The organism is Marinobacter salarius, from assembly GCF_032922745.1.
Lineage (GTDB): Bacteria > Pseudomonadota > Gammaproteobacteria > Pseudomonadales > Oleiphilaceae > Marinobacter.
Genome location: NZ_CP136693.1, coordinates 1,837,290 through 1,894,497 on the forward strand (window position 1 = coordinate 1,837,290; position 57,208 = coordinate 1,894,497).

Below are 57,208 nucleotides of genomic sequence, written 5' to 3' on the forward strand. Positions count from 1 at the left end.
AGTGGCCGATGTTGCACACCACCGCGCCGCTCTTGATCGCCTTGAGCATGTTGGCATCACACACGTTCATGTTGCCGGTGGTGCTTACCAGCAAGTCGGTGTTCTGCAACAGCGCCTTGTCCACGCCTGCTTCGGTGCCAGTGTTGACGCCGTCGAGGTAAGGCGACACCACTTCGAAACCGTCCATGCAGGCCTGCATGGCGCAGATTGGATCGGCTTCGGTGACCTTCACGATCATGCCTTCCTGACGCAGGGAAGCGGCAGAACCCTTGCCCACATCGCCGTAGCCGATGACCAGTGCTTTCTTGCCAGACAGCAGGTGGTCGGTGGCGCGCTTGATGGCGTCGTTCAGGCTGTGGCGGCAGCCGTACTTGTTGTCGTTCTTGGACTTGGTCACTGCGTCGTTGACGTTGATGGCCGGCACCTTCAGCTTGCCGTCCCGCAGCATTTCCTGCAGGCGGTGTACGCCGGTGGTGGTTTCCTCGGTGACGCCGTGGCAGTTGGCCAGAATTTCCGGATACTTTTCGTGGAGCAGCGCCGTCAGGTCGCCGCCGTCGTCCAGAATCATGTTGGGTTCCCAGCCGTCCACGTCGGCGCCTACGGTGCGCTCGAGGCACCAGTCGTATTCTTCGTCGGTCTCACCTTTCCAGGCGAAAACAGGGACGCCACTCTCGGCGATAGCGGCGGCTGCCTGATCCTGGGTCGAGAAGATGTTGCACGATGACCAGCGCACTGTGGCGCCCAGTTCAACCAGTGTTTCGATCAGCACGGCGGTCTGGATGGTCATGTGAATGCAGCCCATGATGTTGGCGCCTTTCAGCGGCTGCTCGGTTTTGTACTTTTCACGCAGGGCCATCAGCGCAGGCATTTCGCCTTCGGCGATGTTGATTTCCTTACGGCCCCAGCCCGCGAGAGAGATATCGCGAACTTTGTAATCATCGAATTGCTTCAGTTTTTCTGCCGGAGTGCTCATGGTGTTCTCCCGTCGTATAAATAGTGGTGATGGTCGTGTGTACGACCGGTCTTCAAATCAAATACCAGCGGCATCCTTCAACAGGTCAGCCCGATCTGTCTTCTCCCATGGGAAGGCAGTAAACGTCTTGCCGCCAACCGTCATCTCAACCGGCTCGCGACCAAAGTGGCCGTAGGCCGCGGTGGCCCGATACATCGGGTGCAGCAGGTCCAGCATGTTGGTAATTGCATACGGGCGAAGGTCGAAGTGCTCGCGGACCAGCTTGATGATCTTGTCGTCGCTGATCTTGCCAGTGCCGAAGGTATTCAGGGAGATGGACGTTGGCTGCGCCACGCCGATGGCGTAGGACACCTGGATCTCGCACTTCTCAGCCAGGCCAGCGGCGACAATGTTCTTCGCCACGTAACGGCCGGCGTAAGCGGCTGAACGGTCCACCTTGGACGGGTCCTTGCCGGAGAAGGCGCCGCCGCCGTGACGGGCCATGCCGCCGTAGGTGTCGACAATGATCTTGCGACCGGTCAGGCCGCAGTCGCCCACAGGGCCGCCGATCACGAACTTGCCAGTCGGGTTGATGTGGAACTGGGTATCCTTGTGCAGCAACTCCGCCGGCAGAGCGTGCTTGACGATCAGTTCCATGACGGCTTCTTTCAGATCTGCCTGGGACACGTCTTCGTCGTGCTGGGTGGACAGAACAATGGCGTCGATGCCGGTGACCTTGCCGTTTTCATAGCGGCAGGTGACCTGGCTTTTCGCGTCGGGGCGCAGCCATGGCAGCAAGCCGCTTTTGCGGGCTTCGGCCTGGCGTTGTACCAGACGGTGAGAGAAAGTGATCGGGGCCGGCATCAGCACGTCGGTTTCGTTGCTGGCGTAGCCGAACATCAGGCCCTGGTCGCCGGCGCCCTGGTCTTCCGGCTTCTGGCGGTCAACGCCCTGGGCGATGTCCACGGACTGCTTGCCAATGATGTTGATAATGCCGCAGGTGTCACCGTCGTAGCCCACGGTAGAGGAGGTGTAGCCGATGTCCTTGATCACGCCGCGCACCAGGTCTTCCAGGTCCACCCAGGCGCTGGTCGTGATTTCACCACCGACGATCGCCACCCCGGTCTTTACCATGGTTTCGCACGCAACCCGGGCATGAGGGTCGTCAACCAGGATGGCGTCGAGGACGGCATCGGAAATCTGGTCAGCCAATTTATCAGGATGGCCTTCAGAGACCGATTCGGAGGTAAAGACGCTGTAATCAGACATAGGGTTGCTCCTCTGTGAGCGTTGCAAATTCGGGCCGGCAATGGAGTTTGATTAAGGCCGGCAGTTTTGATGTTCGGTATCGTAAATCAGTTTTCAGAGTCTGCATATTTCTATATCAAAAAAAATTGATACAGTTTTTATTTCTGTCCTATGTGGACTCTGCGGTTTTCCAGAATTCTCTCACCTGCACCTGGAAGCCGTTTCTCAGCCCGATGAACAGCGACTCACCCGCAACCAGGCCTGCATCGGTGGCCCAACTGGTAAGCTCTTCCGGTTCAAAGCCCAGCCATAGATCGCCGCAGGCTTCCTTCGCCCAATCCTGGTCATGGCTGCACAGATCACTGACAAACAGGCAGCCACCGGTGTTCATCAATGCCGAGGCATCCAGAAAAATGTCCGCGGGGCTAGGTACGTGGTGCAGGACCATGTTGGCCACCACTAGATCAAAATCGTCACCACGTGCCAGCAGGTTGTCGGTGACGCCTTCGATCAGGTCAACATTATTCAGGCGTTCGTCGATGCAGGTTCGGGTGGTCTTGGCCAGCATGTCGCGAGAGTTGTCCAGTGCCACGACGTGTTCGCAGATGTTTGAAAGCACCGGCAGGAATGCGCCCTCACCGGGACCGATTTCCAGTGCTGTTTTCCATCGATGACGTTCGGATCGATTGCGAATCAGGTTCGCCACCGGTTCGGCGTATAGATCGAACGCGGCGATGAGTTCCTGCTGCTCCCGAAATTTCTCGGCATAACGGGCGAAGAACGCCTGGGATTGGTCCGCACGCTGATTGCGAATGGCTTCGATTTTTTCCTGCAGGTGCGCCGACAAAGGAGCGCGATCCACGCTCTGGAAGACCTGGCGGATGGTCTGATCCGTCAGCTTGTCGCTTTCGAGATTCAGAGGACGCCGGTAGAAAATGGCGTTGCCTTCCCGCTGGGGCTCAAGCAGTCCTGCCTTGTGCATCACCTTCAGATGATGGCTCATGCCCGACTGGCGCATCTCGAAGAGCTGGCTCAGTTCCAGTACACCGAAGGTGTCCCGACGCAACACCCGCAGAATCTCCAGGCGCAACGGGTCTCCGCTCGCTTTGAAGATCGGTGCCAGGGCGTCCACGGAGGACAGGTCATTTTCAGGTGTGGTCATGGATGTCATGGGAAAGAAGTGTAGGCATGTCTTTCCGGGCAATCAATATCTATATCAAAATAAATTGATATAGATTTAGATCTGTTTGAAAAATCAGATAAAATTTCTGTGCGAAAATTCCGGTGTTGAAAACATCCGTAAAACATTCATAAAAAGAGTGTCGCCGATTTGCCCCGGTGGTCACTAATCGGCGAAAATACGCGCCTTCTTTTTAACCGTTCACCTTTTGCCGACCAAAAACTGGAGAAACGTCAATGCCGTCTCGCACAGATCTCGCCAACGCCATTCGCGCGCTGAGCATGGATGCGGTTCAGAAAGCCAAATCCGGCCACCCGGGCGCGCCCATGGGTATGGCGGACATCGCCGAGGTCCTCTGGAATGATTTCCTTAGTCACAATCCGGCCAACCCCACGTGGGCTAACCGTGACCGGTTTGTGATGTCCAACGGCCATGGCTCCATGCTGCAGTATTCCCTGCTGCACCTGAGCGGTTATGACGTCTCCATTGATGACATCAAGAGTTTCCGCCAACTGCACTCCAAAACCCCGGGCCACCCGGAATACGGCTACACGCCGGGTGTTGAAACCACCACCGGCCCGCTGGGACAGGGTGTCGCCAATGCGGTCGGCTTTGCGCTGGCGGAGAAAACCCTGGCGGAGCAGTTCAACCGCCCTGGCCATAATGTTGTTGATCACTACACCTACGCCTTCCTGGGCGATGGTTGCCTGATGGAAGGCATTTCCCACGAGGTGTCTTCCCTGGCCGGTACATTGGGCCTTGGCAAGCTGATCATGTTCTACGACGACAACGGCATCTCCATCGACGGTGAAGTGGACGGCTGGTTTACCGACGACACGCCCAAACGTTTCGAAGCTTATGGCTGGCAGGTGATTCCCGAGGTTGATGGCCATAACCCGGAGGCCGTTCGCGCTGCCATTGAGGCCGGCCGGGCCAACACAACTCAGCCCACGCTGATCTGCTGCAAGACCATTATTGGTTTTGGTTCCCCCAACAAGCAGGGCACCGAAGCCTGTCACGGCGCTGCGCTGGGTGAGGACGAAATTGCACTGACCCGTGAGAAGCTGGGCTGGAACCACGGTGCTTTCGAGATCCCGTCGGAAATATACGGTGCCTGGGATGCCCGTGAAAAAGGCTCCGCCGCACAGGCTGAGTGGGAACAGGCGTTTGCCGACTACGAAAAGGCGGAACCGGAACTGGCCGCTGAGCTCAAGCGTCGTATGGCCGGAGAGCTGCCGGCAGACTTCTCTGAGAAGGCCCAGGCGTATATTCAGGAGTGCCAGGACAAAGGCGAAACTGTCGCCAGCCGTAAGGCGTCCCAGAACACCCTGAACGCCTATGGCCCGATGCTGCCGGAATTGCTGGGTGGCTCTGCCGACCTGGCGGGCTCCAACCTCACCATCTGGAATGGCAGTAAGCCACTGACCAAAGAAGACGCCAGCGGTAACTACGTTTATTACGGTGTTCGCGAATTCGGCATGGCCGCCATCATGAACGGCGTTGCCCTGCATGGCGGCTTCGTACCTTACGGCGCTACCTTCCTGATCTTCATGGAATACTGCCGCAACGCCGTGCGCATGGCAGCGTTGATGAAACAGCGCTCCATCTATGTGTTCACCCACGACTCCATCGGCCTGGGTGAAGATGGCCCCACGCATCAGCCCATCGAGCAACTGGCCAGTCTACGCACCACGCCTAACATGAGCACCTGGCGCCCGGCGGATGCCGTTGAGTCGGCGGTTGGCTGGAAAGCTGCCCTGGAGCGTGTCGATGGCCCGACTGCGCTGGTCTTCTCCCGTCAGGGACTGCCGCACCAGCAGCGTGATGCCGAGCAACTGGCCAACATCGCCAAGGGTGGCTACATCCTGTCAGACAGCGAAGGCACGCCGGACCTGATCCTCATCGCCACTGGTGGTGAAGTGGGGCTGGCTCAGGACGCAGCCGAAGCTCTGCGCCAGAAGGGTAACAAGGTTCGCGTGGTGTCCATGCCATCCACCGACACCTTCGATGCCCAGAGCGCTGCGTATAAGCAGGAAGTGCTGCCGCTCGAAGTGACCAACCGGGTCGCCGTCGAGGCCGCTATTGAAGATTACTGGTACAAGTACGTTGGCCTGGACGGCCGCGTGGTGGGCATGAGCACCTTCGGTGAGTCCGCGCCTGCCGGTGAGCTGTTCAAGGAGTTCGGCTTTACGGTAGACAACATTGTCGCTGTGGCCGGGGAACTGCTGGAAGCCTGATGAGTACCGCTGCACCGTATCGCATCGCCATCAATGGATACGGCCGTATCGGCCAGTGCGTCTTGCGTGCACTCTACGAGAATCGTTTTCGCGATCACCTTCAGGTGGTCGCGATCAACGAGCTGGCGGATATCGATACCATTGCCCATCTCACCCGCTACGACTCCACTCATGGTCGATTCCAGGGTGAGATAAACGTTGAGGGCGATTACCTGCTGGTAAACGGGGACCGTATTCGCGTCGTCCGTTGCGCCGAAGCATCGGAGCTGCCCTGGGACGAGCTGGGCATTGATCTGGTGCTGGAGTGCTCCGGTGCTTTCACCGACCGTGCGACGGCCGAGCAACACCTGAAGGCTGGTGCTGAACGCCTGCTGTTCTCACAACCGGCGGAATCCGATGTGGATCGCACCATTGTTTATGGCGTGAATCAGGACCAACTGGCCGAGTCTGATCGTATCGTGGCTGCTGCCTCCTGCACCACCAATTGCCTGGTGCCGGTTATCCAAGTGCTTGATGAGGCATTGGGAGTGAAGCACGGCACCACGACCACCATCCACGCGGCCATGAATGACCAGCCGGTGATCGACGCCTACCACCATCAGGACCTGCGCCGAACCCGCAGCGCCCTGCACAACATTGTTCCGGTCGACACAGGTCTTGCGAAGGGCATTGAGCGCTTGCTGCCTCACATGGAAGGCAGGTTCAGCTCGGTGGCCATGCGGGTGCCCACCATGAACGTGTCGGCCATCGACATGGTGGTGAATGTCAGGGAAAACACCTCGGTGGAGGCGGTGAACAACTTACTAAAAAACGCCGCCCACGGCCCGCTGAAACACATTCTGGGCTACACCGATGAGCTTCTGGCCAGCTCCGATTTTAATCACGACGCCCACTCCGGCATCGTCGACGGAGGCCAGACGCGCGTAACCGGTGGCACCATGGTGAAGGTGCTGTGCTGGTTTGATAACGAGTGGGGGTTCGCAAATCGGATGCTGGACGTCAGCAAACACTGGCTCTCCAGCCACTGACACATTTTTTGATCAGGGGATGAACAACGATGACTATCAAGAGAATGACCGATCTGGACCTCGCCGGTAAGCGGGTACTGATTCGTGAAGACCTCAACGTACCGGTAAAAAATGGCGAAGTGTCCAGCGACGCCCGCATCCGTGCCTCGCTGCCGACGATTAAGGCGGCAAAGGACGCAGGCGCAAAGGTCATGCTGATGTCCCATCTCGGCCGCCCGGAAGAAGGCGTTTACGACGAAGCCTCCTCCATGAAACCGGTGGCCGACCACCTCAGCAAGGTACTGGGTCAGGAAGTTCGCCTGATCACCGATTACCTCGAGGGCGTTGATGTAGCCGACGGCGAAGTCGTCCTTTTCGAAAACGTCCGTTTCAACAAGGGCGAGAAAAAAGACGACGAAGAGCTTTCCAAAAAGTACGCTGCGTTGTGTGATGTCTACGTGATGGACGCCTTCGGCACCGCCCACCGCGCCCAGGCCTCTACCCATGGCGTTGCCCGCTTCGCCCCGGAAGCCTGCGCTGGCCCGCTGCTGGCCGCAGAGCTGGAAGCCCTCGGCAAAGCCCTGGATAACCCGGCCAAGCCCGTGGTTGCGATTGTCGGCGGCTCCAAAGTATCCACCAAACTGGACGTGCTCAACGCCCTGGAAAAAGTCTGCGACTCCATTATCGTCGGTGGCGGCATCGCCAACACCTTCCTGGCGGCTGCCGGTCACCCGGTGGGCAAATCCCTGTGCGAGCACGACCTGATCGACACCGCCCGGGAAATCGCCTCCCGCGTTGAAATTCCGCTGCCTGTAGATGTAGTTGTCGCCAGCGAATTCGCTGAAACTGCGAAAGCCACCACTAAAAAAATTGACGACGTGACCGAAGACGACATGATTCTGGACGTCGGTCCCGAAACCGCCTCCAAATTCGCCGGCTTGCTGAAGTCCTCCAAGACCATTCTTTGGAACGGCCCGGTCGGCGTCTTCGAATTCGACCAGTTCAGCAACGGCACCCAATCCCTGGCGAAAGCCATCGCCGAAAGCGACGCTTTCTCCCTGGCTGGCGGCGGTGATACCGTTGCTGCCGTTGACAAGTACGGTGTGAGTGACAAAATCTCGTACATTTCCACCGGTGGCGGTGCTTTCCTGGAATTCGTGGAAGGTAAAACCCTGCCAGCGGTTGCTGTACTCGAACAGCGCGGCGCATAGCACAAGCTTGAATCGCGAGGAGGGCAGAGACACTCTCCCGGGACCGTCAAAAACATGGATGTTTTTGTCGAGCGTACACGGACGTATTTACAGCGTGTCCCGGGAGGGTGTCTCTGCCCTCTGACGCAGACTCCAAACCAGAGAAGTCTGCCAAAGACATTGTTTAATAAACCAAGGAGACAACCCCAATGGCCCTGATATCGATGCGGCAACTGCTGGACCACGCCGCCGAGCATGGTTACGGTGTACCGGCGTATAACGTGAACAACCTTGAGCAGATGCGCGCCATCATGGAAGCGGCTGACAAAACCGACTCCCCGGTGATAGTCCAGGCCTCCGCCGGCGCCCGTAAATACGCCGGCGCTCCCTTCCTTCGCCATCTGATTCTGGCGGCCATTGAAGAGTTTCCCCATATTCCGGTGGTTATGCACCAGGATCACGGCACAAGCCCGTCCGTATGTCAGCGCTCCATTCAGCTAGGCTTCAGCTCCGTAATGATGGACGGCTCCCTGGGTGAAGACGGCAAAACCCCAACCGACTACGAATACAACGTAGATGTTACCCGTCGCACCGTTGAGATGGCCCATGCCTGTGGCGTGTCCGTGGAAGGCGAACTCGGCTGCCTGGGCTCCCTGGAAACCGGGCAGGCCGGCGAAGAAGACGGTATTGGCGCAGAGGGCACCCTGGACCACAGCCAGATGCTGACCGACCCGGAAGAAGCGGCGGATTTCGTCCAGAAAACCCACGTGGATGCCCTGGCCATTGCCATCGGTACCAGCCACGGCGCCTACAAGTTCACCCGTCCGCCGACCGGTGACATCCTGGCCATCGACCAGATCAAAGCCATCCACGCCCGCATCCCGGACACCCATCTGGTTATGCACGGCTCCAGCTCCGTGCCCCAGGAGTGGTTGAAGATCATCAACGAATACGGCGGCGAGATCCCGGAAACCTATGGCGTGCCGGTTGAGGAAATCGTTGAAGGCATCAAGCACGGTGTTCGCAAGGTCAACATCGACACCGACCTGCGCCTGGCCAGCACCGGTGCAACCCGTCGCTTTCTGGCCCAGAACCCGGCCGAGTTCGACCCGCGTAAATTCCTGAAGGCGACCATGCAGGCGATGACTGACGTTTGCGTTGCCCGCTACGAAGCCTTCGGTACTGCCGGCAACGCCAGCAAGATCAAACCGGTTAACCTTGAACGCATGTTCGAGCGGTATGCTTCTGGTGAGCTGGATCCCAAGGTTCGATAAGCTTTGGAGTTTGCCCCTCCTTTGTAGCCTGCTGGCCTGGCGGGCTTGCACTGGTGGGAGGGACTGCTCAGAAAACGCCCGTAAATACGTCCATGTAGGGCTTGGTCGCGCCATCCCTGGCGCTCCACATTTCTGAGCAGTCCCTCCCACCAGTGTTTGAGATACCTCGGTGATATCGCATATCGTCATCTCAGATACCTGCAGAGTCAGAAATATCTGAAGGTTCAGAACAAGCGAAGGCGGGGCACTCTTCCGGGAACGTCAAAAACATGGATGTTTTTGTCGAGCGTACAGGGACGTATTTACAGCGTGTCCCGGAAGAGTGCCCCGCCTTTGCGCTACCCGCAAAGCCTGCAGGCTAGGTGCCCAGATTAAACTCCAGGCCACAGCCACCTGATACGCATCAATTCTGATACACCCCCACCTTGTAATTTTCACTTCCTCATCAAATATAGAATTAATAATCGGGCGAAAAATGCCCAGCCATTAAAGCAGGTGTGAGGGAAAACATGGACTTCAAAGACTATTACGCCGTACTCGGTGTGAGCGAGTCTGCCTCCCCCGAGGACATCAAGAAGGCCTATCGCAAACTGGCCCGGAAATACCATCCGGATGTCAGCAAGGAAGAGAACGCCTCCGGCAAGTTCAAGGACGTCAGCGAGGCCTATGAAGTACTGAAAGACCCCGAAAAACGGGCCGAATACGACGAGCTTAAGAAATACGGCGCCCGGCAGGATGGGTCGTTTGAGCGTCCTCCCGGATGGGAGAGTGCCTCCGGCTTTGGGGGCGGTGGTTATACCGAGGCCGATGCGCGGCAGTTCAGCGACTTCTTCGAGGAAATCTTCGGCGGCGGCCGTCGCGCGGGAGCCGGATTTGGCTCCGCGTTTGGCGGTGGCTTCGGCGGCGCGCGTCAATCTATGCGCATGCGGGGTGAAGACGTTCATGCCCGGATCGCGCTGTTCCTGGAGGAAGCCTTCCACGGCTGCGAAAAGCAGGTGTCGTTTAACGTCCAGGAAGCCGACGCCCAAGGCCGCGTCGTACCGCGCCAGAAAACCCTCAACGTGAAGATCCCCGCTGGCATGAAAGAAGGGCAGCACATCCGCCTGAAAGGTCAGGGCGCTCCTGGCATGGGTGGTGCGGAGAACGGTGACCTGTTTATCGAGGTGGAATACGCACCGCACCCCCACTTTACGGTCGAAGGGCGGGATATAATGGTGACGGTTCCCATCGCACCCTGGGAGGCGGCTCTTGGCGCCTCGGTCACGGTTCCGACCGTGGGCTCGAAGGTGAACGTGAAGGTGCCCAAGGGCTCTTCCAGCGGTCGCAAGCTGCGCCTTAAAGGCAAGGGCCTGCCAGGCAAGCATCCTGGCGACCAGCTAGTGGTGTTGCAGATCGTGATGCCTGAGCGGCACAGCGAAAAAGCCGAGGAACTCTACAAGCAGTTGGCCGAGGCCGAAAAAGGATTCAATCCACGCAGCAAGTTGCATGTGTAAGCGGGGGATGAAGGATGACTGACAAAGACCATATCCTGAGCGTCGAACTGGTGGAACCAACCGCTACATTCACCTTGCGGGAAATATGCGAACGCGGGGACTGCCACGCCGAGTTTGTTATTAAACTGGTGAGCTACGGTGTGATCGCCCCGGTCGAGGAATCCCCGGAAGCGCGCCAGTGGCAATTTGATCTGGAGGCCCTCGCCCGTTTGCGAAAGGCCCAGCGTTTGCAGCGTGATCTTAAAATGAACCTACCGGGGTTGGCCATGTCCCTTGAGCTTCTCGACGAGGTCCAGGAGATGCGACGTGAGGTCGATCGCCTGAATCGACAATTGAGGCAATTTTTAGGCGAGGCATAGTCACCAGGTCGGCTGGCACACCCCTGTTCAAAACCGTGGAGCGCCAGGGATGGCGCGACCGAGCCCTACATGGACGTATCTACGGGCGTGTTTTGAACAGGGGTGTGCCAGCCGACCCACCCGCCAAGCTTGAAATGCTACTCCTTGTCCATCTTCTGCAACTCCGCATAAATCTTCTCCGCCTCCTCCATCAACGTGCCATGGGTACGTAAGTCACCATTGCGCTGGGCATGCAGCGCCTTCTGAAGCTTGGCTTCGTATTCCTTCTGCAGTTTCTTCTTTGGATCGCCCTTCAGGAATCCCAGCATTTTTTCACCTGTTTTCATTGATGTGTCTGGGAGCTTACGCCAATTGGGCACGAAAGTTCACAAACGAGTCCCCGTCTTGCTAACGGAACTCGTCTGTCGGATTCTCAGTTTCAAAGAATTTCACCGGGCCGTTACAAAATCCGTACACGATTGCGTCACTCCGTGGTCCGGGTTTTGCTCTATAGTCAATCATAAGTCTGGACGGGCAGGCCGAGCCCTGCCGCCGGAATGTGTGATTCAAACGTGTTGACGGAGTCCGTATGCCCCCTCGTTTTCTGAAGGCACTGGTAACCAGCCGCTTGCTGCGACCTGTTTTCCTGATCCTGATTGTTGCTGGCGTGGTGCAGGTGGCCATGAGCCAATGGCTGATTTCCAACCAGGTGAACAGCCTGGTCGAGACCGCCGGTTCCGCTCTTGAGGCCAGTAGTCGGGAAGTCAGTGCGTCGTTTGGTGACACGCGCGAAGACGTCCGTAATCGCCTGCAGCTCATGCAGCAGAGGACCACGGAAGAGTTGGCGGGTGAATTGACGCGTCAGCAGACGGCACAACAGGAGCGGGTGGCGAACAACGTTCGGTCAGCGGTCATGTCTGAAGCGCAGGGGCTGGCGGAGGTACTGGCGGCGGTCGCTGCGCCACTGATCTGGGATCGGGACGTGCCGCGGTTGACGGATCTTATTGAGCTGGCGGATGCCCGGGAGTCGGTTCTTTTTGCGATTTATTACGATCAATATGGGGAAAGGCTGACCCGTTATGTTGATCGCACGGATGATCGCGTACGCACCTTAATGGAGCAGGGGGAAGGCCGTGGTGCAGCAAACAAAGTTCTGGATGCGGCAAGTCGCGATCCCAATGTGGTTATTATCACCGCCGATATAAAACCCCAGGGCACGGCGATTGGTCAGCTGAAAATGGGGCTCTCACTGGAAGGGATCAACCGTGACCTCGCTGCCCTGGAAGAAGAATTCAGTGAGACCATCACCGGCAGTATCGACGCGCTGCGCCAGACTTTGGAGGCTGAGACCGGAGAGGTCAACCAGCGCCTGCAGCAACAGCTTGCCACCATGGGTGAAGACACGCAGGCACGTATTGATAGCACCGTGGAGGCACTGGATCGTGAGGCAGATAGCCTTTCCTCCAATCTCTCATTCCTTGCCATCGGTTCCGTGGTTGTGCTGATCGTTCTGGTGGCGGCCGTGCTCGGCGGCGGTCTTCTTCCCCGTGTGCTCCGGTTGAGTTCGGCCATCTGGCAGATAGCCGACGGTGAGGCCGATCTGACTCGACGGGTATCCCTCAAGGGCCGCGACGAACTGACGGAAATGGCACGGGGCATGAATCAGTTCATCGCCCGCATCCAGGAGCTGGTGTCAGACGTGAAGTCTTCTGCCGAATCAGCTGCCGACAGGGCCCGTGAGCAGGGACAGATCAGCCGCGATGCGGTATCGGCCGTTAATCGCCAGCAGCAGGAAGTGGCGGAGGTGTCGGAGACCATGTCGGCAATGTCGGGCAGCATTGCCGAAGTGGCTGACAGCGTCCAGGAAATAGCCGGTTCCGTCCAGAACGTAAACGCGGAGAGTGAGGCAACGGCATCGATTTCCCGTGATGTAAGAGGGCGTCTGGATCAGGTTGTTGCTAACGTGGAGCAGGCCGTCGCGGCGGTCAATGAGCTGAACAGCCAGAGTACGGAAATTGATTCCGTGCTCTCGGTAATCGGAGCTATTGCTGAGCAGACCAACCTGTTGGCGCTTAACGCTGCCATTGAAGCGGCGAGGGCGGGCGAATCCGGGCGCGGCTTTGCGGTCGTGGCCGATGAAGTGCGTACCCTGGCCAGCCGCACCCAGGAATCCACCACGGAAATTCAGGGCATTATTGATCGCCTTCAGCGGGGCAGCCGCCAGACCGTGACCGTGATTGATCAGGTTTCGGGGCAGGTGGCGGAATCGTCCGCCGAATTCCGTCGCGCCGACGAGCACTTCGACCAGATCAACCAAATGCTGGGTAGTTTGCAGAAACGCGCGCTTGAGATTTCGGCGGTTGCGGAAGAGCAGAGCAGGAATGCGGGGGAAGTCAGCGTCAGCGTGACGGACATTGCCCGCCTGTCCGGTGAAACCGTTGACGCCATTGAGCGCTCAGATCAGGCCAGCGGGCAGATCGGGGAACTACTGGACACCCTGCAGGGCAAGGCATCCCAGTTCCGGGTATAAGTGCGCTCGGCGGCTCTACTCACAGAGCCGCGCACGGGCACGTCGATATTCATCACCAATTCGCCCGACAAGATCGCTGACCGATACAACGTCGGTGATCTGGCTGACGCCCTGGCCGGCGGACCAGACGGTTTTCCAGGCTTTGGCTTCGTCGTCCACGGGCTTGAGCTTATCGCCGTAATTCAGCTCACCGGCCTGGTTCAGTTTATCCATGGGGTAGCCGGCGGCTTCCAGACTCTGACGCATAAAGTTTGCGGGAATCCCTGACACCGCCGGCGTGTGGATGATATCGCCCGATACCGCTTCGATGATCATGTTCTGGTAGGCCGCTTCCGCCCGCGATTCCGTGGTATTGATAAATCGCGTGCCCAGATAGCAAAGGTCAGCGCCCATCGCCTGGGCGGCCAGAATATCTTCGCCTTTGGAAAGCCCGCCGGCAAGCAGGATCACGCCCTCGAATACCTCTCGGATTTCGTGCACCAGCACGAACGGATTAATGATGCCGGCGTGTCCGCCCGCACCGGCAGACACCGCGATAATGCCATCCACACCTGCTTCGGCTGCTTTGCGGGCGTGTTTCTGGTTGGTGACATCGTGGAATACCAGGCCGCCGTAACTGTGCACCGCTTCGGTCACTTTGGTGGCGGCTCCCAGTGAGGTGATCACTATGGGCACCTGGTGTTTCACGCACAGGTCCAGATCGGCCTCCCAGCGCGGGTTCGTGCGATGAACGATGAGGTTCACGGCGTAAGGCGCGGCTGTTTGGTCCGGATGGGTTTCCCGAAAGTCTTTCAGGCCTTCGTTCATCTGAATCACCCATTCCTCGAAGCCTTCGCTGGTGCGCTGGTTCAGGGCCGGGAAGCTGCCAACAATGCCCTGCTTGCAGCAGGCCAGCGCCATCTCCGGGCCGGAGATCAGGAACATGGGTGCCGCCACCAGCGGGAGACTCAGCGATGTCTTCAGGGATTCAGGTAAGGCCATGAGAATTCCTTAATTTTTGTTGGAACTTATGTAATGTATAAAGATCTTAGCGTGCTCATTACCGCATGAAAACGTCCACGAATGAATAAACAACAAGGAGCTCTACCATGGGCGAGGCAAAAAGAAGAAAAGAGACCGGCGCACCGCCGCCCAACAGGAAGAAAGATCGTAAGTCGCTGTATATCGGCATCAGTGTCATCGTTCTTGTTTTTGTTGCGGTGGGCGTATTTTTCCTGACCGCGAGCCCGGCCCCCACCTCGGATGAGTTGCCGGTTGCCGGCCCCAATGCCGACCCGTTTCCTGCCCAACTGGATCGCTTCGGCGTCTCCGTTGGTGACGAAGACGCACCCGTGGTGGTGCGGGAGTTCGCAGACTACCAGTGCCCCGCCTGCGCGCGTTTTTCGGACGCCAGCCAGCAGTTGAAACAGGAATACGTGGAGTCCGGCAAGGTGCGGTTTGTGTACTTTGATCTGCCACTCCAGCAGCACGACAACGCCATGCCAGCGGCACAGGCCGCTCGTTGCGCGGGTGACCAGGATGGCTACTGGGCCATGCACGACAAGTTGTTCGACATGCAGACCGAATGGAGCGGTTCCAGCAGCCCGGTTGATACCTTTAGCCGCTACGCCGAGGATCTGGGGCTTGATGACCGCCGTTTCAGTCGGTGTATGACCACGGATCTCCACGTCGAAGAAATCGAGCAGAGTCGTCGAGTGGCCATGCAGCTTCGCGTTACCAGTACCCCAACCGTGTTGGTGGACAATATCCGCCTGACCCGCCCCGGATGGGGGCAGTTGTCGGCGATGGTTGAGCGGGAGCTGGCCGGTTCCCAGCGATAATACGGCGACAGGTTCTCCCTGGAAAACTTCCGTACGGCGGGAGTTTTCCAGGCCGAAAACTGCAGCGCCGGGCATTGTTAATGACGTCCCTGTAACTCCCCGTAATACTCTCCTTCGTCCGTATTCGTTAGAATGGCTGCCTCGCGCCCGTCGGCGATTATCAACCATGCTCCGGATTTACGGTCCGGCCCGCAGGAGAAACCAGACTCATGAGCCAGGATGTTGTTGTCTGCGCGCTTTATAAGTTCGCAGTTCTGAATGATTACAAAGCCCTTCGTCAGCCATTGCTGGACCTGATGTTGGAGAAAGAGGTGCACGGCACATTGCTGCTGGCTCGTGAGGGCATTAACGGCACCATAGCCGGCAGCCGTGAAGGTGTGGATGCCATTCGCGACTGGTTGGAGGCTGACCAGCGGTTCGAGGGCATCGACTACAAAGAATCGTTCGTCGACATCCAGCCCTTCAAGCGAACCAAAGTGAAGCTCAAGAAAGAGATCGTCACCATGGGAGTGGAGGGCATTGACCCGAAACGGATCGTGGGTACTTATGTGGATCCCAAAGAGTGGAATGATCTTATTTCAGATCCGGACGTATTGGTGGTAGACACACGCAACCAATATGAAGTGGAGATCGGCACCTTTGAGAATGCCAGAAACCCGGCCACAGATACGTTTCGTGAGTTTCCGGAGTATGTGAAAGAGAACCTGGACCCTTCGAAGCACAAGAAGGTCGCCATGTTCTGTACCGGTGGTATCCGCTGTGAGAAATCCACGGCGTTCCTGAAGGAGCAGGGGTTTGATGAGGTCTACCACCTGAAGGGCGGTATTCTCCGGTACCTCGAGGAAGTCCCGGAATCACAAAGCCTGTGGCAAGGGGAGTGCTTTGTATTTGATGACCGAGTAACGGTGAACCACAAGCTGGAACGGGGTGAGTTCGATCAGTGTCACGCCTGCCGCCGGCCGATCACCGAGGAAGACAAACAGCGCCCGGAGTATGAGCCGGGCGTGAGTTGCCACCGTTGCATCGATTCGTTGACGGCGGAGCAGAAAGCCCGTTTTGCCGAGCGTGAGCGGCAAATGCGGTTGGCAGAACGGCGCGGCGAAGCCCATGTAGGTGGCGCAGCGGCGCGCATTGTAGCGGAGCGTAAAGCCCGGAAAAAGGCGGAGCGGGAACAGCAGGCCCGCAAGAGCGCCATGGGAGAGCGTTGCGCAAAATCCTGACAATAATCAAGGAGATTCCATGCAGTTCAGAGCAACCCTGGCGATCATTACTCTGACGGTATCGCCGACGATGGTCGTTGGCGCTGAGTTTGACAATTGGGAAGGTGAAGGGGAAGCGGGTGTGCTTGTCACGTCCGGCAACACCGAGGAGACCAATATCAACGGCCGTCTGGGCCTACTCCACGAAGTTTCAGAGTGGCGGAATACCGGTGATTTTCGTTCATATTATTCCGAAACCGATGACACCACAACGGCTGAAAAATACAGCGCTGAAGTGCAGTCTGATTACAAGTTCGAGGGCAGCCAATACCTGTTCGTACGCGGAGCGTATGAAGACGACCGTTTTTCCGGGTATGACTTCCAGTCCTCGTTGACCACCGGTTACGGTAACCGGGTCTGGCAACGTGGCAAGCGCTCTTTTCTTGATCTGTCTGTCGGTGGCGGTTATCGGTTTAACAGGCTCGAGGAACCGGAAGCAGACGGCAATCAAGAGGAGGAAGAAGCCATCGCGCGCTTGGCAGGAAAGTTCGACTACGCCCTCTCTGAGACTGCGTTGTTTCGTCAGAAGCTGAGTGCCGAAATCGGCTTGTCGGAGAACAACACCATCAGTGAGTCGGAAACATCCATACAGGCAACGGTTGTGGGTAACCTGTCAATGAAGGCTGCGTATCTGGTTCAGTATGTTTCAGATGAGCCTGAGGGCTCCGAAGACACCGATACTCAGGTGTCCGTGTCACTGCTCTACGGATTCTGACCAGGCGTTATACTCGATTCCTGAGCCCCAGCTCATCCGGGTAGGGGGTCAGGTATTTCTGGCTGCTGAGATAGTCCACCGGCTCCCGCCGCTGGGCCATCCGTAGCAACGTCATGGGCACCACCAAGGGCACCTCGCCCCGGTGGTAGGCGTCTATCTGCTCCATCAGTACCTGCCGGTCTTCGTCTGCCATGGCATCCCGCAGATAGCCCATCAGGTGCTGCATGGCGTTCACGTGGGAACCCCGGCTGACGCGCTGGGTCATCGCTTCCATGAACGACGAGATGTATCGGTCAGCAATGTCTTTCAACGGTTCTGATTTCAGGTCGCCGAGCATCGGCCCCAACTGCCGATAGATCTTCTCGGAATGAGCCAGTAGCTGGAACTTGTGGCGGGTATGGAACTCGATCAATGCACGGGCGGTGAGGTTGTCGCCAGCCACGTTCTGCATCCAGTCATCGTAGGCAAATACCCGCTCTATAAAGTTTTCCCTCAGCATGTCGTCGTTCAGACGGCCCTCTTCTTCCACCGGCATCAGCGGGTAGCGACGAATCAGTGCCTCGGCAAACAGGCCCCGGCCATCCCTGCGGGTGACATTGCCGTCTTCATTGTGCACCTTGATGCGCTCCATGCCGCAGCTGGGAGACTTGGCCATCAGGATGTAGCCCCGCAAATCCGCCAGAGTCGGTAGAACCTGGTCGATAAATCCCTGCATGGCATCCGTATGGTCCGCCGTGCCTTTGGTTTCGATCAGCTTCAGGCCGTCGTGATATTCACGCAGGTGAATGGCGGGCCGGGGCACACCGAGGCCCGCTTCCAGCTCCGGGCAGATGGAACGAAACTCGAAATGGCGGGAAAGTACCTGGGTGCAGAAGCGGGAATGCTTGTGGCCGCCATCATGGCGGACTTCCTTGCCCAGCAGGCAGGTGCTGATGCCAACGGGAATACCTGTCACTGTCAGTCTCCAAATCGAAAAAGATCCTTTGAAGTACGCTTTTCCAGTTTAAACCGATCATCTCCGATGTTAAAACCGACGTGGTGACTCACTCAGCGAGAGGCTGATCGCGCCAGCGTCAGGGCGTAGATTTCCCGCATGTCCCGGGCAAACTGCTCAACGGAATAGTCCGCCGCGAACGCCAGTGCGTGATCGGCCAGTTCCTGACGCAAGGCATCGTCTTCCAGCAGCTGTTGCACTCGCTCACACCACTGGTCCTGTTTTTCCGGCGTTTTGAAGCCGTTGTAGCCATGGCGCACCACGTCCTCGATGCCACTGGAACGCACCGCCACCACCGGTAACCCGGCTGCCATGGCCTCCAGGATCACCATGCCCTGGGTTTCGGATTTGGAAGCAAACAGGAACGCGTCGCCCAGGTGATACCAGGTGGCCATATCGTCCGGCGGGATGGAGCCGACGAGTGTAAAACAGTCCTGAAGTCCCAGCTCATCAATCCGCTGCTGCAGTCGTTCGTGCTGGTGTCCTTCACCAATCATCAGGAATCGGAAAGGGCGGTCTGTGCGCCGGCGAAGCTCCTCAATGGCATTGATCATGAAATCAATGTTCTTCTCGTTGGACAGTCGCGAGACGCTGACAAACACGGTCTCATCGCTGATGCCCAGGGAGTCCCGCAGTTTGCGAACATCACCGTCGTCCACTTCCTGAAATGTCTGGTACTCAATGCCCGTAGGCTGCACGAATGTGGGGCTTTTCACGCCGATCATCCGCAGGTACTCCTCGGTGGAGTCGGTGGGCACAATCACACCATCGCATTTGTTGGCGAAGCGTTTGATCAGCTCGTGGGAGATCAGGTTGCGGAACAGATTGCCCGGCAGCGGCACGAAGTGGGCGTAGTGCTCAAGTCGGGTGTGGTAGGTGTACACCGCCGGTACTTTCAGGCGCCGGGCCACGAACAGCCCCAGCGAGCCCAGCCAGATGGGGTGGTGAATGTGGATGATGTCGGGTTTGAACGCTCTCACCTGTCGGCGGATCCTTGCCAGGAAGACGTTGGCAAGGCGGAACTCCCGTTTCTCCCCCATAGCCAGCAGGGACGGCACCCGCACCACGTCGGTTTCCTCGGTCGGTTGGTCGCGATAGCGGGGGCAAACGATGAGGATGATGTCCCCCAGGGTTTCCAGGCCTTTGCGCAGGCGTGCGATGGAGATGGGCACGCCGCCAATGAACGGCAGGTAGTTGTTGGTGAACATGGCTACCCGCAAGGGTTTCGACAGCCAGGGCTGGGGGTCCAGATCGTAGTCCGGGTAGTAGTCCTTCGCCACGAAAATGGCGCTGTACAGCTTGGTGCTGATCAGTACGAACACCGCCACCAGCAGGATGAAGTTGATGTAGCCCACATAGAACAGGGAATAGATAAAGAACCAGAGCGATTCCAGCGTGCTCAATACAGGGTGCTGTCTCGCCTCCAGGCGCGCCATCGAATGGCTGATTTCGCCGTCGTCGTTCACGTCGATGCGGACATAGTGGTAGAAGCTGGTGTCGTTGTTCAGCACCAGCCCGCCCGCTCCGCCGGTGGTGATGAAGCGTGTATCACCCTCGACCTGATCGGCATACAGCGAGAGGTTGGCGGAGAACACCATATCAACATCATGGCGGTCGATGGCGTCCAGCAAGGCCGTTCTGAATTCCGGGGGTTGCAGGAAATCATCATCCTGCTCGAAAGGGGCTTCCTGATCCGGGTGGAGCAGCGGGTGACCGATGAAGAGAAAGCGCAGCCGGTTGGGTTCCTGGCTTAACAGGTCATTCAGCCAGCGGATCTGCCATTGCCAGGGCGTCTTGCTAGTGCTGTCGAGGAAGATCAGACGGGCGCCGCCGGCCTTGATGCTGAAGAAGTGAGGGCCGAAGTGGTCGTAAAACCGGTAACTGCCAAAGTTCTCGTACTCATTCTCACCGAAGGTCAGCAGGTAGGGAATCTCCAGATGGGAGAGTGTGCCCTGGATGGCCCGGTACTTGTCTTCGCCGCCGCCACTCACCGCGTTACCGGCGGACACCATAAAATCCACGCCGGACTGGTTGAGGGCCGGTATCATGCGTTCCTCGAACACGCCCACGGAATTATTGATATTGCCCACGACCGCGAAACTGAAACCGCCGTCATCGGAGAGCATGTCGTGGATGCGGGCGACCTGTTCCGTGTGCAGGGCCTCGAAATCCGGCTCGAACAGGTTCAGGTAGGCCTTGTACCCGATCAGCAGTACAACGATCGTCAGGCTGATGTAGAACAGCACTTTTAATGGGTGACGTCGCTTCATTCGGATGCCTTCCTGCTTCTCACCAGTTCCCGTTGCAGTATCACCAGGCCGACCAACATGCCTAGGTAGATGGTGATGAATCGCCAACTGATGGTTACCAGCACCAGGTGGTTGGCTGTGAGTATGTCCCGGAAGAAACTGCCGAACACCCCTTCCGAAATGCCAGACGCACCGGGTGTGGGTGAAAAGTACATCACAAAAGTTGTGACCACCAGCAGTCCCGTGCTCACGAGGTAGTCTACCTCGTAATCCAGGGTTGAGATCAGCAACGCTGGAAAACTGAAGAGACTGAGCAGGAACACAAAGGTGAACAGCACCGACAGCGCAACGAACCGTTTGGGGCCCCTGAGGTAGTCGCCAAAGCTGTGGGAGAATCGCATCATCTCCCGCTTGGCCTTGAACTGCCAGCGTCGATGCCGGCGTTCACTGATCAGGTGAAACCGGTGCAGTGAGCTCAAAAGCCGGGCCAAGGGTGCAATCAGCCAATGGGTGCGGAACAGCACCACCATGAAAAAGCCGAGGTACAGGAGGATCAGCACGGCGAGCACCGGCCCCAGTTCACCGACCAGGGGTTGATTATCCAGAGCGCTGAGCGTGAGCAGGAATACCGGTGTGAGGGAAAAGATAAAGATCACCGCGATCACGGTGCGGATGGTGGTGGCCGCCGTGGCGCGGCCCACCGGCACGCCATGATGCTGGAGATACCAGATCTGCGCAAAGCCGCCCCCGGTGGCCATGGGCGTCACATTGGAGAAAAACAGGTTGATGAACACCAGCCGGAAAATCGCCGGGAAGGGCAAGCGGTGCCCCAGCGCCCGCAGGGTGAAATGCAGCCGCAGGCCGTCAGATGCGAAATAAACGACCAACAGGCCAATGATGGAGGCGAGCGCTTGTGGCGAGACCAGGCGCGTGTCGAAGGTTACGCTGCGCCCGGCAAACTGGTCGTAAACCGCGTAGAGCCCTGCGGCGGTCATGGCGATAAATATCAGGCTGAAAACAGTAAGCCTGCGCCAGGACGCGCGCTGCTGATAATCTTGATCCGGGATGTTGGTCATGGACTGCCCGCCGTTAAGAGACGGGCAGTTTACTGTTGGTGGCGGGGGGCTTGTCCAGTGTCTTACTAGTGGCCATACACCATCATGGTGGTGTTTTTAATGGCAAAATCCGTGAACTGTACGGAGCCGATACTGGTGCCACCGACTTTGAACACCGGCATATCGATGTCTGCCCGGAAATCCACCTCATGGATGGAAAGGCCTTCTTTGCCAGAAGCGGCGCTGGTGCCGCGGGAGAGCTTCGCCGTGGCACTCGCCATGCCAAAGTGGCCCAGGGTGTCATCGCCCCGGCGGTTGTGAATCTGCAGCCCTTCAATACCAACGGCAGCGAAGTTGAACAGCAGAATCAAATCGGCGGCGTCCCAGTCCAGGCTACCGTCGGTGATCTCAAAATGGGTATCCAGTTGCAACTCTGAGCCTGAAACGACGTTGCCATTGGCCAGCGTACGGGTGTTGTTACCCTGGTTTCGAATCACCAGATCAGTAGGGCCGATATAACCTTGCAGCATGATGTTGGAGAACAAACTGGCAGTACCGCCAGACCCTGTTGCTTCGACACTGTCCACCGCCAACTCGAAATCCACGGCCTGCAGGTAATCGTCCAGGCTGGTCGGGTCGCCGTAATCGGTGGCCCCCAGGTGAATCACCAGATCACCGCTGTCGAACTGTTTGCCGTAACCACCACCCACGGCATAGCGGGCGAGGGCATCGGCCACATCCGGATTGGAGACATCCAGAAGGCCAGCGTCGGCGCGCCGGGCAATCTCAGAGAAGCCGTATTCAAGCACCTCGTCCTGGCCAGCAATGTCCAGCGTCAGCTTGAGGTTGTCCAGCACTGTGTCGTTCTGACCGGACAGGCGAATGCCATTAACGTTCAGCGAGCCTTCATCCGTCCAGCTCAGGCGGTCCATCTCAATCTTGGTTTCCATCTCGATGGTGACGCCTGTCTGGCCAGTGACGTTGCCCAGGGTACTGTCGTCCAGTGGACGGAAGTCGGCCATCACCGGCAACGACAGACTGGCGGTCAGGCTCAGGGTAAAGAACCTGCGCAGGGCAGGTTTGAATGGTTTCAGGCGCTTGCGGGCGTTTCGACGTGTCATGGTGGCCCCGGTTCGTTGTTGTTATGCCGGCTTCAGACCGGTCTCAGTCGTTGTGTAGCCGCAGGGGACAACCTGACCAGCGCAGCGGACTTATGAGTTTGTTACAGACTGTTACGATAGGTGGGATAGGTAAGGGTGTCTGTGAGTTGAGTCACAGACTCGGTCAGGCCGAAGGGGCCAGCGCCTGCTGGATCAGCGCCTTTTGATGGGCGCCAAAATCCGCGACCAGTGCCTCGGATTCACCGGCGTCCCGCGCCAGGATGGCATTTGTTAGATTGGTGAAAAACAGGCCCGTGCGGTCCAGATCCTGCCGGTAACGATCCGCGCTCAGATAGTAGGCCCGGCTGACAGCGGGCTTGAAGTTGGTCAGCGCCTCCGTGAGGTAGGGATTGCCGACTACCCGGCAGCAGACGTCCATCACTTCAAAGCTCGCTTCCACAATGGCCGTGATATTGGCGTCCTTGCGCTGCATCTGGCCAGTGACGTGTCCAACCACCGACAACAACGCGGTTTTGTCCTCTTCCCGCCAACGCTCACACAGACGCCGCGCCAGCATGATCAACAGGTGCATGTACACGTCATAGAGCTCTGAGGCATGCACCGCATCCAGCTTGGTGGCCGACGCACCCTTACGCGGGGTGATTTCAATCAGGTGCCAGCGTTCCAGGGTATACAGGGCCTCTTTCACCGATGCCCGGCTGACCTTCAGTTCTGTGGCGGTCGTCGCCTCCTGCAAACGCTCGCCCGGCTTTATCTGCCCGGTCATGATGCGTTCAGCCAGATAGTTGGCGATCTGCTCGGCGAGGGTGTTAGGAACCTGGAAATCCATTGACTGAAGCGCGCTCCTGACATTCAAAGCCGTGATGGCGTTGGAAAATACCACAGAATCTTAACCTTAATGCCGGAAAGAATCAGTAGTTGGCAATGGGCTGCTATCCTATGTAGACGTCAAAGGATCACAAGTCCCGACGCTAATTCAACAAAAACGAGGTGAACGACATGCGAAAGCTATTTCTGGCCCTGGGCGCGACCGCGCTGATCGGTGTTTCTCCGGCACAGGCGGATACCAATCTCTCCATTGCCACGGGCGGCACCGGTGGTACCTATTACCCTCTCGGGGGTGGCCTCGCGGAGTTGATCAGTCAGCACATTGAAGGGTACAGCGCGGTTGCCGAAGTCACCGGTGCTTCGGTTGAAAATATGGGGCTGGTTCATCGTCAGGATTCGGACCTGGCGATTGCCCTGGCAGACACCGTTCATCAGGCCTATAACGGTGGCGAACGTTTCAATGGCAACAAGCTGGATGTGCTGGCCATTGCTTCGCTTTATCCGAACGCGGTTCAGATTGTCACCCTGGCGGACTCGGGCATTACGTCGCTGGCAGATCTGGCTGGCAAGCGTGTGTCTGTCGGTGCGCCGGGCAGCGGTACCGAAGTGAACGCCAAGGCCCTGCTGGAGACTAACGGCATGAGCTTCGACGATTTCGACGAGCGCGGCCTGAACTTCAATGAATCCGCAGATGCCATTCGCGATGGCGACATCGACGCCGCGTTCTGGAGTGTTGGCCCGCCAACAAGTTCTATTGTCAGCCTTGCCACCACCCGTGACATTGCACTGATACCACTCTCCGAGAAAGAAATCGCTAACGCCAGAGCAGAAGTGCCGGTGTTTGCGCCCTACAAGCTGCGTTCCGGTACCTACGAGGGTGTCGATACGGATATTTCAACGATTGGCATTCCCAACGTCCTTACCGTCAATAGCGCCATGTCGGAAGACCTTGCCTACAAAGTCACCAAGTTGCTCTTCGAAAAGGTGGAAGCTCTGAGGGCGATCCATCCGGCCGCTGACGACACCACCGTAGAGTTCAGCCTGGATTCCACGCCCATTCCCCTCCATCCGGGTGCCATTCGCTATTACGAGGAAATAGGGGCAGAAGTGCCGGAGGCACTGCGCCAGTAATCGGGAATCCGTCGTCATCATTCGTCGGTTCATGGTTTACAGGGCCTGTTGTCTGGCCGTGTCACTGCTGTGGGGATTATGGCCCACAGCAGTTAGCGCTCAGAGCAAAGCGGTCTGGCAACTGTCGGTGTCTGATACCAGTCAGACGTCGCTGGTGCAGCTCGGCCTGCCCGAGGGCGGGCGGTGGTGCCTGATCTGGAATCACTCGGTGCAGGGGTTTCCTGTGACGGACTGCTTTCGCATGGAAGCGGACCAGTTGATTCTGGACAGTAGCCACACACCGGACTTTGCAGCCGGCCTTGGCCATACCCGTGGCCGGGGCACACTGACGTCGGATGACGACCACGGCTACCGCATCGTCGATATGCAGGTACCCATACCCAATAATCGTCTCTCGCTGCGCGTTGGCGCCTTGTCGGTGAATCACCGCATTGAGGTGGATTCGCGCGTGGTGAGTCTAAGCCGTCTGGCAGCTGACAAACTCGTTGAGATTCGAGTACGGCCTGCAGGGGATAAAGGAAGCACGCTTCAATGAGTCAAGAAACGGCCATCTACCTGAAAACCAATGGCGCATGGCAGCCGACCAGAATGAGCGGGCCCAGGGCACTGCTCTGGCTGATCGCACTGATTGGTATCGGCCTATCGCTGTTTCAGCTATACAGCGCCGGTATTCAACCGCTGGGACTGTTCTATCAACGGGGCATTCACCTGGCGTTGGTGATGATGCTGTGCTTTCTGCTGTTTGGGCCCCGGCCTGGCCGCCCGCGCGGCGCCATAACGGCGTTGATTGATACCGGATTTTTGATAGCCTCGGGCGCATCCGGTTTCTATCTGGTCTGGTTCCTCGATGAGATTACCGGCCGGGCCGGGTTCTGGAACCAGACCGATATTGTCATGGCCTGGGTATGCACCATCACCTTGCTGGAGGCCAGCCGCCGGGCGGTAGGCACCGGGCTGACGGTGATCGGTGTGATTGCAATTCTCTACGCGATGAGTGGCCAGCGTGGGCCGCTGTCGGAGCTGGGGGAATGGCTGCCGGGCATTCTCAACCATCGCGGCTACTCCCTCGACCGTATCGGTGCCCAGTTGTATCTGGGGCAGGAGGGTATTTTCGGCCTGCCGTTGGGCGTTGCCGCTACGTTCGTGTTCATCTTTGTGCTGTTCGGCGCCATGCTGGAAGTGACCGGCGCAGGCCGCTTCTTCATCGATCTGGCGTTTGCGGCGACGGGCCGTCAGCGCGGCGGCCCCGCCAAGGCTGCGGTTCTGGCCTCGGCCAGCATGGGGTCCATCTCCGGCAGTGCCATCGCCAACGTGGTAACCACGGGCGCGTTTACCATTCCGCTGATGAAGAAACTGGGCTTTCGTCCGGCCCAGGCGGGTGGCATTGAAGCCGCAGCCAGTACCGGTGGCCAGATCATGCCGCCGCTGATGGGCGCCGGCGCTTTCCTGATTGCGGAATACACCCGTGTGCCGTACCTCGACATCGTAAAAGTCAGTGTGTTTCCGGCCCTGCTGTATTTCGCCACGGTGTATCTGCTCGTTCATATCTGCGCGGTGAAGCAGGGCATGAAAGGCCTGCCTTCCAGTGATCTTCCCCAGCTCCGGGAAGTGATGGCTTACGGCTGGTACTTCCTGTTGCCGATCATCATGCTGGTGTATCTGCTGGTAATGGGCATCTCCCCCATGCGGGTCGGGTTTTATGCCGTGGTCGGCATCATTGGTATCGCCGGGCTGAACGGCCTGTACCTTGCCTATAAACAGGGGCGGGCGGACAACCAGCTTGGACAAGCCCTGACGCATGCGCTGCGTGAAGGCGTTGTAAAACTGCTGCAGGGCCTCGAACTTGGTGCCCGCAACGCGGTTCCCGTCAGCATTGCCTGCGCCATTGCCGGCATTGTGGTGGCGGTGGTCGGCCTGACCGGGCTGGGCCTCAAGTTCTCATCAATGATGATTGCATTCGCCGACGGCAACATTCTGATGGCGCTGTTCCTGGTGGTCATCGCCAGCCTGATTCTGGGCCTGGGGCTGCCGGTAACCGCCAGCTACATCGTACTGATCGTACTGGTGGGGCCGGCGTTGACCAACGAGTTCGGTATCCCACTGCTGGTCGCTCACCTGTTGGTGTTCTGGTACTCCCAGGATTCCAACGTCACGCCGCCTGTGGCGCTGGCCGCCTTCGCGGGGGCGGCGATCGCGGGCAGTAAAACCATGGAAACCAGCGTACAGGCCTGGAAGTTCGCCAAGGGCCTTTACCTCATTCCGCTGTTCATGGTGTTCAACCCCGTGATCATCGAAGGGGGGCCGTTACCGCTGGTTCTCTGGAACGGCTTCATCGCCATACTCGCCCTTGCGGCCTTTGCAGCGGCGCTCGAAGGCTTTCTGTTCACCCACATGAAACCCTGGATGCGACTGGCATTGAGTGGTGCGGTGATCGCAATCTTTTACCCAGACCTGCAGGTGGAAGTTGCGGGTGTAGTTGTGATGCTGGCGCTGCTGGCCATGAATTACTGGCATCGACGTCGGGAACTGCATGGGGCCGGAGCCCCCGAAACAGAGGAGCAATCACAGTGAGATAGCGCGATTGGGGCTGTATTGATAAATGCAGTGATTAAAAAGTACCACGGTTTTCTTGACGACTGTTATATTGTAGGACAATAATGCAGTTAACAAGAAGCGATCGCCCAGATCGAAAGCAACAGCCGATGAGGGAAAACACGTGAGTACGAAACCATTAATCCTGAGCACTGAGTCCGCCCGCCGGAAAGTGCTGCTGACACTCAAGAAATACAGCTACCTGATCGCCATGCTGCCCCTGGCCCTGCCGCCTCTGTTGTTGGCGGCAGGGCAGGCCACCGGATGGATCAACCTGTTCGCCTGGGGCGTACCGGTGGTCGTCTTCGGCATCATCCCCATCCTCGATCTGCTGCTGGGCAAAGACGCCCTCAATCCGGACGAGGAAGCCGATACCCCACGGATGAACACCGAACTCTTCTACAAGTTCATCACCCTGGGCTGGGTTGCCGCCTTTGCGGTGTTGCTGGTGTGGAGCATGTTCGTGCTGGCGTCCGGCCTGTTCAATGTGGCCGGTGGCATCGGCTGGATCTTCTCCGTCGGCATCGTTGGCGGCCTGGGCATCAACGTTGCCCACGAACTCATCCACAAAGACGGGAAACTCGAAACCTGGGCCGGCGGCTTCCTGCTGTCACTGGTCAGCTACGCGGGCTTCAAAGTCGAACACCTGCGCGGCCACCACGTGCACGTCTCCACCCCGGAAGACGCCTCATCGTCGCGTTACAACCAGTCCCTCTACAACTTCCTGCCCCAGGCCTACGCCCGCAACTTCATCAACGCCTGGAAACTGGAAGCCAAACGTCTCGAGAAAAAAGGCCATAGCGTCCTCAGCTGGCGCAACGAACTTATCTGGTGGTACAGCATCACCGCGCTGGCCTTCACCGCCTTCACCGTCGCCTTTGGCTGGCTCGGCGCCGCGTTCTTCCTCGGCCAGAGCTTCATCGCCCTCAACCTGCTGGAAATCGTCAACTACCTCGAACACTACGGCCTCCACCGCCGCAAACTCGAAAACGGTCGCTACGAACGCACCGGCCCGGAACACAGCTGGAACTCCAACTACTTCCTCACCAACGTCTTCCTGTTCCACCTCCAGCGCCACAGCGACCACCACGCCTGGGCCAAACGCCGCTACCAGGTTCTCCGCCACCACGAAATAGCACCCCAACTCCCCGCCGGTTACGCCGCCATGGTGGTCCTGGCCATGATCCCGCCACTGTGGAAAAAGGTGATGAACCCGAGGGTGGAGGCTTATTACGAAGGCGAAGAGCACCAATTGGCGTGAGTTGAGTCGAGACAAATACAGGAGGCATACTCTAAAGGCGTTATCTGAAGAGTACGATCGGTCAGTATGGGGGCTTTCTCGCCAGACCGTGCATTGCCAAGGATGGCAATGCCGAGCCCCCATGGACGGGTTCACGGCGTGTCTGGGGAGAAAGCCCCCATACTGGCCAGCCCCCCCCCAACCAGGCAATCAAAGGCAGCCCTTGAAATCTCCCCTTAACGCACGCAAGTATAATAGTTGAATCCTGAACCCATAAAAGGGAGCTCCCATGCCCAAACACTTCGAACAAGCCCCCGGCCTGCACGAAGCAACCGTCCCCGAAACCGAAGGCTACGTCTTCAACCAGACCATGATGCGCATCAAAGACCCCGAGCGCTCCATGGACTTCTACACCCGGGTAATGGGCATGCGCCTCATCAGAAAACTCGACTTCCCGGAAATGAAATTCACCCTCTACTTCCTCGCCTTCCTAGACGACCGCCAGGCCAACATGGTCCCCAACGACGACGCTCACCGCACCACCTTCATCTTTGGCCGCGAAGCCATGCTCGAACTGACCCACAACTGGGGCACCGAAAACGATGAAGAGTTTGGCTACCATAATGGCAACGACGAACCCCAGGGCTTTGGCCACATTGGCGTTGCTGTGCCGGACGTTTACAGTGCCTGCGATCGCTTTGAAAATCTGGGCGTGGAGTTCGTCAAGAAGCCTGACGACGGCAAAATGAAGGGCCTGGCGTTCATCAAGGACCCGGACGGCTACTGGATCGAAATCCTGCAGCCGAACATGCTCGAAAAGCAGCGCCGGGTAGAAGAGGAAGAGTAAACCGCCTGACTCGGCGGTATCAGGCAGTGTCGGGACGACTCCCGGCACTGCTGCGAGAGGCCACGATCACCGCCGCCGTCAGAATCAACGCCCCGGCAATACCGATCACCCCCAATTCCTCACCCAGAATCACCCACGCAAGCATGGCCACGAACAGCGGCTCCAGAGTCACGATAATGCTCGACAGAGTAGCCGGTGTTGTCTTCATACCGCTGAAGAAGCTCACATACCCCAGGCAAGTTGGCACCACACCGATGTAGGCCACCATCAGCCATTGTGAAATGCCCAGGCTCTGTAGCCCGTCAAAACCACCACTCAGCGCAACCACAGGCAGCAGGATCAGCGCGGCGGTAAAAAAGCAGATGAACGCCGTGGTGAACACCGGAGTACCGGTGGACGTGTGCCGGCTGGTCAGCGTAAACCCGGCATACACCAGCGCCGCCAGAACCGCCACCAGGATGCCACCCAGGCGAAGATGGCCAGCACTGTCCATGTCACTGATCACCAGCATCGCGGTGCCGGCAATAGCGGCGGCCAACGCCAGCATTGTCACCACGCCCGGTTTCTCGCCCAGCAGCGGCGCCGCCATGATGGCGACAAGCACGGGTGCCAGGCACAGGGCAATCAGCGTGGCGATACCTGCACCGGTCATGTCCACGGCCAGCAGGTAGCTGCCCTGATAGACCGCCTGGAAGAAGCCCAGGGCCACAAGCGGAACCAGAGCTTTACGGGTGGACTTTGGCGGAGAGGTTGCACTGCGAGCGAGCGCGCGCTGCTCCTTCAGCATCAGCCCAAAGAAGAAGGGTAAAGCGACCGCCAGGCGCAGGAAGCCCAGTGTCACTGCCTGCAGGTCGGAGCCGGAAAACAGGAATTTTGCCACGATACCCGTGGTCGCCCAGAGCAGGGCGGCCAGGGCAATCAGTAATGCGCCTCGGATCATTCAATAACCAGTACGATGAGTTCCTTGGGACCGTGAACACCGTAAGCGAGAGTTTGCTCGATATCAGCGGTCTTCGAAGGTCCGGAGACTAACAGCGCATTGGTTGGCATGCCAGCGGCCCAGTTCTGGGATTGCATGGCATCGTGGAACGTGGTGTACAACTCACTGGCCTTCAGGATCGCAATATGGATGGGCGGCACCAGGCTCATCAGCCGGGGCTCATCCGCCGTCGGCCAAAGAATCAGCGACCCGGTTTCGGCAATGCCGCCCCGGGTAGAGGTGATGCCGGCGTCCACCTCATTGAAAAGCGCTTCCTGCCAGCTTTCGATGGGCTCGTCGTACACCAGCAGTTGCGGCAGGTCCTCGCGGTTTTGGGTGGCGCTTCTCAGGGCCTGGCCGATCTCATGTTCCTTGGCAATCAGCAGGGTCTGGGCGCCGCGGCTCCGAAGGATTTCAGCCAACCGGTCAATCCAGCCGGATTCCGTGGTGCGATGCACTTCGCCGTGAACTGACTCGATGGTCCGTTCGAACATGTCCAGCCGTTCAGCGGTGCTCCAGTCCGGACGATCAAGCACTGAAAAATCGCATTCCGGGGCGGTCAGTTCGCCGCCGGTGCGGTTGCGCAGGCGCTGGAGAATGGCGTCTCTGGAACTCATTGGCCACGCTCCTTCATCCGTTCGTGGAGGGTTTTGGGTGCCAGTTTTGGCGCGGTTCGGTATTGCGTCCAGGCGCCAATCTTGCCCGGTTGCAGCTTGCGGAACCGCGCACCCAAGCTGGTGCCCAGGCGATAGAGGCCTGGTTTGGCGTGCATCCAGCTCCAGCCCTTCCAGATCATGGCTTCCACGCTACTGCGTTTGGCGCCATGGCCACGAACCTTGGCGGGGTGCAGCTTGTCACCGTCCACGGATTCCTGGCGCAGCCGCACCAGCAGGTCCGGAATCGGAATCTTCACCGGGCAGACTTCGCCGCAGGCGCCACACAGGCTTGAAGCCGTCGGCAGGTGACGGCCCTCATCAAGGCCCACCATATGCGGCATCAGGATTTTACCAATGGGGCCGGGGTAGGTGGTGCCATAAGTATGGCCGCCCACCCGCGTATACACCGGGCAGTGGTTCATGCAGGCGCCGCAGCGAATGCAGCGCAGGGTGTCCAGCAGCTCGTCGTCCTGATAGATGGTGGAGCGGCCATTGTCCACCAGCACCACGTGAACCTCTTCCGGGCCGTCCATCTCGTTGGCCTTGCGGGGGCCGGAAATCATGTTGAAGTAGGTGGTAATGTGCTGGCCGGTGGCGGAACGGGTCAATAGCGCCAGCAGGGCAGTCACGTCTTCCAGGTTGGGCACCACCTTCTCGATGCCGGTCACGGCAATGTGGCAGGGCGGTACGGTGGTGGTCATACGGCCATTGCCTTCGTTTTCCACCAGGCACAGGGTGCCGGTTTCGGCCACGGCGAAGTTAACGCCGGAAATGCCCACGTCGGCATTACGGAATTTTTCCCGCAACTGGAGTCGGGCGTTCGCGGTCAGGTATTCCACGTCGTTGGAAAGGTCGGTGCCGGTTTTGTCGTGCAGCAGTTGGGAGATCTCGCCGGTGTTCTTGTGAATCGCCGGCATGATGATGTGCGAGGGCGTTTCTTCCGCCAGTTGCACGATGTACTCGCCAAGGTCCGACTCCAGCGCCTCGATGCCCTGTTCCTCAAGGTAATGGTTCAGCTCCATTTCCTCAGAGACCATGGACTTGCCCTTGATCGCCGTCTTGGCGTCCCGCGCCACGCAGATATCGCGTACGATACGGCAGGCTTCATCACCGTCGGTGGCCCAATGCACAGTAATGCCGTTCTCGGTCAGCTTCTGTTCCAGTTGCTCCAGCAAATCCGGCAGGCTGGCCAGGGCCCGCATGCGAATGTTGGCGCCCAAGTCCCGAAGGGTTTCCAGGTCCCAACCTTCAAAGGCGGACTTGCGCTTGGTCATCAGGCCGTCCATCGCCTTGCGGAAGTTCTGGCGAACCTGCGGGTTGTGGATGGCCGCCCGGGCGCGCGGGTGGAACTCTTTCACATCGATGTGGTGGGCGGAATGGTGTGAAGAGCCGTGTGTTGTCTCGCTCATGACTGTTCACCTCCACTGCTGGTGCGTTCCCAGAGGAAACTCAGAATGTGCTGGCCGGTCACCGGCTTCTGGTTTTTCTCAGCGTACCCGGCGATGTTCATCAAACATCCGCAGTCCGTGGTGACAAACTCTTTGGCGCCGGTGTCCACCAGGGTGTCCACTTTCTCGCTGACCATGGCCCCGGAAATTTCCGGATGGCGCACCGCGAAGGTACCGCCAAAGCCGCAGCATTCCTCGGCTCGAACCTGTTCTACCAGGTTGACGTTTTTCAGTTGCCCCAGCAGTTTGGGGCCGACTTCCGCCACACCCATTTCACGGCGGGCGGAGCAGGAGGTGTGCATGGCTACGGTGGTGGGCTCACCCAGGTCGTCCAGTTTGATGTGGCACACGTTCACCAGAAAGTCCGTCAGTTCCCATACCCGCCCGGCAATTTCAGCGGCCGCGACTTCATCGGAGGTGTCCTTGAACAGCGCCGGGTAATGCTTGCGCATCATGCCGCCACAGGAACCGGAGGGCACCACGATCGGCCAGTCTTCCGGAAACAGCCCGAGTTGGGCGCGGGCGACTGCGCGGGCTTCGTCGTGATAGCCGGAGGTGTAGGCAGGCTGGCCACAGCAGGTCTGGTCTTCAGGGTAGATGACCTGAATGCCTTCGCGCTCCAGCAACTGGATGCCGGCCATGCCCGCATCGGGATAGAACATGTCGACCAGGCAGGTGCCGTAGAAATAGACTTTGGAAGGTTTGGCCGGGTAAACCTTGATGGGATCAACCATAGTGCCGTCGCTCGCGATTATTATTGTCTCTCTGAACCACAATAATAGGGCGATGCCCTGGCGGTTGCCAGACGACTTTATGGGGAGTCTGTGTGCTCGGAAAACGGATGGGATGATAGCGCGTGGCTTGGAAGAGGGCAGCGGCAGCCGGCCACTGCCCGGATAGCGTTATTCGACCGTCAGGCGCTCGGCGTTCTTTTCAACCGTGCGCTCGCCAATGCCCTTGACGTTGGTCAGGTCGTTGCTGGACTGGAAAGGACCGTTGGCATCGCGATAGGCCACGATGGCTTCGGCCTTGCTCTGCCCGATGCCGTTGAGGGCGGCCAGGGTTTCGATGTCGGCGGTGTTGATGTTGATGGTGGCGGGTTCAGCGTGGGCGAAACCGGTGAACAGGCTGAACAGAAGGACCATCATGGCGATAAAGGGGGTGCGTTTCATGCTTGCGTTGCTCCTGAGAGTGATTTTACGTGTCTGATTATTCGTCAGGACGTAAAAGCGGCGGAGCTGGTTGAATAGAAAAGACGGTAACCGGCGGGATGGGGAAGTGCACGGACAGGAACACATTCCCTATGCTCCTGAGCCCGTGGCTGACCCCATGCCTGATCCTTCAGGCTGCGCAACATCCTGTGCGCATCTTCCCTGTTGTTCGTCCCTGCAGCCCTGATTCCCTGGGCAACTCCTGATCCCTGGAGTTATCTTCCCTGAGCCAGCTTTCCCTGCCAGCTTCTCATCCTTGACGTTGACCATTCTACATGGGAGCTATTCTCAAGAAATCGGACATTCGCTCCCTTATCTGTGCGATATCTCTTACAGATTTGTAATCAAACGGACAGGTGGAAATTGAACGTATGTTCATGCATTTTCTGGATTTTCCCGTTTACAGCTCCGGTGCACGATTAAGGGTCTGGAGCACCAGAGTTGACCATTCTGTTGCCCCATTTTTTGACAATAACCGGAGGCCAGTTGGCATCAGAATAAAAACAATATTTAAAACAACAGGTTATTTTTTAAGTTCATAGAATTGCAGGTTTGTGGGTTTGTCGCATCGTAATAGTGCGCTTAGCGGAGTGGCGATTCATCGTGGTGCATTACTGCTGGTTCGAAAGCCCGGTAAGTGGTTATCAAATGTCATTTAACTGACTGAAAAATAAGGCGTGTTTTTCATTCTGGAACAGCTGATGCAGAGGTGTTGGTGCATTTTGGGGCAATAACACCAATCAATCCGAAAAGGATGCACAACATGACGATTAGAAAACACGTGAAACTGGGCCTGTCAGCACTGGCTCTCTCAATGTCTCTTAACGCAGCGGCCGCCGAAGATCCCATCAAGGTCGGCATCCTCCACTCCCTGTCGGGCACCATGGCCATCAGTGAAACCGTGCTGAAAGACACCGTCGAAATGCTCATCGCCAAGCAGAACGCCGAAGGTGGTGTTCTGGGCCGTGAACTGGAAGCGGTCGTGGTTGACCCTGCCTCCAACTGGCCGCTGTTCGCCGAAAAGGCTCGTGAGCTTCTGGCTCAGGAAAAAGTGGACGTGATTTTCGGTAACTGGACGTCCGTATCCCGTAAATCCGTATTGCCGGTGGTTGAAGAACTCAACGGCCTGCTGTTCTACCCGGTTCAGTACGAAGGTGAAGAATCTTCCGAGAACGTTTTCTATACCGGTGCCGCTCCCAACCAGCAGGCCATTCCTGCGGTGGATTACCTGATGAACAACATCGGTGTTGAACGCTGGGTGCTGGCCGGTACCGACTACGTGTACCCGCGCACCACAAACAAAATCCTTGAGACCTACCTGATGGACCAGGGCGTGGCCAAGGAAGACATCATGATCAACTACACGCCTTTCGGTCACTCCGACTGGCAGAACATCGTGTCTGACATCAAGCGCTTCGGCTCCGCTGGCAAGAAGACCGCCGTGGTCTCCACCATCAACGGCGACGCCAACGTACCGTTCTACCGTGAACTGGGTAACCAGGGCATCTCCGCTTCCGATATCCCGGTAGTGGCGTTCTCCGTGGGTGAGCAGGAGCTTTCCGGTATCGACACCGGCCCGCTGGTTGGCCACCTGGCGGCCTGGAACTACTTCATGAGTGTGGACAGCGATGCCAACTACGACTTCATCGACCAGTGGATCGAGCACACCGGCAACGAAGAAGCCGTCACCAACGACCCGATGGAAGCCCATTACATCGGCTTCAACATGTACATCGAAGCGGTGAAGAAAGCCGGCACCACCGACGTGGATGCGGTCAAAGACGCCATCGTCGGCGTGAGCGTACCGAACCTCACCGGCGGCTACGCCACCATGATGCCCAACCACCACATCACCAAGCCGGTACTGATCGGTGAAATCCAGGACAACGGCCAGTTCTCCGTGGTCTGGGAAACCCCGTCTACCGTGGCTGGCGATGCCTGGTCTGACTTCCTGCCGGGTTCCCGTGACCTGATTGCCGACTGGCGCAAGCCGATGTTCTGCGGAAGCTTCAACACCGCAACCGGCAAGTGCGGCGCTTCTGCCGGAGAAATGGCGGCTGAAGAAGCCGAATAAGGCATAGCAGCCAACAGCGCAATACAGACAACCGGGAGCGGCGATGCTGCCCCGGTTGTCGCCCCCGCAACTCGCTTTCAACCGACAGGACACCATCATGAGCATCCTTCGATCGCTCACATTGCTGCTTATCGCCCTGGTTTCCGTGCTCTCGCTTCCGGCCTCCGCCCAGGAAGACGACCCCGGAACGGCCTTGCTGAATAACCTTGCAGAAGCGCCCGCCAGCCGCGTTGAAGAGGCCATCAATGCCATCGTCAGCAGCGGTGATGAAAGAGCCAGGGGCTGGCTCGAAGCTTATGGCAACAACCGCCTGAGCCGGATAGACGACACCGGTCAGGTCGTGATCGTACTGAACAACCGGGGCCGGGACTGGGAAATCGCCAACCCGCTGACCGGAGAGAACATGGGCGAAATGTCCCGCCGCGAGCTGGACCGGATCGCCATCAATAACCGGATACGGGGCCAGCTTGAGGGCATTCTTGCCATGCTGGACCTGAACGCCGCAGACCCTGATGTGCGTGAAGCCTCCGCACAGGACATGATGGGCAAAGTGGACGCTTCCCTGGTCGAGCCGCTGGAAGCTCAACTGGAGCGGGAAGAGAACGCCTCGGTGCGCAACCGCATCGAAGAGGCACTGGCCATTTACAGAGTAGGTGAGGGTAATCTTGAGGCCGTGGACGTGCTCGCCGGCAGTCTTCACCCCCGAGCCCGAGCTGCCCTGAACGAAGCCGTGCGCAGCGATAATCCGGCCCTGGCCGACAAGGCCGAGCAGGCCCTGGCTTCGATCGAACAGAAACTGAAACTCAACCGCGCCGCCGAAACCCTCTATTTCGGCCTCAGCCTGGGTTCCGTGCTGGTACTGGCCGCCATCGGCCTGGCCATCACCTTCGGCGTGATGGGCGTGATCAACATGGCCCACGGCGAACTGATCATGCTGGGTGCCTACACCACCTGGGGCATGCAGCAACTGTTGCCGGGCCAGCCGGGCCTGGCGCTGATCCTCTCGATTCCCGCCGGTTTCCTGGTGGCGGCCACTGCCGGCATCATCATCGAACGCAGCGTGATCCAGTTCCTCAAGGGTCGCCCGCTGGAAACGCTGCTGGCCACCTTTGGTATCAGCCTCATCCTGCAGCAACTGGTGCGTACCGTGATCTCGCCCCAGAACCGCACCGTGGTGACACCGGAGTGGATGAGCGGCTCGCTGGTGATCAACGACGCGCTCTCCCTCACTCTTAATCGACTGTACGTACTGGCGTTCGCGCTGATCGTCTTTGCCGCGCTGATGATGATCATGCGCAAAACCCGCCTCGGCCTGGAAGTGCGGGCCGTCACCCAGAACCGCGCCATGGCACGCTCCATGGGCATTCGCGCGACACGGGTCGACATTATGACCTTTGCCCTGGGCTCCGGCGTCGCCGGCCTGGCCGGTGTGGCGCTGTCCCAGCTCACCAACGTGGGCCCCAACCTGGGCCAGAACTACATCATCGACTCATTCATGGTGGTGGTGTTCGGTGGCGTGGGCAATCTGTGGGGCACGCTCATCGCCGGGTTGTCGCTGGGCACCATCAACCAGTTGCTGGAACCCTGGGCTGGTGCCGTGCTCGCGAAGATCATTGTGCTGGTCTTCATCATCCTGTTCATTCAAAAACGGCCGAAGGGGCTCTTCCCCCAGAAAGGCCGGGCTGCGGAGGGTTAAGGTATGTGGTTGACTCAACCCTTGCGTGAACGATCCACGCAGATTTTCCTGGGCGTTCTGTTTGCAGCCCTGGCCATCGTGACTTTCCTTCACGTGGCCATGCCGGAAGACAGCGCCCTGTATGTCAGCGCCTACACCGTGACGCTGCTGGGCAAATACCTGTGCTACGCCTTGCTCGCGGTGGCTGTGGATCTGGTGTGGGGGTACCTCGGTATCCTCAGCCTGGGCCATGGCGCCTTCTTTGCCATCGGCGGCTACGCCATGGGTATGTACCTGATGCGCCAGATCGGCGACCGAGGCACCTACGGCGACCCCATCCTGCCGGACTTCATGGTGTTCCTGAACTGGCAGGAACTGCCCTGGTACTGGCTCGGGTTCGACATGGCCTGGTTTGCCTTCATCATGGTGCTGCTGGCCCCGGGCCTGCTGGCGCTGGTGTTCGGCTTCCTCGCCTTCCGTTCGCGGGTCACCGGCGTGTACCTGTCCATCATCACCCAGGCGCTGACCTTCGCGCTGATGCTGGCGTTCTTCCGCAACGAGATGGGCTTTGGCGGCAACAATGGCCTGACGGACTTCCGCGACATCCTCGGCTTCAACCTGCGTACCGACGCCACCCGTTTGGGGCTGTTCATCGCCACCGGTATCGCCCTGGCCATTGGCTACGTGATCTGCCGCGGCATCGTTACCAGCAAACTGGGCCGGGTCAGCATCGCCTGCCGCGACGCCGAAGCCCGCGCCCGCTTCCTGGGCTACCGGGTGGACCGGGTGCAGCTGTTCGTGTTCGTGGTCTCCGCCATGCTGGCGGGTGTGGCGGGCGCCTTGTACGTGCCTCAAGTGGGCATCATCAACCCCAGCGAATTCTCACCCCTGTTTTCCATTGAAGTGGTGGTCTGGGTCGCCCTTGGCGGCCGGGCAACCCTCTATGGCGCGGTGATCGGCGCGGTACTGGTGAACTACGCCAAAACCGTGTTCACCGGCGTGATGCCGGATGCCTGGCTGTTCGCCCTGGGTGGCCTGTTCGTGCTGGTCACCGTGTTCCTGCCCAAGGGCATCGCCGGCCTGCTGGCCAGCCGCCGCAAGGGCAAACAGGATGAACCAGGCACCCCAGCCGCTCCAACCACCACGGAGGCGACCGCATGAGCATTCTCGAGGAGCTTTCCAACCGCGACCGGGTGTTCGAATTCCTGACCCCGGCGGTCTCCCCCGTGGACACCCGCCACGGGCCCATCCTCTACATGGAAGACGTCAACGTGAGCTTCGATGGCTTCCGGGCCATCAACAACCTCAACATGACCATCGACGACGGCGAACTGCGTTGCATCATCGGGCCGAACGGTGCGGGCAAAACCACCATGATGGACATCATCACCGGTAAAACCGCCCCGGACACCGGTTCGGTCTGGTTCGGCAGCCGTCACAACCTGCTGACCATGAACGAGCCGGAAATCGCCACCCTCGGCATCGGCCGCAAGTTCCAGAAGCCCACCGTATTTGAAGCCTTAACGGTGTTCGAAAACCTCGAACTGGCCATGGCCACAGACAAGCGGGTGATCCCCACTTTGCGGGCCGCCATGAAAGCGGAATTCCGCGAGCGCATCGACGAAGTGCTGGAAACCATCGGCCTGCAGGACTTGCGAAACCAGCTGGCGGGCATCCTCTCCCACGGTCAGAAGCAGTGGCTGGAAATCGGCATGCTGCTGATGCAGAAGCCGCGCCTGCTGCTGGTGGACGAACCCGTCGCCGGCATGACCGAACAAGAAATGGAACGCACCGCCGAACTGCTCACCAGCCTCGCCGGCAAGCAGTCGGTTGTGGTGGTGGAGCACGACATGGGCTTCGTGCGCTCCATCGCACGCAAGGTCACCGTATTGCACCAGGGCAGCGTGCTGGCGGAAGGCAGCATGGACCAGGTCTCCAACGACCCGGAAGTGATCAAGGTGTATCTCGGGGAGGAAGCCTGATGCCAAGTACAAGCCAAATGCTCAAGATCGAAAAACTGAACCAGTTCTACGGCGAAAGCCACACCCTGTGGGAGCTGGAGCTGGACGTGCCCAAAGGCCAGTGCACCTGCGTGATGGGCCGCAACGGCGTGGGCAAAACCACCCTGATGAAATGCGTGATGGGGGAGGAAAACACCAGCAGCGGCAGTATCCAGTTTGATGGCGGCACCGAACTGACCAAACAGAAACTGGAAGAGCGCTCTCGCCTGGGCATCGGATACGTGCCCCAGGGCCGGCAGATATTCCCGCTGCTGACCGTGGAAGAAAACCTGCGCACCGGCCTGGCCGTGCGCAAGGACGGCAGCAAGAAAGTCCCCGAGCGGATCTACGAGCTGTTTCCCGTGCTCAAGGAAATGAAAAACCGCCGTGGCGGCGACCTCTCTGGTGGCCAGCAGCAACAGCTCGCCATCGGCCGCGCCCTGGTGATCGAGCCTCAGTTACTAATCCTCGACGAACCCGGCGAAGGCATCCAGCCCAACATCGTCGCCCAGATCGGCGAAGTCATCCGCCGGTTGATCAAGGAAGACGGCCTGACGGTGTTGCTGGTGGAACAGAAACTGCCCTTTGCCCGCAAATACGCCGACCGCTTCGCCATCATGGACCGCGGCCGCCGCGTCGCCGAGGGCGAGATTGCCGAGCTGTCTGATGAACTCATCAAGAAGCACCTGACGGTATGACCGCCTACGAATCGATCGCCCTCAACGCCGCCGACGCGGCCCACGACTCCGGCCACCGCTTCGACGCGGACCGGCGCTGGGCCGCCACCCTGGACCTGGCCTTCGACGCCAGGCAGGAGCAGGGCGCACAGGTCACCCGCATGACCCGCACCCGGTTCAAGGGCCCGTTGCGCGTGCAGCGGCCGTTCTACCCGGAAGGCAAAACCGGCTGCTGCCACGTGTACCTGCTGCACCCGCCCGGCGGCCTGGTCAGCGGCGATGCCCTGACTATCAACGTAACGGTTGGAAGCGGCGCCCACACCCTGGTGACCACCCCGGCGGCGGCAAAACTCTACAAAGCCGACCGCAACGGCGTCGCCTGGGCGCAGCATACACACCTGAACGTCGCCAACGGCGGCGTTCTTGAATATCTGCCCCAGGAGACCCTCGGCTTCAACGGCTCCCGGGGCGAGCAGACCACCACCATCGAACTGGAAACCGGCGCCAAATGCCTGGGCTGGGAAATTCTCGCCCTGGGCCGCCCGGCCAGCAACCTGCCGTTCGTCACCGGCCACATGGAGCAACGCTTCAGTCTGAGTATGAACGGCAAACCGCTATGGCTGGAGCGCCAACTGTTAGACCCCACTCACGCCCGTTTCCAAGGCAAATGGGGGCAGGGCGGCGCCACCGTTCAGGCGACCTTGTGGGTGGTTGGTTTGGAAGACGAAGCCGGCGCCATCGAAGCCATCCGTGAACAACTGCCGGCTTCAGCCCACTGGGCCATCACACGCCGGCGTGGCGTTGTGTTGTTGCGGTACCTGGGTAATGAAAGAAACGAAGCCTGGGATGTTTGCCAGCGGGCCTGGGAGGTACTTCGACCTCTGTTGGCCGGCCAGTCCGCGGTTGTTCCGCGGATCTGGTTGACTTGATGGTTGGTGCGGGAACAGGGCGGGGCGAACCGTCCGGGGCACGCTGTGAATACGTCCATGTACGCTTGACGAAAACATCCATGTTTTCGACATCCCCGGACGGTTCGCCCCGCCCTGTTAAGCGGAAAAATGAGTTAGCGCACTAGCTCGATAGGGTCAGAAATAACTGTTTGGAACAACGGAAGTTAATCCAACAGGCAACTCAGAATTCAGACAAGGCAGGAGGGAAGGGGTGCACGGGATCGTAAAAAACATGGATGTTTTTTCCGAGCGTACAGGGACGTATTCACCGCGTATCCCGTGCACCCCTTCCCTCCTGCCGACAAACTCCAGAACCCGAGGAGAACAAAAATGGAATTAACCCCAAGAGACAAAGACAAACTGCTCCTCTTCACAGCAGCACTGTTAGCAGAGCGCCGCAAGGCCAAAGGCCTGAAGCTGAATTACCCAGAAGCCGTCGCCCTCATCAGCGCCGAAATCATGGAAGGCGCCCGCGAAGGCCGCACCGTGGCTGAAATGATGACCGCCGGCACCGAAATCCTCACCCGCGATGACGTCATGGAAGGTGTGGCCGACATGGTCGACGAAGTCCAGGTAGAAGCCACCTTCCCCGACGGCACCAAACTCGTCACCGTCCACAACCCCATAGTTTGAGGAGGCTGCCATGATCCCCGGCGAATACCAGTTAAAAGACGGCGACATCGAACTCTGCGAAGGCCGCCAGCGCATCACCATCGAAGTCGGCAACACCGGCGACCGCCCGATCCAGATTGGCTCCCACTACCACTTCGCCGAAGCCAACCCCGCGTTGGACTTCGATCGGGCCAAAGCCAAGGGCTACCGCCTGGACGTCGCCGCCGGCACCGCCATCCGCTTCGAACCCGGCCAAACGAGAGAAGTGACCCTTATCCCGTTCGCCGGAAAACGCGAAATCTACGGTTTCTGCCAGGAAGTCATGGGCAAATTGGACAAGAACTGAGAACAACGGAAACAAGGTTTTAAAGAAGGCCCGAAGGAGCTCAAAGGGCCGGTCGGATAGGGCTTTCCAGGAATGTGCGGAGCCATGGATGGCGGAGCCCAAGCGCACATGGATGTGCTTGTAGCGTTTCCTGGAAAGCCCTATCCGACCGGCCCAGGCACCGAAGTATTAGGCCTCAGTAACCCAGGCACCCAAGCAAAAACGAGGGACAGCATGAAGATAACAAGACAAGCCTATGCCGACATGTACGGCCCCACCACCGGGGACCGAGTCCGCCTGGGCAACACCGAACTGTGGATCCAGGTTGAAAACGACGCCACCCACTACGGCGACGAAGTAAAATTCGGTGGCGGCAAAGTCATCCGCGATGGCATGGGCCAAAGCCAGCGGGCTGATGACACCGTCATGGACACCGTCATCACCAACGCATTGATTCTCGACTGGTGGGGCATCGTCAAAGCCGACGTCGGCCTGCAAAACGGCCGCATCGCCGCCATCGGCAAAGCCGGCAACCCAGACACCCAGCCAGACGTCACCATCGTCATCGGCCCCGGCACCGAAATCATCGCCGGTGAAGGCAAAATCCTCACCGCTGGCGGCATCGACGCACACATTCACTTTATCTGCCCCCAACAGATCGAAGAAGCCCTCATGAGCGGCGTCACCACCATGCTCGGCGGCGGCACCGGCCCAGCGACTGGCAGCAATGCCACCACCTGCACCCCCGGCCCCTGGCACATCGGCAAAATGCTCCAGGCCGTCGACGACATGCCCATGAACATCGGCTTCCTCGGCAAAGGCAACGCCAGCCTGCCAGAGTCCCTCGAACTGCAGATCAAAGCCGGCGCCATGGGCCTCAAACTTCACGAAGACTGGGGCACCACACCCGCCTCCATCGACAACTGCCTCACCGTGGCGGACAAGTTCGACGTACAGATCGCCATTCACACCGACACCCTCAACGAATCCGGATTTGTGGAAGACACCCTCGCCGCGTTCAAAGGCCGGTGCATCCACACCTACCACACCGAAGGCGCTGGCGGCGGCCATGCCCCCGACATCATCACCGCCTGCTCCAAGGACTACGTACTGCCGTCCTCCACCAACCCCACACGGCCGTACACCGTCAACACCATCGACGAACACCTCGACATGCTGATGGTCTGCCACCACCTGGACCCCAACATCCCGGAAGACGTGGCCTTCGCCGATTCCCGCATTCGCCGCGAAACCATCGCCGCGGAAGACATCCTTCAGGACATGGGCGTGATCAGCATGATTGCGTCCGACTCCCAGGCCATGGGCCGTGTGGGAGAAGTGGTGTGCCGCACCTGGCAGACCGCCCACAAAATGAAAGTCCAGCGCGGCCTGCTGCCGGACGACGAACAACTGGGCGCCGATAACCTGCGCGCCAAACGCTACATCGCCAAATACACCATCAACCCCGCCATCACCCACGGCATCGCGCACGAAGTGGGTTCCGTGGAAGTGGGCAAGCTGGCGGACCTGGTGCTGTGGGACCAGGCCTTCTTTGGCGTAAAACCCGCGCTCATTGTGAAAGGCGGCATGATTGCAGCGGCCCCCATGGGCGACCCCAACGCCTCCATTCCCACGCCCCAGCCCGTACACTACCGCATGATGTTCGGAGCGCTGGGCCGGGCCGCCAGTGCCACCCGCCTGAGCTTTGTCAGCCAGGCCGCGCTGGATGCGGGCATTGGCAAGGAACTGGGGCTTAACAGCACCCTCGCGGCCTGTAAAAACGTGCGCAGCGTTCGCAAGGGTGACCTCAAGCTCAACGACGCCTGCCCACACCTGACCGTGGACCCACAAACCTACGAAGTGCACGCCGATGGCGAACTGCTCACCTGCGAGCCCGCCACCGAACTGCCACTGGCGCAGCTATATCATCTTTTTTAAGGAGCCCGACATGCTTGAGCTGACACAGAGAATCGGTCCAGTGGAAACCAGCGAAATCCACGACCACCTAACGCTGCCCTTCGAACTGCGCATGCGCGGCCGCCTGCGCGCCAAAACCGACACCGGCTACGACGTTGGCCTGTTCCTCGACCGCGGCCCTGTGCTGCGAGAGGGCGAATTCCTGCAGGCCCAAAGCGGCGAAATCATCCGCATCCGCGCCGCCGACGAACCCGTCGTCACCGCCCGCATCGAACCCGGCTTGCCGTTGGCACGGTTGTGCTACCACCTCGGCAACCGTCATGTGTCGCTGTCCATCGGCAGCGAAGACACCGCAACAGATGGAAAGACCGGATGGGTGCGCTTCCCGCCGGACCACGTACTGGAAGAACTGGCCGAACGCCTGGGCGCCACCCTGGTACACCACCAGGCTCCCTTCGATCCGGAGCCCGGGGCCTACGCCCAAGCAGGGCATGCCCACGGCCATGGCCATTCACACGATCACAGCCACGGGCACAACCATGACCACCCTCATGCTCACTGACAGCAGCCAGACCGCCGTAGGCGACCTGTCCCTGCTGGGACTGATGCAACTGGTCAGCCCCGCACTGCCCATCGGCGCCTTCGCCTGGTCCCAAGGCCTGGAAAGCGCCTTCGAACTGGGCTGGGTGAACAACGAAGACCAACTGGGCGACTGGCTGGAAGGCGTACTGGAAGACGGCCTCACCCGCTGCGAGTTGCCCCTGCTCGTGCGCCTGCAAACTGCCTGGGCAACCAATGACGACGCTGGACTGGCCCACTGGAACCAATGGCTGCACGCCACCCGCGAAACCGCCGAACTGAGCGACGAAGACACCCGCCTGGGCTCTGCGCTCATTCGCCTGCTGGGTAGCCTGGAATTGCTGCCAGCAGAAGGCCGAATGCCGGAAGACCCCGGCTACGTCACCGTCTTCGCCTGGGCCGCCCACATGCGCCACGTACCCGTGCGCCAAACCCAGCTCGGCTTCGCCTGGGCCTGGCTGGAAAACCAACTCGCCGTCGCCTGCAAAGCCATGCCCCTGGGCCACACCGCCGCTCAACGGCTGACCGAACGGCTGCGCCCAAAACTGGTACACGCCGTCGACCAGGCACTGACGCGGGAAGACAACGAACTCGGCCCGGTACTGCCCGGCCTCGCGCTCGCGAGCGCACACCATGAAACCCAGTATTCACGGCTTTTTAGAAGCTGAACAAAAAGCGCTATTTGTTAGAGAAACGGAGAACACGCCATGAAACATTGTCTGAGAGTAGGAGTCGGCGGCCCTGTCGGCTCAGGTAAAACAGCCTTGCTGCGCCAACTCTGCAAAGCGTTAAAAGATCACTACGACATCGCCGTCGTCACCAACGACATCTACACAAGGGAAGACGCCGACTTCCTCCTGAAACACGATGCGCTCCCAGCCGACCGCATCCTCGGCGTGGAAACCGGCGGCTGCCCCCACACAGCCATCCGCGAAGACGCGTCCATGAACCTCGCGGCCATCGACGACCTGCAAAGCCGCCACCCGAACCTGGAACTGGTGCTGGTGGAATCCGGCGGCGACAACCTGTCTGCCACCTTCAGCCCGGAACTGAGCGACCTGACCCTCTACGTGATCGACGTCTCCGCCGGCGACAAAATCCCGAGAAAAGGCGGACCAGGCATCACCAAATCCGATCTGCTGATCATCAACAAAATCGACATCGCCGAACAGGTCCACGCTTCCCTGGATGTGATGGACCGGGACTCAAAGAAAATGCGTGGCGAGCGCCCGTTTGTGTTCACCAACCTGTACGACGGAGTAGGGCTGGAAACCATCATCAGCTTCATCCTTGAGCGCGGCATGCTTCCGGAACGGCGCCCCAACAAAGTGGCCGAAACCGCCTGACACCGAACCACAAACACCGAATTCAGCAACACAAGGAAGAACACCATGAACCAGACCACCAAACTCCTCATGGCCGCCGGCCTGCTACTCACCGCAACCTCTGCAGCCGCTCACACCGGCCATAGCGCCCACGCTGAAAGCGGCTTCCTCAGCGGCCTGTTGCACCCCATGCTGGGCCTGGACCATTTGTTGGCCATGGCGGCGATCGGGTTCTGGGGTGTGCGCCAGAATAACACCATGAAAAACGCCACGCCGTTGTTCGTAATTGGCGGCATGATACTGGGCGCCGGGCTTGCCTGGGGTGGGATGAGCCTGCCGGGTGTGGAAACCGGGATTTCGCTGTCCGTGATACTGGCCGGTATTCTAATTGCGGCCATGGTGAAATTGCCGACGGCGGTGGGTGGTTCACTGGTTGCGGCGTTTATGGTGTTTCATGGGTTTGCTCATGGGGCTGAGATGCCGGCTGGGGCGACACTCGCTATTTATCTGGTTGGGTTCTCCGTCGCTACTTTGATGCTGACGTTTGTTGGACGTGGGCTTGGCACGCTACTAACGATAACCGACAACCGAGTTTCCCAAGCAGTCGGCGCAGCCCTGGCTGTCACTGGAGTTTTTTTGGCAGCTTGAGGCCTAAGGCATACCAGTACGTTGCTCTAGGAGAAGGGGGACGGAGAAGAGCTCCGCCCCTTTTTTACGCCTTGAATGAGCATTAAATCAACTCCTAGGGTAGTCCCATCCACAAACTTGAAACGATAAGGTACTCTTTCATAAATCACGTAATGGGCTTACAGTTTTCTTCCACATCAATTTTCAGACATGAGTTTAGGTGGTTATAAAGGCGGAAAGCAGGGGTGGAGTAGATATGACTGATGTGCACAGTGCTGATACTCGAAGCCGAAATATGTCGGCTGTAAAAGGGAAGAATACGAAGCCGGAATTGTTACTGAGAAAAATGTTGTTTGGCCGAGGATTCCGGTTTCGTCTTCACCGCGAAGATCTCCCAGGCGAGCCTGACATAGTGCTGCCCAAGTTTAAAGCAGTGATCTTTGTACACGGGTGTTTTTGGCATGGTCACATTGGATGCCCGAAGGCTCGGTTACCGGCCACGAATCAGAACTTCTGGAAAGAGAAGATAACTACTAATCAAGAACGCGATCAACGAAACACCTACGCCCTGAGTGAAATGGGGTGGCGTGTGCTTGAGGTTTGGGAATGCGCATTGAGGGGACGTGGCCGCCTTGAGTTCGGTGAGCTGTCAAATTGGGTTACTGATTGGATTTGTTGTGGAGTAGACCTAGAGACCATAGAAGGTAACAAGGGCGATGCATACAATTGAAGTATACAATTCTCTTCGACTAATGGTGTCCTTGGCAGTGTGCGTGAGGGTTCCAGTGAGAGCAAAGGAATGTCATCTTATGCACCGCAAATTTGAGCTGGAACTTCCTCAGAAAAAAGCCTTAGAAAAATTTGTCGAGCCATCTCGTAAGGTACTGCATTGCCAATGAGGCGGGCTATCTGGGTGTGAGTCCCTTCGAAACTATATGAGTCCGGAAAGGTTTGTAGGCGTGCAGCCTCACGGAGTGTAATAGCTCGATCTTGTTCGGGATGAGCGAAACGACCCCGGGTTACGTCAGTACATCCGGTAGTGAGTGTTGGTGAAGGCAGATCCCAAGCCATCCTACCGTAAACGTCGGGAAAAGATTTGGCTTGTAGATTGCGGTGACAGGCAAGTTGCAGGTTTTCTGGCAAAGCTGCGCGACTACCTCCATCTTTCGGGATGGCCCGTAGTCTTTGGATTGTAATGGGGGAGTGACGCCGGGCTCTATGCAGAGGATCTATGGGGCACTGCTCGCCGAGTCCTACGGGCTTTAGACCACTAAATGCCATTCTTACTGTGGGTGGAGTAATGACAGAAGGAGTTGTTCTAAGCGACTCGAATCTCTTCAAAACGAAGTCGGACTTAGATGCGACGAAAATAGATCTGAAACGTCGCTGGGGAACACCTAAATCAGTTGCTGACACGCGTATCGGGTCACTGAAACTATAGCCCAGCTTCGATAGTCCTTCTCTAAGCTCCTGTTTCGCCTCGGAACGGACTATGCCAGGGACATTTTCCACCCATATCGTCTCAGGTTTTAGGGCTTTTGCAAAACGCAAGGCTTCAAGTACGAGAGGGGCCCGTTGGTCGGCCTTATTGCGCTTTCGGTTCTGAGAGCTGAAAGGTTGACATGGAGCGCATACGGCAAGTATGGATAGTGGGCGCCCTTGGAGCGATCCCTTGGCGTCTAGTGGATCTACATCCCCGATATCTTGACCAAAAAAAAGCGTCGAAGGATGGTTTTTTGTGTAGGTCGCTTTTGCGGAGTCGTCGTTATCAATGGCGAAAGCAACACGAAAGCCAGCAGAAGCTAAGGCTGCGGAAACTGAACCGGAACCGCAAAAAAGATCTGCAGCTATTGGAGACTCGCCTGTTATTTTGCGCTTGTTCTTAGCCATTCGAATTCATTTGACCCGATTCGTCCGATTGTGTGGAGTGCTTTCTGGGCAAGATGTACAGCCGTCATCTCCCTCAGTTGTGCCCGCCATTTCCACTGAGCACCGCAAGCATCTGTGAAATTGTAAATGCCGTCATCATCATTTCTGGCAAGGATGACGTCCTTCTCTGCTAAAGGTTTGAAGTGAACGGTTGTGAGTTCCCGCAAATGTTTGAATTTATAGCCATCAGGAATCTGATACCGAGTACCGTTACCGGAGCCTGGAAGAACAAGGTCAAACTCGCTGTCTTCAGGGATCAGTTTTAAGAACAGAAAGCCTGTCTCGCCTCGAAGGCGCACGGTGTCGCAAGCTGGCTGAATGCAGAGTAGTGTCTGCTCATGGCTACCAATTATAGTGCCGAATTGAAGAGACGGCGACTCACCCGGGGGTCTCCCAGCTCGCTCACCAGAATGGCGCGCAATCGTCGTGAGCACGGCATAATCTGAACTGTATTGCTTCCATTTTTCTTCGTTGTCAAAAAAAGAGCAAGAAACACTAGCATGCTTTCCATCGGCACTCGATACATCTCGAAAACCATCTGTTAGGAAGAGCTTGCGAGTCTCTGTATTGATCGATTTAATCTTGGGAAGCTCTCCTGTTCTTTTGATGGCGGAAACTGGCTTCTCTTGTGGTAGTCGGCCAGCTCTAGAGTGTAGCCACAGCATACAACTCTCAAGGCCGAGTACCTTTTGCTCCGCTTGACAGGCATCTATAGATAAAGAGAGTTCTGATTGGAGGACTTCCACCATCAGGCGTCCCGCATCATTCGGGTCGGGCTTCGTGGCTCTGTCGCCCGCGTAAACGGGATCAAGTTCCTCATCGAACTGTGCCAGGATCCTGTGAATGTCTCGTTTAACTGCCGCAACGGACTCTAAAGCAAAGGCGCGTAAAAGCCCTCTTGCCAAGATAGTAAATTCTTTGATCATTCTCTGTGGCAACAGGTTCCAAGGAACGACAGCGGGATCATCAGATGGGTTCCGACCGAGCGTTGGCTTATTAATGAAGGTGATTCTGAAATGATCGCCGATAATGACCGGGGCAGTATCCGGCGAGTCTGTTTTTATCTCATAACCTTCAGACACTAGTGCCTTGGCTAGCGTCGTTGAGGCTCCCTCCAATTTTTCCGCAGTATATATCAATATTAGGCGGAGCCGTCCGCCCTCTGCCTTGTCTGTATTGAGAACTTGCTTGATCGCCTCTGTTGCGGGGCGACTGTTGCCTTTTCTCAGTTGCCAATCAAGCACGCAAGCATCCGTTGGCAAAATGGCTCGAACTGTTGCATTTAGTAGCTGATTGTCATCAGCGGGATCAGTTTCAGTCGGCAAATAAACGCCACAGGTCAATCCCTCTCCAGCAAAAGCTTGGGAAACTTTGTTAAGTTCCAGCCTATGCCCTGCGGGGTTATTATTTCTTTCCCGCTGTGTTCGTGGATCAACAGCCGCCTTTTCAGTAGCTTTCACTTTTCCGGGAGCAGAAGGTCGCCTTTGCGTTGCAGCAGTCGGCTCCGTATTCGTATTAATGGAAGCGTCAGACGCGAGAGATGCTTCATTATCAATGACTACTACAGTTTGGAGAAAGGCCTTTACCGCATTGCTACAAAGGTCGTCAAAGTTGTTAACAGGCTCAATCATCTAGCTCGCTACCATTGTCTGGAAATATAACGAAAGCAGGGCGTGTTTCGGTTCCCTCTTCAAGTAACTCTAACTTTAAACCGATAGAGGCGAGTGCTTCTCGGGACACAGCTAATCCCATCCCTCTTCCGCCTGGCTTATTAGACATACCGAATTCGAATATCGTACTTGCCGCGCGACGGGGTATGCCTGGTCCCCCGTTGCGAATGACAATTCCCTCGCCTTGGGCGTTTAACTCAATCCAGGGCTCTGCATTCCTGTCCGAGCCAATCCAATAAATTGCGTTGTCGACTATATTCACGACAGCAGCGATAAGCGTGGAGCGAAAACTCGTTATTGACCAATCGTTGAAAGCCTCGGTAGCTCTAAGCTCTATCTCGGTTCTGTCGAAACGCTCACTAAACAGTTCTATTACATAGGAAAGTATTGATGCCCCGCTGACCTCTACACGACGCCGCCTCACTCGGCGAGTCAAAGGAGAAAAAAGTCCAATATAGCTGTCTAGGTGATCATAATAAGTTCTGAGTCGATCATAGACTACGTGCAACTCAGGTGTTCCATCAGCCCAGGGTTTGATATCTCTTATAGAACCGCGGAGACCCGAGACCACATTCTCCAATTCATGCCCCAAGATTGATACGGCGCTGCCTGCTTGAGCTAGATCATTGTAAAAAGTGAGTTGCTCTTCCAGCTCTCCAATCCGACCCTCAAGAGCAGCGATAGTCTCGTCTGGTAAGCTCTCATGCTGCACATCTTCATTAGCAGACTTGAGCTGATCGAGAAGTGCGTTGAGCTCTCCTTGCGTGGTCACGAAAGTACGTTCTAGTCGAACTTCTATATTCCGCTGCACCTCAGTTGCGGCATCCTCGGTTAATGAGTCTAAATCTTGCCGTTGCAATTCACTTTGAACAGCTTGAATTTCGTCAGTGAATCTTTCTTTGAGTTGCCAAGCATGAGTGTTGACGGTGTTTTTGAAAGCCTCGGATTCTGATTGGACTGATCTAACCATTTTGGCTACGAGTCCCTCTATCTGCCTGATCTCATTCTCAATACCGCTTCGAGCGCGCTCTGACCGAGAAACTTTTACTCCGATTTCTTCACGCAGCCGATTCGCGCTGCCACGAATCCGTTGGACCGCCGGTTCAAGTTTGTATTCACGAAACCCCTGAAGCCAGTCTAAGTAACTTTCGTATGAACCAGTATCTGGCTTCGAGAGACTAAAATTCCTCGGTCGTGGCATTTGTAGGCGACGAGATAGGCTCTCAAGTTGAGCAACTGCACTATCCTCAATCTTGATTGTCTCAGTGCTCAGCGTTTGCATTTTTTGGTCTGAGAGTCTCGATGCAGCTGAGGCACTCGCTTGTTCAAACTGAGATAACGCAGTGGATAGAATGTCCTCAACGTGGTTCTCGTACTTTCCATCATCGATGTTGTCATGTTGGGCATTAAGCTCTTCCCGAAACTGATTCTTCAACTCTATGGCTCTCTTTTTACGCTCCCGGAGTCGTTTAGCCTCGAGGCGTTTACCTTCAAGTATCTCGCGATAAATCGGGCTACGTTCTCCAGATTTCCGAAAGAAATCTTTCGCAACCTGTTTGAACCAATGAGAAAGCACAGCCTGCAAATCGAGATAAGCGCGATTCTGCCTGAACCCTTCACGACCAGCTTTTTCGTTTAATGAGCCATTGTCATATCGGTTTAAAGCTACGTAGCCGGCCATACGGCGGTGGGAAAAGAACCAATCGGATGCCGACTTTGTCCTCCTGAACTCGATTCCCAGCCAGTCAAAATCAGGCAAACCGTAGGGAAGGATGCGAATACCATCGCGATAAACATATAGCCCCCCATACCGATCCATTTTCGACTCGATTCGGTTGTATTCTTCTGACTCTATGAGGGTCTCTTCAACCTGGCCCTGAATTACGCCCAATCGAAGATCAAAAGGTCCACAAGCTATCGGTTTGCCTTTGGCGTCAGGCCAACTCAGAGTTAGTTCTATTGGGTCGCTTCTGTATATCTGAATAGTTCCGCGAAACTGCCCATACTCGTCGAAACGCCCTTCGATGAAGTGATCAGCTAAAAGTAAATCTTTACTGGTAAAAAACTCATCGTTTCCGATCAACTCGTCATAGTTTCCCGTCGGTTTGTGATCGCGAAATTCGGCTTTCACTGGTGGGTCATGTTCTGGAGACATCGTATTTCCGAACCCCAGAAGAATGCGTTTTATTGCCGAGCCATTTTCGAGACTGTCGTGCCCGTTTACATCGACTAAAAGGCTTTCATCACATTCGAAAAGATGAAAATGCGTGCCATAATGACCATCAGTCAGTGTCAGGTTGGATTCCTCGATCTCTTTTGCGACGTCGGCGAGCCAAATATCCGTTTCCATCGGATCGAATAAACACGAATCCATAAGGCGCACCAAACGGTCACGGTCTTGGGAATCCTCCACGATGGAGCTAATGTTTGACTTAACGTCATCGACCATGGATGCAATATCTTCGGTCTCAGGAAATCGACTGAAAGTACGTAGCGGAACGTCGATGTCGCTGATATCCAATCCTGGCAGCTCGAAAAGGGGCCAGCAAACTAGACAGCCCGTTAGCTTGTGAAGGCCATCCAGACGAACTGCGCGTGAAAGAACCAAGACCACAGGAGCAATCGTTGCAATCGCTAAGCGCCCAATACCTTTCTCTCCCATTAGTGGACGAATGGGGAGATTGTTGGGACCAGTCCACTTCGCTAAGGCCTCCGCATTTGAGCCGAACTTGCTTTCAGTCCCGAGGGCAAGCCAGCGGTTTCGAAAGTCTTCCTCTGTCATTCCCAGGCCATCGTCTCTGATCACCAGACGATTTAGTTCACGAATAAAGTCAACCTCAACGCGAGTCGCGTATGCGTCGTGGGCATTCTTGAACAGCTCATGAATTGCAGTGGGAACGCCTGCGATTTGCTGGCGTCCCAGCATGTCGACAGCGCGGGCTCTGACTGCGAAATTAGCCATAGGAGCTTCCAATTAATTGAAGTGTTGTAGGCGACCTTGTTCTCAGAGCTGGACCGGGAGGAAATTCCATAGGTATGCGATCTAATGGGTTGGGGCTTTATGAAGGCTTATTGGTAGCCAACTATTTAATGTTTCGCAACAGTCTGTTTACAAAAGGTTTAGCCATAATCCTCCGGCAGTATAGACGCACTGGATGGAGTTCTCCAAATAAGTGCCCAAGAACCGGGATCAAAAAATGGGACACCGATTAGCTAGCCAATGCGCTGTCGGTGAAAACTACCTTCCATGGTTTCATTGGCTTCAGGTGTTCCGTTTCGTTCCAGTGATTTCTTTAGCGCGTTCGGAGAGGTAAGTCGCGAACTCGTCCGCTGTGAAATGTCTGGTCTTCCCGTTTTTCACGTCTTTCACGTCTTCCTCGGCGACGGCGGCTCTGAGTTCATTCACCTTGGTGGTGTAGGCAGACTCGGCTTCTTCCACCATCCTGAGCCCGGCTCGCAGAACTTCACTTGCGTTCTGGTAGCGGCCAGAAGCTACCAGATAATCGACGACTTGTGACTGATGGTCAGTGAGTACGATGTTTCTCGTTGCCATGGGCGTATCATCCTGTCGTAACTCTATTGGCATATTATGCCAATAGATTGGTTTCAGCAATTGCGGATAAATTGGGTGAGCACTGGGGATGACAAGAGCCCAACAAACTATATATGGGGTGACGTAGCGGTAGCTTGGCTATCGTAGGAATTGTGGTTAGCATGAGAGCTTCAGGTGGCCGGTGAAGGCGATCCTGCGCAAAGATGGACAAATCTCCCTCAAGGACAGAAGGAGCAATGGAATGAGCAAGAAAGTTGTTTTATTAGGTGACGTGGGTACGGATCACTCCGGATTCCCACCAACCCCGGTGATCGCCGGCTCCCCCGATGTGTTGATCGATGGCAAACCTGTTGCCCGTGTTGGTGATCCCCTCGCACCACATTCCAAACCCAAGCATCCACCTCATCCCCGAGCTATAGCAGCTGGTTCTGGAACCGTTCTGATCAATGGTATTCCTGCCGCCGTGACGGGTGGGGCGATTTCCTGCGGTGGCGTCACCATTGGTAGTGGCAGCGTGGTTATTGGTGATACGTATACACCCGCCCAGTTTTCCGGTATTTCACCCGCCCCAGTAAAGCCCGCTTCGAAGGCGAAAGCATCTTATGCTCGTAGTGCTGATGGTGGAGCTACAGGCTCTTTATCGTCCCCACAGTCCGCAAACTCAAACGGGTTAGCCCGTAGTGATAGCAGTGCGGTTGCAGGTGGCCCGGTTGTGTCTGGTGTGTCTGATCAGGGTTCAAAGGATCAAACGCAGGAAACTACTGTGGAACCAGGCTTTCATGTGGTTCAGAGCCCAATGAGTAAGACCACTCTGTTAGCTGCGCTCTATGGTGACGCTTCTGCGAAGCCTGACAGCTTTGACCGTTTGAATCCGGGCCTTGGAGGTCAGGTGTTACCCGGTGAGATGATCGTGCTCGGTGATCCGGAAGGAATGGAGTGCACCCGGGAAGAAGCTGATTTGATGGAGGTGGCTGCGCAGGTGAATGCCAAGGTGCGGGCGCTGGGTCAGGACGAGGCACAGTTCATCGTAAAGTACTACGATCTGCTGGAGGCTATCACCTCGACAGGTTCTGCGGGGCTTGGGGCTGGGGCTGTCATGGTTGGGAGGCAGATTGGCAGCATTGAGAAGACGTTAAAGAACATCGAGCGGCTTCATCAAGAAAGCTACCGGAAGCATGGGCATCTCAACCATCCGGAGTTTTTCGAGAAGCGGCGGGCGCTTTTTAAAGAGCTGGATTTTTCTTTGGGAAGTGTGGCACGTCAAGGCATGTCTCTGGATGATGATGCAAAGTTGAAGCGGGCACTGGGGTTGTCGTCTAAGAGTATTGTGCATAGTTGGAAGACCGCCGGGGTGGGTGGCATACCAGGGTACGCTACGCACTACGAGAGGCTGGCAACGGGGGCCAGATATGCTCGAAATGTGGGCTATCTGGGAATCACCTTGGATGTGTCCATGTCTGCGCTAAAGATAAAAGAAGCATGCACTGCTGACGACGAGAAGGAGTGTCAGGTTGTGGCTTATAGGGAAGGTGGAAAACTGATTGGATCTTCTGGTTTTGGTGCAGCTGGCGGGGCTTTGGCCGCTGGCTGCACGATGGTTGCTGTGACCTCAGCGGGCATCGGTGGCGTTGCCTGCGTAGTTATCGTGGGAGGACTGGGAGCTGCAGGAGGTAGCTATTTCGGGGCCGGAGTTGGCGAGGCGACAGGTGAAATCGTGCGGAAATCGATACATGAATAGCGAGCAACTCGTAGCCATCGCTGAGGTATTGTTAGTCGTTTCCGTGCTTGGAGGCTTTTTTCTGCTCGTTCTGATTTTGACTTTCCTCTTTCCTAAAATTGCGGAAGTTGAAAGTCGGATTGCAACACCCGGCAAACAACTGGACGGCATCCGGGAAATTTGGGGCAATGGCCCAATAGGTCGCTGGATGCGGGTGGTTCATGTCTACTTTTTCTTCATCTTTCGTAACCTTCCTCGTATCGGTCCTAGGATCGAGTCCAGGATGGGCGATGAGGCAGAGGCGCTTCCGATGGGCCTTAAACTCTGGGTGATTCTGCCGGTATCAGTTTTTTTCGTTTCGATTATCGTGTCGCTTATGGCGGCTTGGTACCTTGGGGTGTTCGATTAGTTGAAGATTGTCATCGGTAGACGGCTCGTTCTGACCTTTATGGTTGAGCTCACTGGTCAGCGCGGCCCAGCCCAGTCGTCCCGAGTCCCCTCGAATGTCATTCCCAAAGAAGACTGTTCAACTTTGAAGGTTGCGATGAACCGTCGGTCTGGCAGGCGGTACCAGAAATCTTTGGGTACGCAGATTTCGAAATACAGACGATCCAGGTGATCATTTTCTAGCTGGTAGCTGCATGAATGGCGTCCACCGCCGCGGTATTTGGTGACCTCATACTTTACCATTCTTGTTTCGCTATCCAGCATCGTCCAGATGCGCGGGATGGTGTAACCGAAGGATAAGTGAAGCACCGACCAGAGCAATAAGGGGCAGCTAATGAAGGCGAGGTATTTCTTGGCACGGCCCAATGAATACCACTGAGGTGCTGGGTTGATCTTTCCTGTGTGCCATAGGTAGCCAGTCCAGAGCGACACTGCGAATGCCACAAATGCCGATAGGTATAGCGCGATCGTCGCAACCTCTGGGTCGGGACAGAAATTTTTAGGGCCGAATATCTGAGGCACCGCGAGGATGATAGGTGGCAGCAGAATGACACACAAAATTTTCTGGTGCCGATTCATGCCAGATTTCAGGGAAGCTCTCTTCATAGGTAATCCGTTACAGTCAGGCAGCGTATTCCTTACGCTGTGGATGCATGGTACCAAACGGTTATGTGTGGAAGCCGGGACAGATCTATTTTTTTGAAACCTGCGGTCGCCTGCACACCGCCATCCGCGAAGACGCCAGCATGAACCTGGCCGCCATTGATTCGTTTAGCCCCCCAGGCCCAAGCCCAGTGTATAGAGACCGATTCCAGCCCAGGTGATCAGTAGCAGCGCCCAAGGTAGCCATGGGGTCCGATAGCGGATCTCGGATTCTGCAGGATTTTGTTCCGCGATTTCGGCCGCTGTTTGGTGTTCTTGTTTTTTGCGCTGTTTGTCTTTTTCCCGGGCTTTGGCTTTTTGCTGTTTTTTATACTGATCAATGCCCTTCTCGATACCCTGCGCAATCATTTTTGTCTGCTCTTTGCTTTGCCGGGGCCGCTGAGTTGCCTTTGCCATGGCCAAGGCTTCCTCCTGGGTTTGCGGTGACGGTGGCTGCTTTTTGGTTTTTGCCATAGGGGGCTAAGCTCGGGTTGTTGGTGAATGGGGTATTATAACGGTTAAGATCGGCGTCGTTTATTCAGCTAGGAGCCAAGCTATTACCTTTCCGCTGCCTCGTTTATATTCTTTCCGTCGTTGTCCTTACGCTATGCGCGCTCGGCTCGGGATCTTGTTTGCTGGACTGACGGTGGAGCTGCGGGAGATCGTGCTAAAAAACAAGCCGCCTCAGATGCTGGCGGTCAGTCCCAAAGGCACGGTTCCTGTTCTGCAGCTGGCAGGAGGTGACCGTTCCGAGAGGCTCGTTATTGAGGAAAGCCGGGAAATCGTCGAATGGGCGTTGCGGCAGAGTGATCCGAAGGGTTTGTTGAACACTGATTTAGTAAGCGCTAATGCCCTGATCGACCGCAACGATAACGAATTCAAACACTGGTTGGAT

General features: G+C 57.3%; 53 protein-coding genes (2 of these 53 only partly in view). 32 read left to right on the forward strand and 21 right to left on the reverse strand.

All coding sequences use genetic code 11. From position 1 onward, the window contains the following. The 3 genes from ahcY to R1T46_RS08470 form a co-directional block, all read right to left on the reverse strand. Positions 1-973, reverse strand: partial view of an adenosylhomocysteinase gene (gene ahcY, locus R1T46_RS08460; protein WP_317307987.1) — the 5' portion only. The gene continues 422 nt to the left of window position 1, outside the view; 973 of the gene's 1,395 nt are visible here — the first part of the coding sequence; its start codon is at positions 971-973; its stop codon lies beyond the left edge, outside the window. Positions 974-1,030: 57 nt separating this feature from the next. Beyond that, positions 1,031-2,221 carry a methionine adenosyltransferase gene (gene metK / locus R1T46_RS08465; RefSeq protein ID WP_085679302.1) on the reverse strand — a complete coding sequence of 397 codons (1,191 nt, stop codon included), beginning with the start codon at positions 2,219-2,221 and terminating at the stop codon, positions 1,031-1,033. A gap of 148 nt (positions 2,222-2,369) precedes the next feature. Further along, positions 2,370-3,371 carry a metalloregulator ArsR/SmtB family transcription factor gene (locus tag R1T46_RS08470; RefSeq protein WP_317307988.1) on the reverse strand — a complete coding sequence of 334 codons (1,002 nt, stop codon included), beginning with the start codon at positions 3,369-3,371 and terminating at the stop codon, positions 2,370-2,372. A 245-nt stretch (positions 3,372-3,616) separates the two neighbouring features. Between R1T46_RS08470 and tkt the strand changes: the two genes are divergently transcribed. The 6 genes from tkt (at position 3,617) to R1T46_RS08500 (ending at position 10,940) form a co-directional block, all read left to right on the forward strand. Further along, complete coding sequence (tkt, locus tag R1T46_RS08475) at positions 3,617-5,617, forward strand: transketolase (RefSeq protein WP_317307989.1); 2,001 nt, start codon at positions 3,617-3,619, stop codon at positions 5,615-5,617. Next, a complete protein-coding gene (gap, locus tag R1T46_RS08480) occupies positions 5,617-6,645 on the forward strand; it encodes a type I glyceraldehyde-3-phosphate dehydrogenase (protein WP_317307990.1) in 1,029 nt (342 codons plus the stop codon). Before tkt ends, gap begins: the two co-directional genes overlap by 1 nt. Before the next feature lie 29 nt (positions 6,646-6,674). Next, positions 6,675-7,835: a phosphoglycerate kinase gene (locus R1T46_RS08485; RefSeq protein ID WP_317307991.1), complete on the forward strand. Its 1,161-nt coding sequence runs from the start codon at positions 6,675-6,677 to the stop codon at positions 7,833-7,835. Between the two features lie 188 nt (positions 7,836-8,023). Continuing rightward, complete coding sequence (gene fba, locus R1T46_RS08490; RefSeq protein ID WP_317307992.1) at positions 8,024-9,088, forward strand: class II fructose-bisphosphate aldolase; 1,065 nt, start codon at positions 8,024-8,026, stop codon at positions 9,086-9,088. Positions 9,089-9,597: 509 nt separating this feature from the next. Continuing rightward, positions 9,598-10,581 carry a DnaJ C-terminal domain-containing protein gene (locus R1T46_RS08495; RefSeq protein WP_041335577.1) on the forward strand — a complete coding sequence of 328 codons (984 nt, stop codon included), beginning with the start codon at positions 9,598-9,600 and terminating at the stop codon, positions 10,579-10,581. A gap of 14 nt (positions 10,582-10,595) precedes the next feature. Further along, positions 10,596-10,940, forward strand: a complete 345-nt coding sequence (locus R1T46_RS08500; protein WP_041335575.1) for a chaperone modulator CbpM — start codon at positions 10,596-10,598, stop codon at positions 10,938-10,940. Positions 10,941-11,077: 137 nt separating this feature from the next. Here R1T46_RS08500 and R1T46_RS08505 read toward each other — a convergent pair whose 3' ends face one another. Next, the gene (locus R1T46_RS08505) at positions 11,078-11,248 is read right to left on the reverse strand and encodes a DUF6435 family protein (RefSeq protein WP_126813158.1); all 171 of its coding nucleotides are present in this window, start codon (positions 11,246-11,248) and stop codon (positions 11,078-11,080) included. 260 nt (positions 11,249-11,508) lie between these two features. Between R1T46_RS08505 and R1T46_RS08510 the strand changes: the two genes are divergently transcribed. Then, positions 11,509-13,449 (forward strand): HAMP domain-containing methyl-accepting chemotaxis protein, encoded by a 1,941-nt coding sequence (locus R1T46_RS08510; protein WP_317307993.1) that lies wholly within the window; start codon positions 11,509-11,511, stop codon positions 13,447-13,449. Between the two features lie 15 nt (positions 13,450-13,464). On the opposite strand, the gene R1T46_RS08515 is transcribed toward R1T46_RS08510, so the two are convergent. Beyond that, positions 13,465-14,430, reverse strand: a complete 966-nt coding sequence (locus R1T46_RS08515; protein ID WP_036209028.1) for an NAD(P)H-dependent flavin oxidoreductase — start codon at positions 14,428-14,430, stop codon at positions 13,465-13,467. A gap of 107 nt (positions 14,431-14,537) precedes the next feature. Between R1T46_RS08515 and R1T46_RS08520 the strand changes: the two genes are divergently transcribed. The 3 genes from R1T46_RS08520 (at position 14,538) to R1T46_RS08530 (ending at position 17,243) form a co-directional block, all read left to right on the forward strand. Further along, entirely contained in the window at positions 14,538-15,269 is a 732-nt protein-coding gene (locus R1T46_RS08520; protein ID WP_127401824.1) for a DsbA family protein, read from the forward strand. A gap of 209 nt (positions 15,270-15,478) precedes the next feature. Continuing rightward, entirely contained in the window at positions 15,479-16,489 is a 1,011-nt protein-coding gene (locus R1T46_RS08525; protein ID WP_075194440.1) for a rhodanese-related sulfurtransferase, read from the forward strand. Between the two features lie 19 nt (positions 16,490-16,508). Beyond that, the gene (locus R1T46_RS08530; protein WP_041335563.1) at positions 16,509-17,243 is read left to right on the forward strand and encodes a YdiY family protein; all 735 of its coding nucleotides are present in this window, start codon (positions 16,509-16,511) and stop codon (positions 17,241-17,243) included. A 7-nt stretch (positions 17,244-17,250) separates the two neighbouring features. Here the strand turns inward: R1T46_RS08530 and R1T46_RS08535 are convergent, their stop codons facing one another. The 5 genes from R1T46_RS08535 to R1T46_RS08555 form a co-directional block, all read right to left on the reverse strand. Then, positions 17,251-18,198: a YbgA family protein gene (locus R1T46_RS08535; protein WP_199447852.1), complete on the reverse strand. Its 948-nt coding sequence runs from the start codon at positions 18,196-18,198 to the stop codon at positions 17,251-17,253. A 92-nt stretch (positions 18,199-18,290) separates the two neighbouring features. Continuing rightward, on the reverse strand, positions 18,291-20,507 hold the full coding sequence (locus R1T46_RS08540) for a glycosyltransferase (RefSeq protein WP_317307994.1): 2,217 nt from the start codon (positions 20,505-20,507) through the stop codon (positions 18,291-18,293). Beyond that, entirely contained in the window at positions 20,504-21,562 is a 1,059-nt protein-coding gene (locus R1T46_RS08545) for a lysylphosphatidylglycerol synthase transmembrane domain-containing protein (RefSeq protein WP_317307995.1), read from the reverse strand. Before R1T46_RS08545 ends, R1T46_RS08540 begins: the two co-directional genes overlap by 4 nt. A 65-nt stretch (positions 21,563-21,627) precedes the next feature. Next, positions 21,628-22,662, reverse strand: a complete 1,035-nt coding sequence (locus R1T46_RS08550; protein ID WP_317307996.1) for a DUF6160 family protein — start codon at positions 22,660-22,662, stop codon at positions 21,628-21,630. 163 nt (positions 22,663-22,825) lie between these two features. Beyond that, positions 22,826-23,491, reverse strand: a complete 666-nt coding sequence (locus R1T46_RS08555) for a GntR family transcriptional regulator (protein WP_317307997.1) — start codon at positions 23,489-23,491, stop codon at positions 22,826-22,828. A 170-nt stretch (positions 23,492-23,661) separates the two neighbouring features. On the opposite strand from R1T46_RS08555, the gene R1T46_RS08560 reads away from it, so the two are divergent. From R1T46_RS08560 to gloA, 5 genes are all read left to right on the forward strand, one after another. Continuing rightward, positions 23,662-24,621, forward strand: a complete 960-nt coding sequence (locus R1T46_RS08560; protein ID WP_317307998.1) for a TAXI family TRAP transporter solute-binding subunit — start codon at positions 23,662-23,664, stop codon at positions 24,619-24,621. Between the two features lie 127 nt (positions 24,622-24,748). Further along, the gene (locus tag R1T46_RS08565; RefSeq protein WP_052479571.1) at positions 24,749-25,156 is read left to right on the forward strand and encodes a DUF1850 domain-containing protein; all 408 of its coding nucleotides are present in this window, start codon (positions 24,749-24,751) and stop codon (positions 25,154-25,156) included. Then, entirely contained in the window at positions 25,153-27,192 is a 2,040-nt protein-coding gene (locus R1T46_RS08570) for a TRAP transporter permease (protein WP_317307999.1), read from the forward strand. The genes R1T46_RS08565 and R1T46_RS08570 overlap by 4 nt, the downstream gene beginning before the upstream one ends. Before the next feature lie 145 nt (positions 27,193-27,337). Next, complete coding sequence (locus tag R1T46_RS08575; protein WP_317308000.1) at positions 27,338-28,474, forward strand: alkane 1-monooxygenase; 1,137 nt, start codon at positions 27,338-27,340, stop codon at positions 28,472-28,474. A gap of 268 nt (positions 28,475-28,742) precedes the next feature. After that, on the forward strand, positions 28,743-29,300 hold the full coding sequence (gene gloA, locus R1T46_RS08580; protein ID WP_317308001.1) for a lactoylglutathione lyase: 558 nt from the start codon (positions 28,743-28,745) through the stop codon (positions 29,298-29,300). A 19-nt stretch (positions 29,301-29,319) separates the two neighbouring features. On the opposite strand, the gene R1T46_RS08585 is transcribed toward gloA, so the two are convergent. The 5 genes from R1T46_RS08585 to R1T46_RS08605 all read right to left on the reverse strand — a co-directional run bounded on the left by R1T46_RS08585 (position 29,320) and on the right by R1T46_RS08605 (position 33,555). Beyond that, positions 29,320-30,240 (reverse strand): DMT family transporter, encoded by a 921-nt coding sequence (locus R1T46_RS08585; RefSeq protein ID WP_288074528.1) that lies wholly within the window; start codon positions 30,238-30,240, stop codon positions 29,320-29,322. Next, a complete protein-coding gene (locus tag R1T46_RS08590; RefSeq protein WP_041335556.1) occupies positions 30,237-30,896 on the reverse strand; it encodes a lactate utilization protein C in 660 nt (219 codons plus the stop codon). The genes R1T46_RS08585 and R1T46_RS08590 overlap by 4 nt, the downstream gene beginning before the upstream one ends. Continuing rightward, positions 30,893-32,344, reverse strand: coding sequence for a LutB/LldF family L-lactate oxidation iron-sulfur protein (locus tag R1T46_RS08595; protein ID WP_007155580.1), 1,452 nt, complete (start codon positions 32,342-32,344; stop codon positions 30,893-30,895). The genes R1T46_RS08590 and R1T46_RS08595 overlap by 4 nt, the downstream gene beginning before the upstream one ends. Next, positions 32,341-33,117 (reverse strand): (Fe-S)-binding protein, encoded by a 777-nt coding sequence (locus R1T46_RS08600; protein ID WP_007155579.1) that lies wholly within the window; start codon positions 33,115-33,117, stop codon positions 32,341-32,343. Before R1T46_RS08600 ends, R1T46_RS08595 begins: the two co-directional genes overlap by 4 nt. A gap of 168 nt (positions 33,118-33,285) precedes the next feature. Next, complete coding sequence (locus tag R1T46_RS08605) at positions 33,286-33,555, reverse strand: ComEA family DNA-binding protein (RefSeq protein WP_348121387.1); 270 nt, start codon at positions 33,553-33,555, stop codon at positions 33,286-33,288. An 802-nt stretch (positions 33,556-34,357) separates the two neighbouring features. On the opposite strand from R1T46_RS08605, the gene urtA reads away from it, so the two are divergent. The 14 genes from urtA to R1T46_RS08675 all read left to right on the forward strand — a co-directional run bounded on the left by urtA (position 34,358) and on the right by R1T46_RS08675 (position 47,085). After that, positions 34,358-35,668 carry an urea ABC transporter substrate-binding protein gene (gene urtA / locus R1T46_RS08610; protein ID WP_036209057.1) on the forward strand — a complete coding sequence of 437 codons (1,311 nt, stop codon included), beginning with the start codon at positions 34,358-34,360 and terminating at the stop codon, positions 35,666-35,668. Positions 35,669-35,765: 97 nt separating this feature from the next. Beyond that, positions 35,766-37,364 (forward strand): urea ABC transporter permease subunit UrtB, encoded by a 1,599-nt coding sequence (gene urtB / locus R1T46_RS08615; protein WP_317308002.1) that lies wholly within the window; start codon positions 35,766-35,768, stop codon positions 37,362-37,364. A gap of 3 nt (positions 37,365-37,367) precedes the next feature. Further along, entirely contained in the window at positions 37,368-38,504 is a 1,137-nt protein-coding gene (urtC, locus tag R1T46_RS08620; protein ID WP_091642988.1) for an urea ABC transporter permease subunit UrtC, read from the forward strand. Continuing rightward, a complete protein-coding gene (gene urtD / locus R1T46_RS08625; protein ID WP_317308003.1) occupies positions 38,501-39,325 on the forward strand; it encodes an urea ABC transporter ATP-binding protein UrtD in 825 nt (274 codons plus the stop codon). Before urtC ends, urtD begins: the two co-directional genes overlap by 4 nt. Positions 39,326-39,342: 17 nt before the next feature. Continuing rightward, positions 39,343-40,041 carry an urea ABC transporter ATP-binding subunit UrtE gene (urtE, locus tag R1T46_RS08630; protein WP_317308282.1) on the forward strand — a complete coding sequence of 233 codons (699 nt, stop codon included), beginning with the start codon at positions 39,343-39,345 and terminating at the stop codon, positions 40,039-40,041. Beyond that, complete coding sequence (locus R1T46_RS08635; protein WP_288075905.1) at positions 40,038-40,949, forward strand: urease accessory protein UreD; 912 nt, start codon at positions 40,038-40,040, stop codon at positions 40,947-40,949. Before urtE ends, R1T46_RS08635 begins: the two co-directional genes overlap by 4 nt. Positions 40,950-41,300: 351 nt before the next feature. Next, entirely contained in the window at positions 41,301-41,603 is a 303-nt protein-coding gene (gene ureA / locus R1T46_RS08640; RefSeq protein WP_007152777.1) for an urease subunit gamma, read from the forward strand. Positions 41,604-41,613: 10 nt separating this feature from the next. Continuing rightward, complete coding sequence (locus R1T46_RS08645) at positions 41,614-41,928, forward strand: urease subunit beta (RefSeq protein WP_317308004.1); 315 nt, start codon at positions 41,614-41,616, stop codon at positions 41,926-41,928. A gap of 213 nt (positions 41,929-42,141) precedes the next feature. Next, complete coding sequence (ureC, locus tag R1T46_RS08650) at positions 42,142-43,845, forward strand: urease subunit alpha (RefSeq protein WP_317308005.1); 1,704 nt, start codon at positions 42,142-42,144, stop codon at positions 43,843-43,845. 10 nt (positions 43,846-43,855) lie between these two features. Continuing rightward, positions 43,856-44,386, forward strand: a complete 531-nt coding sequence (ureE, locus tag R1T46_RS08655) for an urease accessory protein UreE (protein WP_317308006.1) — start codon at positions 43,856-43,858, stop codon at positions 44,384-44,386. Further along, entirely contained in the window at positions 44,376-45,071 is a 696-nt protein-coding gene (locus tag R1T46_RS08660) for an urease accessory protein UreF (protein WP_407070121.1), read from the forward strand. The genes ureE and R1T46_RS08660 overlap by 11 nt, the downstream gene beginning before the upstream one ends. A gap of 39 nt (positions 45,072-45,110) precedes the next feature. Beyond that, entirely contained in the window at positions 45,111-45,749 is a 639-nt protein-coding gene (ureG, locus tag R1T46_RS08665; RefSeq protein ID WP_286748813.1) for an urease accessory protein UreG, read from the forward strand. Between the two features lie 45 nt (positions 45,750-45,794). Continuing rightward, positions 45,795-46,376 carry a HupE/UreJ family protein gene (locus tag R1T46_RS08670; protein WP_317308008.1) on the forward strand — a complete coding sequence of 194 codons (582 nt, stop codon included), beginning with the start codon at positions 45,795-45,797 and terminating at the stop codon, positions 46,374-46,376. 235 nt (positions 46,377-46,611) lie between these two features. Beyond that, positions 46,612-47,085, forward strand: coding sequence for a very short patch repair endonuclease (locus R1T46_RS08675; protein ID WP_317308009.1), 474 nt, complete (start codon positions 46,612-46,614; stop codon positions 47,083-47,085). Positions 47,086-47,162: 77 nt separating this feature from the next. Here R1T46_RS08675 and R1T46_RS08680 read toward each other — a convergent pair whose 3' ends face one another. The 4 genes from R1T46_RS08680 to R1T46_RS08695 form a co-directional block, all read right to left on the reverse strand. After that, positions 47,163-48,245 carry a DNA cytosine methyltransferase gene (locus R1T46_RS08680; RefSeq protein ID WP_317308010.1) on the reverse strand — a complete coding sequence of 361 codons (1,083 nt, stop codon included), beginning with the start codon at positions 48,243-48,245 and terminating at the stop codon, positions 47,163-47,165. Beyond that, on the reverse strand, positions 48,221-49,915 hold the full coding sequence (locus R1T46_RS08685) for a response regulator receiver domain (protein ID WP_317308011.1): 1,695 nt from the start codon (positions 49,913-49,915) through the stop codon (positions 48,221-48,223). The genes R1T46_RS08680 and R1T46_RS08685 overlap by 25 nt, the downstream gene beginning before the upstream one ends. Continuing rightward, a complete protein-coding gene (locus R1T46_RS08690) occupies positions 49,908-52,916 on the reverse strand; it encodes an ATP-binding protein (protein WP_317308012.1) in 3,009 nt (1,002 codons plus the stop codon). The genes R1T46_RS08685 and R1T46_RS08690 overlap by 8 nt, the downstream gene beginning before the upstream one ends. A gap of 300 nt (positions 52,917-53,216) precedes the next feature. Next, complete coding sequence (locus R1T46_RS08695) at positions 53,217-53,507, reverse strand: type II toxin-antitoxin system ParD family antitoxin (protein WP_317308013.1); 291 nt, start codon at positions 53,505-53,507, stop codon at positions 53,217-53,219. A 241-nt stretch (positions 53,508-53,748) separates the two neighbouring features. Between R1T46_RS08695 and R1T46_RS08700 the strand changes: the two genes are divergently transcribed. Together R1T46_RS08700 and R1T46_RS08705 are read left to right on the forward strand one after the other, a co-directional pair. Beyond that, positions 53,749-55,245 carry a type VI secretion system PAAR protein gene (locus tag R1T46_RS08700; RefSeq protein ID WP_317308014.1) on the forward strand — a complete coding sequence of 499 codons (1,497 nt, stop codon included), beginning with the start codon at positions 53,749-53,751 and terminating at the stop codon, positions 55,243-55,245. Further along, a complete protein-coding gene (locus tag R1T46_RS08705) occupies positions 55,238-55,633 on the forward strand; it encodes a hypothetical protein (protein ID WP_317308015.1) in 396 nt (131 codons plus the stop codon). Before R1T46_RS08700 ends, R1T46_RS08705 begins: the two co-directional genes overlap by 8 nt. 56 nt (positions 55,634-55,689) lie before the next feature. Here R1T46_RS08705 and R1T46_RS08710 read toward each other — a convergent pair whose 3' ends face one another. Continuing rightward, positions 55,690-56,277 carry a hypothetical protein gene (locus tag R1T46_RS08710; RefSeq protein WP_199447066.1) on the reverse strand — a complete coding sequence of 196 codons (588 nt, stop codon included), beginning with the start codon at positions 56,275-56,277 and terminating at the stop codon, positions 55,690-55,692. A gap of 165 nt (positions 56,278-56,442) precedes the next feature. Further along, positions 56,443-56,787, reverse strand: a complete 345-nt coding sequence (locus R1T46_RS08715) for a DUF2956 domain-containing protein (protein ID WP_228209949.1) — start codon at positions 56,785-56,787, stop codon at positions 56,443-56,445. A gap of 94 nt (positions 56,788-56,881) precedes the next feature. On the opposite strand from R1T46_RS08715, the gene R1T46_RS08720 reads away from it, so the two are divergent. Next, positions 56,882-57,208, forward strand: partial view of a glutathione S-transferase gene (locus R1T46_RS08720; protein ID WP_317308283.1) — the 5' portion only. It continues 324 nt past the right edge of the window; only the first 327 of its 651 coding nucleotides appear in the window; its start codon is at positions 56,882-56,884; the stop codon falls past the right edge of the window.

Excerpts from the sequence above, each read along its gene's own strand:
- R1T46_RS08600 (WP_007155579.1), bottom strand. The coding sequence starts at position 33,117 with ATGGTTGATCCCATCAAGGTTTACCCGGCCAAACCTTCCAAAGTCTAT.
- urtA (WP_036209057.1), top strand. The coding sequence starts at position 34,358 with ATGACGATTAGAAAACACGTGAAACTGGGCCTGTCAGCACTGGCTCTC.
- R1T46_RS08545 (WP_317307995.1), bottom strand. The coding sequence starts at position 21,562 with ATGACCAACATCCCGGATCAAGATTATCAGCAGCGCGCGTCCTGGCGC.
- R1T46_RS08495 (WP_041335577.1), top strand. The coding sequence starts at position 9,598 with ATGGACTTCAAAGACTATTACGCCGTACTCGGTGTGAGCGAGTCTGCC.
- urtC (WP_091642988.1), top strand. The coding sequence starts at position 37,368 with ATGTGGTTGACTCAACCCTTGCGTGAACGATCCACGCAGATTTTCCTG.
- urtB (WP_317308002.1), top strand. The coding sequence starts at position 35,766 with ATGAGCATCCTTCGATCGCTCACATTGCTGCTTATCGCCCTGGTTTCC.
- R1T46_RS08710 (WP_199447066.1), bottom strand. The coding sequence starts at position 56,277 with ATGAAGAGAGCTTCCCTGAAATCTGGCATGAATCGGCACCAGAAAATT.
- R1T46_RS08690 (WP_317308012.1), bottom strand. The coding sequence starts at position 52,916 with ATGGCTAATTTCGCAGTCAGAGCCCGCGCTGTCGACATGCTGGGACGC.
- R1T46_RS08635 (WP_288075905.1), top strand. The coding sequence starts at position 40,038 with ATGACCGCCTACGAATCGATCGCCCTCAACGCCGCCGACGCGGCCCAC.
- R1T46_RS08645 (WP_317308004.1), top strand. The coding sequence starts at position 41,614 with ATGATCCCCGGCGAATACCAGTTAAAAGACGGCGACATCGAACTCTGC.
- ureA (WP_007152777.1), top strand. The coding sequence starts at position 41,301 with ATGGAATTAACCCCAAGAGACAAAGACAAACTGCTCCTCTTCACAGCA.
- R1T46_RS08530 (WP_041335563.1), top strand. The coding sequence starts at position 16,509 with ATGCAGTTCAGAGCAACCCTGGCGATCATTACTCTGACGGTATCGCCG.
- fba (WP_317307992.1), top strand. The coding sequence starts at position 8,024 with ATGGCCCTGATATCGATGCGGCAACTGCTGGACCACGCCGCCGAGCAT.
- R1T46_RS08715 (WP_228209949.1), bottom strand. The coding sequence starts at position 56,787 with ATGGCAAAAACCAAAAAGCAGCCACCGTCACCGCAAACCCAGGAGGAA.
- R1T46_RS08470 (WP_317307988.1), bottom strand. The coding sequence starts at position 3,371 with ATGACATCCATGACCACACCTGAAAATGACCTGTCCTCCGTGGACGCC.
- ureE (WP_317308006.1), top strand. The coding sequence starts at position 43,856 with ATGCTTGAGCTGACACAGAGAATCGGTCCAGTGGAAACCAGCGAAATC.
- R1T46_RS08555 (WP_317307997.1), bottom strand. The coding sequence starts at position 23,491 with ATGGATTTCCAGGTTCCTAACACCCTCGCCGAGCAGATCGCCAACTAT.
- R1T46_RS08695 (WP_317308013.1), bottom strand. The coding sequence starts at position 53,507 with ATGGCAACGAGAAACATCGTACTCACTGACCATCAGTCACAAGTCGTC.
- R1T46_RS08540 (WP_317307994.1), bottom strand. The coding sequence starts at position 20,507 with ATGAAGCGACGTCACCCATTAAAAGTGCTGTTCTACATCAGCCTGACG.
- urtE (WP_317308282.1), top strand. The coding sequence starts at position 39,343 with ATGCTCAAGATCGAAAAACTGAACCAGTTCTACGGCGAAAGCCACACC.
- R1T46_RS08560 (WP_317307998.1), top strand. The coding sequence starts at position 23,662 with ATGCGAAAGCTATTTCTGGCCCTGGGCGCGACCGCGCTGATCGGTGTT.
- ureC (WP_317308005.1), top strand. The coding sequence starts at position 42,142 with ATGAAGATAACAAGACAAGCCTATGCCGACATGTACGGCCCCACCACC.
- R1T46_RS08520 (WP_127401824.1), top strand. The coding sequence starts at position 14,538 with ATGGGCGAGGCAAAAAGAAGAAAAGAGACCGGCGCACCGCCGCCCAAC.
- R1T46_RS08550 (WP_317307996.1), bottom strand. The coding sequence starts at position 22,662 with ATGACACGTCGAAACGCCCGCAAGCGCCTGAAACCATTCAAACCTGCC.
- gap (WP_317307990.1), top strand. The coding sequence starts at position 5,617 with ATGAGTACCGCTGCACCGTATCGCATCGCCATCAATGGATACGGCCGT.
- ureG (WP_286748813.1), top strand. The coding sequence starts at position 45,111 with ATGAAACATTGTCTGAGAGTAGGAGTCGGCGGCCCTGTCGGCTCAGGT.
- R1T46_RS08680 (WP_317308010.1), bottom strand. The coding sequence starts at position 48,245 with ATGGCTAAGAACAAGCGCAAAATAACAGGCGAGTCTCCAATAGCTGCA.
- R1T46_RS08590 (WP_041335556.1), bottom strand. The coding sequence starts at position 30,896 with ATGAGTTCCAGAGACGCCATTCTCCAGCGCCTGCGCAACCGCACCGGC.
- gloA (WP_317308001.1), top strand. The coding sequence starts at position 28,743 with ATGCCCAAACACTTCGAACAAGCCCCCGGCCTGCACGAAGCAACCGTC.
- R1T46_RS08685 (WP_317308011.1), bottom strand. The coding sequence starts at position 49,915 with ATGATTGAGCCTGTTAACAACTTTGACGACCTTTGTAGCAATGCGGTA.
- R1T46_RS08605 (WP_348121387.1), bottom strand. The coding sequence starts at position 33,555 with ATGAAACGCACCCCCTTTATCGCCATGATGGTCCTTCTGTTCAGCCTG.
- R1T46_RS08585 (WP_288074528.1), bottom strand. The coding sequence starts at position 30,240 with ATGATCCGAGGCGCATTACTGATTGCCCTGGCCGCCCTGCTCTGGGCG.
- R1T46_RS08485 (WP_317307991.1), top strand. The coding sequence starts at position 6,675 with ATGACTATCAAGAGAATGACCGATCTGGACCTCGCCGGTAAGCGGGTA.
- R1T46_RS08670 (WP_317308008.1), top strand. The coding sequence starts at position 45,795 with ATGAACCAGACCACCAAACTCCTCATGGCCGCCGGCCTGCTACTCACC.
- R1T46_RS08510 (WP_317307993.1), top strand. The coding sequence starts at position 11,509 with ATGCCCCCTCGTTTTCTGAAGGCACTGGTAACCAGCCGCTTGCTGCGA.
- R1T46_RS08500 (WP_041335575.1), top strand. The coding sequence starts at position 10,596 with ATGACTGACAAAGACCATATCCTGAGCGTCGAACTGGTGGAACCAACC.
- R1T46_RS08525 (WP_075194440.1), top strand. The coding sequence starts at position 15,479 with ATGAGCCAGGATGTTGTTGTCTGCGCGCTTTATAAGTTCGCAGTTCTG.
- R1T46_RS08700 (WP_317308014.1), top strand. The coding sequence starts at position 53,749 with ATGAGCAAGAAAGTTGTTTTATTAGGTGACGTGGGTACGGATCACTCC.
- R1T46_RS08505 (WP_126813158.1), bottom strand. The coding sequence starts at position 11,248 with ATGCTGGGATTCCTGAAGGGCGATCCAAAGAAGAAACTGCAGAAGGAA.
- R1T46_RS08675 (WP_317308009.1), top strand. The coding sequence starts at position 46,612 with ATGACTGATGTGCACAGTGCTGATACTCGAAGCCGAAATATGTCGGCT.
- R1T46_RS08705 (WP_317308015.1), top strand. The coding sequence starts at position 55,238 with ATGAATAGCGAGCAACTCGTAGCCATCGCTGAGGTATTGTTAGTCGTT.
- urtD (WP_317308003.1), top strand. The coding sequence starts at position 38,501 with ATGAGCATTCTCGAGGAGCTTTCCAACCGCGACCGGGTGTTCGAATTC.
- R1T46_RS08515 (WP_036209028.1), bottom strand. The coding sequence starts at position 14,430 with ATGGCCTTACCTGAATCCCTGAAGACATCGCTGAGTCTCCCGCTGGTG.
- metK (WP_085679302.1), bottom strand. The coding sequence starts at position 2,221 with ATGTCTGATTACAGCGTCTTTACCTCCGAATCGGTCTCTGAAGGCCAT.
- tkt (WP_317307989.1), top strand. The coding sequence starts at position 3,617 with ATGCCGTCTCGCACAGATCTCGCCAACGCCATTCGCGCGCTGAGCATG.
- R1T46_RS08570 (WP_317307999.1), top strand. The coding sequence starts at position 25,153 with ATGAGTCAAGAAACGGCCATCTACCTGAAAACCAATGGCGCATGGCAG.
- R1T46_RS08660 (WP_407070121.1), top strand. The coding sequence starts at position 44,376 with ATGCTCACTGACAGCAGCCAGACCGCCGTAGGCGACCTGTCCCTGCTG.
- R1T46_RS08595 (WP_007155580.1), bottom strand. The coding sequence starts at position 32,344 with ATGAGCGAGACAACACACGGCTCTTCACACCATTCCGCCCACCACATC.